55 protein-coding genes, 3 tRNA genes, 3 pseudogenes and 2 riboswitches (2 of these 63 cut by a window edge) are annotated in these 54,856 nt (G+C 73.1%); of the genes and pseudogenes, 25 read left to right on the top strand and 36 right to left on the bottom strand.

The annotated features are described in order from the left end of the window. On the top strand, positions 1-84 hold the 3' portion of the coding sequence (gene purL / locus GA0074696_RS01830) for a phosphoribosylformylglycinamidine synthase subunit PurL (RefSeq protein WP_088959472.1). Its footprint begins 2,700 nt before the window's first position; the window shows 84 of its 2,784 coding nt (coding positions 2,701-2,784); its start codon lies off the left edge, out of view; the stop codon is at positions 82-84. A 4-nt stretch (positions 85-88) separates the two neighbouring features. Then, complete coding sequence (locus GA0074696_RS01825) at positions 89-844, top strand: 2-phosphosulfolactate phosphatase (RefSeq protein ID WP_172894126.1); 756 nt, start codon at positions 89-91, stop codon at positions 842-844. A 60-nt stretch (positions 845-904) separates the two neighbouring features. Here GA0074696_RS01825 and GA0074696_RS01820 read toward each other — a convergent pair whose 3' ends face one another. Further along, on the bottom strand, positions 905-2,968 hold the full coding sequence (locus GA0074696_RS01820; RefSeq protein ID WP_088964304.1) for a carboxypeptidase-like regulatory domain-containing protein: 2,064 nt from the start codon (positions 2,966-2,968) through the stop codon (positions 905-907). 152 nt (positions 2,969-3,120) lie between these two features. On the opposite strand from GA0074696_RS01820, the gene GA0074696_RS01815 reads away from it, so the two are divergent. From GA0074696_RS01815 to amcA, 5 genes are all read left to right on the top strand, one after another. Next, the gene (locus GA0074696_RS01815) at positions 3,121-3,474 is read left to right on the top strand and encodes a sterol carrier family protein (RefSeq protein WP_088959470.1); all 354 of its coding nucleotides are present in this window, start codon (positions 3,121-3,123) and stop codon (positions 3,472-3,474) included. A gap of 170 nt (positions 3,475-3,644) precedes the next feature. Further along, positions 3,645-5,183: an amidophosphoribosyltransferase gene (gene purF, locus GA0074696_RS01810; RefSeq protein ID WP_088959469.1), complete on the top strand. Its 1,539-nt coding sequence runs from the start codon at positions 3,645-3,647 to the stop codon at positions 5,181-5,183. Between the two features lie 55 nt (positions 5,184-5,238). Further along, on the top strand, positions 5,239-6,393 hold the full coding sequence (purM, locus tag GA0074696_RS01805; protein WP_088959468.1) for a phosphoribosylformylglycinamidine cyclo-ligase: 1,155 nt from the start codon (positions 5,239-5,241) through the stop codon (positions 6,391-6,393). 128 nt (positions 6,394-6,521) lie between these two features. Then, the gene (amcB, locus tag GA0074696_RS01800; protein ID WP_331716541.1) at positions 6,522-7,613 is read left to right on the top strand and encodes a cyclophane-forming radical SAM peptide maturase AmcB; all 1,092 of its coding nucleotides are present in this window, start codon (positions 6,522-6,524) and stop codon (positions 7,611-7,613) included. Beyond that, positions 7,594-7,830, top strand: a complete 237-nt coding sequence (gene amcA / locus GA0074696_RS01795) for a multiple cyclophane-containing RiPP AmcA (protein WP_088959466.1) — start codon at positions 7,594-7,596, stop codon at positions 7,828-7,830. The genes amcB and amcA overlap by 20 nt, the downstream gene beginning before the upstream one ends. A 143-nt stretch (positions 7,831-7,973) precedes the next feature. Here the strand turns inward: amcA and GA0074696_RS01790 are convergent, their stop codons facing one another. Together GA0074696_RS01790 and GA0074696_RS01785 are read right to left on the bottom strand one after the other, a co-directional pair. Further along, on the bottom strand, positions 7,974-8,189 hold the full coding sequence (locus GA0074696_RS01790; protein WP_088959465.1) for a DUF3073 domain-containing protein: 216 nt from the start codon (positions 8,187-8,189) through the stop codon (positions 7,974-7,976). A gap of 289 nt (positions 8,190-8,478) precedes the next feature. Continuing rightward, a complete protein-coding gene (locus GA0074696_RS01785) occupies positions 8,479-9,561 on the bottom strand; it encodes a Glu/Leu/Phe/Val family dehydrogenase (protein WP_088959464.1) in 1,083 nt (360 codons plus the stop codon). Between the two features lie 170 nt (positions 9,562-9,731). Here GA0074696_RS01785 and GA0074696_RS01780 point away from each other — a divergent pair, with 170 nt between their 5' ends. Further along, positions 9,732-10,571 (top strand): hypothetical protein, encoded by an 840-nt coding sequence (locus GA0074696_RS01780; protein ID WP_088959463.1) that lies wholly within the window; start codon positions 9,732-9,734, stop codon positions 10,569-10,571. Positions 10,572-10,823: 252 nt separating this feature from the next. Next, on the top strand, positions 10,824-11,033 hold the full coding sequence (locus GA0074696_RS01775) for a BldC family transcriptional regulator (protein WP_007073996.1): 210 nt from the start codon (positions 10,824-10,826) through the stop codon (positions 11,031-11,033). Between the two features lie 97 nt (positions 11,034-11,130). Here GA0074696_RS01775 and GA0074696_RS01770 read toward each other — a convergent pair whose 3' ends face one another. After that, positions 11,131-11,511: a PPOX class F420-dependent oxidoreductase gene (locus tag GA0074696_RS01770; protein ID WP_088964302.1), complete on the bottom strand. Its 381-nt coding sequence runs from the start codon at positions 11,509-11,511 to the stop codon at positions 11,131-11,133. Between the two features lie 54 nt (positions 11,512-11,565). Here GA0074696_RS01770 and GA0074696_RS01765 point away from each other — a divergent pair, with 54 nt between their 5' ends. Next, the gene (locus GA0074696_RS01765; protein ID WP_088964303.1) at positions 11,566-12,345 is read left to right on the top strand and encodes a class I SAM-dependent methyltransferase; all 780 of its coding nucleotides are present in this window, start codon (positions 11,566-11,568) and stop codon (positions 12,343-12,345) included. Between the two features lie 40 nt (positions 12,346-12,385). On the opposite strand, the pseudogene GA0074696_RS32395 reads toward GA0074696_RS01765, so the two are convergent. After that, a pseudogene (locus GA0074696_RS32395) lies at positions 12,386-12,690 on the bottom strand (hypothetical protein). Between the two features lie 160 nt (positions 12,691-12,850). Between GA0074696_RS32395 and GA0074696_RS01755 the strand changes: the two are divergent. Together GA0074696_RS01755 and GA0074696_RS01750 are read left to right on the top strand one after the other, a co-directional pair. Further along, a complete protein-coding gene (locus GA0074696_RS01755; RefSeq protein WP_088959462.1) occupies positions 12,851-13,729 on the top strand; it encodes a 3-hydroxyacyl-CoA dehydrogenase family protein in 879 nt (292 codons plus the stop codon). Next, complete coding sequence (locus GA0074696_RS01750; RefSeq protein ID WP_088959461.1) at positions 13,726-14,469, top strand: enoyl-CoA hydratase/isomerase family protein; 744 nt, start codon at positions 13,726-13,728, stop codon at positions 14,467-14,469. The genes GA0074696_RS01755 and GA0074696_RS01750 overlap by 4 nt, the downstream gene beginning before the upstream one ends. A 60-nt stretch (positions 14,470-14,529) precedes the next feature. Here GA0074696_RS01750 and GA0074696_RS01745 read toward each other — a convergent pair whose 3' ends face one another. Continuing rightward, a complete protein-coding gene (locus GA0074696_RS01745) occupies positions 14,530-15,885 on the bottom strand; it encodes an ABC transporter substrate-binding protein (RefSeq protein WP_088959460.1) in 1,356 nt (451 codons plus the stop codon). 166 nt (positions 15,886-16,051) lie between these two features. Here GA0074696_RS01745 and GA0074696_RS01740 point away from each other — a divergent pair, with 166 nt between their 5' ends. After that, complete coding sequence (locus GA0074696_RS01740) at positions 16,052-16,441, top strand: hypothetical protein (RefSeq protein WP_088964301.1); 390 nt, start codon at positions 16,052-16,054, stop codon at positions 16,439-16,441. Positions 16,442-16,479: 38 nt separating this feature from the next. On the opposite strand, the gene GA0074696_RS01735 is transcribed toward GA0074696_RS01740, so the two are convergent. Beyond that, entirely contained in the window at positions 16,480-16,893 is a 414-nt protein-coding gene (locus tag GA0074696_RS01735; protein WP_088959459.1) for a hypothetical protein, read from the bottom strand. Between the two features lie 118 nt (positions 16,894-17,011). Here GA0074696_RS01735 and GA0074696_RS01730 point away from each other — a divergent pair, with 118 nt between their 5' ends. After that, positions 17,012-17,716: a DUF2786 domain-containing protein gene (locus tag GA0074696_RS01730; protein ID WP_088959458.1), complete on the top strand. Its 705-nt coding sequence runs from the start codon at positions 17,012-17,014 to the stop codon at positions 17,714-17,716. A gap of 116 nt (positions 17,717-17,832) precedes the next feature. Here the strand turns inward: GA0074696_RS01730 and GA0074696_RS01725 are convergent, their stop codons facing one another. Beyond that, positions 17,833-18,348, bottom strand: a complete 516-nt coding sequence (locus GA0074696_RS01725) for an SRPBCC family protein (protein ID WP_088959457.1) — start codon at positions 18,346-18,348, stop codon at positions 17,833-17,835. 173 nt (positions 18,349-18,521) lie between these two features. Here GA0074696_RS01725 and GA0074696_RS32190 point away from each other — a divergent pair, with 173 nt between their 5' ends. Continuing rightward, positions 18,522-19,589 (top strand): hypothetical protein, encoded by a 1,068-nt coding sequence (locus GA0074696_RS32190; protein WP_269458704.1) that lies wholly within the window; start codon positions 18,522-18,524, stop codon positions 19,587-19,589. A gap of 51 nt (positions 19,590-19,640) precedes the next feature. On the opposite strand, the gene GA0074696_RS01715 is transcribed toward GA0074696_RS32190, so the two are convergent. From GA0074696_RS01715 to GA0074696_RS01705, 3 genes are all read right to left on the bottom strand, one after another. Continuing rightward, positions 19,641-20,669, bottom strand: a complete 1,029-nt coding sequence (locus GA0074696_RS01715) for a CPBP family intramembrane glutamic endopeptidase (protein WP_088959456.1) — start codon at positions 20,667-20,669, stop codon at positions 19,641-19,643. Positions 20,670-20,890: 221 nt separating this feature from the next. After that, positions 20,891-21,586 (bottom strand): cation transporter, encoded by a 696-nt coding sequence (locus tag GA0074696_RS01710; RefSeq protein WP_088959455.1) that lies wholly within the window; start codon positions 21,584-21,586, stop codon positions 20,891-20,893. Further along, positions 21,583-21,942 (bottom strand): ArsR/SmtB family transcription factor, encoded by a 360-nt coding sequence (locus GA0074696_RS01705; RefSeq protein WP_088959454.1) that lies wholly within the window; start codon positions 21,940-21,942, stop codon positions 21,583-21,585. Before GA0074696_RS01705 ends, GA0074696_RS01710 begins: the two co-directional genes overlap by 4 nt. A gap of 113 nt (positions 21,943-22,055) precedes the next feature. Here GA0074696_RS01705 and GA0074696_RS01700 point away from each other — a divergent pair, with 113 nt between their 5' ends. Continuing rightward, positions 22,056-22,382, top strand: coding sequence for a hypothetical protein (locus tag GA0074696_RS01700; protein ID WP_088959453.1), 327 nt, complete (start codon positions 22,056-22,058; stop codon positions 22,380-22,382). Positions 22,383-22,992: 610 nt separating this feature from the next. Further along, positions 22,993-23,550: a nucleotidyltransferase family protein gene (locus GA0074696_RS01685; RefSeq protein WP_231925225.1), complete on the top strand. Its 558-nt coding sequence runs from the start codon at positions 22,993-22,995 to the stop codon at positions 23,548-23,550. 786 nt (positions 23,551-24,336) lie between these two features. On the opposite strand, the gene GA0074696_RS01680 is transcribed toward GA0074696_RS01685, so the two are convergent. Further along, positions 24,337-24,651, bottom strand: a complete 315-nt coding sequence (locus GA0074696_RS01680) for a tyrosine-type recombinase/integrase (protein ID WP_088959452.1) — start codon at positions 24,649-24,651, stop codon at positions 24,337-24,339. A gap of 744 nt (positions 24,652-25,395) precedes the next feature. Between GA0074696_RS01680 and GA0074696_RS01675 the strand changes: the two genes are divergently transcribed. After that, positions 25,396-26,289, top strand: coding sequence for an endonuclease/exonuclease/phosphatase family protein (locus GA0074696_RS01675; RefSeq protein WP_088959451.1), 894 nt, complete (start codon positions 25,396-25,398; stop codon positions 26,287-26,289). 467 nt (positions 26,290-26,756) lie between these two features. Here the strand turns inward: GA0074696_RS01675 and GA0074696_RS01670 are convergent. The 8 genes from GA0074696_RS01670 to GA0074696_RS01635 form a co-directional block, all read right to left on the bottom strand. Then, positions 26,757-26,830 (bottom strand) — tRNA-Phe (locus GA0074696_RS01670). A 102-nt stretch (positions 26,831-26,932) separates the two neighbouring features. Beyond that, positions 26,933-27,009, bottom strand: a tRNA-Asp gene (locus GA0074696_RS01665). 33 nt (positions 27,010-27,042) lie between these two features. Then, a tRNA-Glu gene (locus GA0074696_RS01660) sits at positions 27,043-27,115 on the bottom strand. A gap of 155 nt (positions 27,116-27,270) precedes the next feature. Further along, positions 27,271-28,071 (bottom strand): polysaccharide deacetylase family protein, encoded by an 801-nt coding sequence (locus GA0074696_RS01655; protein ID WP_088964299.1) that lies wholly within the window; start codon positions 28,069-28,071, stop codon positions 27,271-27,273. 74 nt (positions 28,072-28,145) lie between these two features. Next, a complete protein-coding gene (locus GA0074696_RS01650; protein WP_088959450.1) occupies positions 28,146-29,087 on the bottom strand; it encodes a MerR family transcriptional regulator in 942 nt (313 codons plus the stop codon). Continuing rightward, positions 29,077-29,682 (bottom strand): isopentenyl-diphosphate Delta-isomerase, encoded by a 606-nt coding sequence (gene idi, locus GA0074696_RS01645; protein ID WP_088964298.1) that lies wholly within the window; start codon positions 29,680-29,682, stop codon positions 29,077-29,079. Before idi ends, GA0074696_RS01650 begins: the two co-directional genes overlap by 11 nt. Before the next feature lie 76 nt (positions 29,683-29,758). Continuing rightward, positions 29,759-31,240 (bottom strand): phytoene desaturase family protein, encoded by a 1,482-nt coding sequence (crtI, locus tag GA0074696_RS01640; protein WP_088959449.1) that lies wholly within the window; start codon positions 31,238-31,240, stop codon positions 29,759-29,761. A 28-nt stretch (positions 31,241-31,268) separates the two neighbouring features. After that, positions 31,269-32,423 carry a polyprenyl synthetase family protein gene (locus tag GA0074696_RS01635; RefSeq protein WP_088964297.1) on the bottom strand — a complete coding sequence of 385 codons (1,155 nt, stop codon included), beginning with the start codon at positions 32,421-32,423 and terminating at the stop codon, positions 31,269-31,271. Positions 32,424-32,488: 65 nt separating this feature from the next. On the opposite strand from GA0074696_RS01635, the gene GA0074696_RS01630 reads away from it, so the two are divergent. Beyond that, positions 32,489-33,406 (top strand): phytoene/squalene synthase family protein, encoded by a 918-nt coding sequence (locus GA0074696_RS01630; protein ID WP_088959448.1) that lies wholly within the window; start codon positions 32,489-32,491, stop codon positions 33,404-33,406. A gap of 458 nt (positions 33,407-33,864) precedes the next feature. Here the strand turns inward: GA0074696_RS01630 and GA0074696_RS01625 are convergent, their stop codons facing one another. Further along, positions 33,865-34,920: a serine hydrolase domain-containing protein gene (locus tag GA0074696_RS01625; RefSeq protein ID WP_088959447.1), complete on the bottom strand. Its 1,056-nt coding sequence runs from the start codon at positions 34,918-34,920 to the stop codon at positions 33,865-33,867. 92 nt (positions 34,921-35,012) lie between these two features. Between GA0074696_RS01625 and GA0074696_RS01620 the strand changes: the two genes are divergently transcribed. Then, complete coding sequence (locus GA0074696_RS01620; protein WP_088959446.1) at positions 35,013-36,497, top strand: dihydrolipoyl dehydrogenase family protein; 1,485 nt, start codon at positions 35,013-35,015, stop codon at positions 36,495-36,497. On the opposite strand, the gene GA0074696_RS01615 is transcribed toward GA0074696_RS01620, so the two are convergent. Further along, on the bottom strand, positions 36,490-37,251 hold the full coding sequence (locus GA0074696_RS01615; protein WP_088964296.1) for a crotonase/enoyl-CoA hydratase family protein: 762 nt from the start codon (positions 37,249-37,251) through the stop codon (positions 36,490-36,492). The genes GA0074696_RS01620 and GA0074696_RS01615 overlap by 8 nt on opposite strands. Before the next feature lie 135 nt (positions 37,252-37,386). Continuing rightward, positions 37,387-37,584: riboswitch (cobalamin riboswitch) on the top strand. A 36-nt stretch (positions 37,585-37,620) separates the two neighbouring features. On the opposite strand from GA0074696_RS01615, the gene bluB reads away from it, so the two are divergent. Together bluB and GA0074696_RS01605 are read left to right on the top strand one after the other, a co-directional pair. Then, positions 37,621-38,247, top strand: a complete 627-nt coding sequence (gene bluB, locus GA0074696_RS01610) for a 5,6-dimethylbenzimidazole synthase (protein ID WP_088959445.1) — start codon at positions 37,621-37,623, stop codon at positions 38,245-38,247. A gap of 239 nt (positions 38,248-38,486) precedes the next feature. Next, positions 38,487-38,906: an ester cyclase gene (locus tag GA0074696_RS01605; RefSeq protein WP_088959444.1), complete on the top strand. Its 420-nt coding sequence runs from the start codon at positions 38,487-38,489 to the stop codon at positions 38,904-38,906. A 43-nt stretch (positions 38,907-38,949) separates the two neighbouring features. On the opposite strand, the gene GA0074696_RS01600 is transcribed toward GA0074696_RS01605, so the two are convergent. The 3 genes and pseudogenes from GA0074696_RS01600 to GA0074696_RS01590 form a co-directional block, all read right to left on the bottom strand. Then, complete coding sequence (locus GA0074696_RS01600; protein WP_088959443.1) at positions 38,950-40,017, bottom strand: DNA glycosylase AlkZ-like family protein; 1,068 nt, start codon at positions 40,015-40,017, stop codon at positions 38,950-38,952. A gap of 19 nt (positions 40,018-40,036) precedes the next feature. Beyond that, positions 40,037-41,022: pseudogene (locus tag GA0074696_RS01595) on the bottom strand (ribonucleotide-diphosphate reductase subunit beta). 2 nt (positions 41,023-41,024) lie between these two features. Next, positions 41,025-43,366 (bottom strand): annotated as a pseudogene (locus tag GA0074696_RS01590) (ribonucleoside-diphosphate reductase subunit alpha). Positions 43,367-43,538: 172 nt separating this feature from the next. Beyond that, a riboswitch (cobalamin riboswitch) is annotated at positions 43,539-43,682 on the bottom strand. Positions 43,683-43,894: 212 nt separating this feature from the next. On the opposite strand from GA0074696_RS01590, the gene GA0074696_RS01585 reads away from it, so the two are divergent. The 3 genes from GA0074696_RS01585 to GA0074696_RS01575 all read left to right on the top strand — a co-directional run bounded on the left by GA0074696_RS01585 (position 43,895) and on the right by GA0074696_RS01575 (position 46,432). Further along, entirely contained in the window at positions 43,895-44,410 is a 516-nt protein-coding gene (locus tag GA0074696_RS01585; protein WP_088959442.1) for a SigE family RNA polymerase sigma factor, read from the top strand. Next, a complete protein-coding gene (locus GA0074696_RS01580; RefSeq protein ID WP_088959441.1) occupies positions 44,410-45,510 on the top strand; it encodes a hypothetical protein in 1,101 nt (366 codons plus the stop codon). The genes GA0074696_RS01585 and GA0074696_RS01580 overlap by 1 nt, the downstream gene beginning before the upstream one ends. 82 nt (positions 45,511-45,592) lie before the next feature. Further along, the gene (locus GA0074696_RS01575; protein ID WP_231925224.1) at positions 45,593-46,432 is read left to right on the top strand and encodes a Rieske 2Fe-2S domain-containing protein; all 840 of its coding nucleotides are present in this window, start codon (positions 45,593-45,595) and stop codon (positions 46,430-46,432) included. A 51-nt stretch (positions 46,433-46,483) separates the two neighbouring features. Here the strand turns inward: GA0074696_RS01575 and GA0074696_RS01570 are convergent, their stop codons facing one another. The 11 genes from GA0074696_RS01570 to GA0074696_RS01520 form a co-directional block, all read right to left on the bottom strand. Then, a complete protein-coding gene (locus GA0074696_RS01570) occupies positions 46,484-47,632 on the bottom strand; it encodes a LysM peptidoglycan-binding domain-containing protein (protein ID WP_088959439.1) in 1,149 nt (382 codons plus the stop codon). Positions 47,633-47,647: 15 nt separating this feature from the next. Further along, positions 47,648-48,067 carry a hypothetical protein gene (locus tag GA0074696_RS01565; RefSeq protein ID WP_088959438.1) on the bottom strand — a complete coding sequence of 140 codons (420 nt, stop codon included), beginning with the start codon at positions 48,065-48,067 and terminating at the stop codon, positions 47,648-47,650. After that, positions 48,064-48,540, bottom strand: a complete 477-nt coding sequence (locus GA0074696_RS01560) for a TadE/TadG family type IV pilus assembly protein (RefSeq protein WP_088959437.1) — start codon at positions 48,538-48,540, stop codon at positions 48,064-48,066. Before GA0074696_RS01560 ends, GA0074696_RS01565 begins: the two co-directional genes overlap by 4 nt. Further along, positions 48,537-49,070 (bottom strand): TadE/TadG family type IV pilus assembly protein, encoded by a 534-nt coding sequence (locus GA0074696_RS01555; protein ID WP_088959436.1) that lies wholly within the window; start codon positions 49,068-49,070, stop codon positions 48,537-48,539. The genes GA0074696_RS01560 and GA0074696_RS01555 overlap by 4 nt, the downstream gene beginning before the upstream one ends. Continuing rightward, on the bottom strand, positions 49,067-49,261 hold the full coding sequence (locus tag GA0074696_RS01550; protein ID WP_088959435.1) for a hypothetical protein: 195 nt from the start codon (positions 49,259-49,261) through the stop codon (positions 49,067-49,069). Before GA0074696_RS01550 ends, GA0074696_RS01555 begins: the two co-directional genes overlap by 4 nt. A gap of 27 nt (positions 49,262-49,288) precedes the next feature. Beyond that, positions 49,289-50,146, bottom strand: coding sequence for a type II secretion system F family protein (locus GA0074696_RS01545; protein ID WP_088964295.1), 858 nt, complete (start codon positions 50,144-50,146; stop codon positions 49,289-49,291). After that, entirely contained in the window at positions 50,146-51,045 is a 900-nt protein-coding gene (locus GA0074696_RS01540; RefSeq protein ID WP_088959434.1) for a type II secretion system F family protein, read from the bottom strand. The genes GA0074696_RS01545 and GA0074696_RS01540 overlap by 1 nt, the downstream gene beginning before the upstream one ends. A 157-nt stretch (positions 51,046-51,202) precedes the next feature. Continuing rightward, positions 51,203-52,735 carry a CpaF family protein gene (locus tag GA0074696_RS01535; RefSeq protein WP_088959433.1) on the bottom strand — a complete coding sequence of 511 codons (1,533 nt, stop codon included), beginning with the start codon at positions 52,733-52,735 and terminating at the stop codon, positions 51,203-51,205. Positions 52,736-52,755: 20 nt separating this feature from the next. Then, positions 52,756-53,556 carry a P-loop NTPase family protein gene (locus GA0074696_RS01530; RefSeq protein ID WP_088959432.1) on the bottom strand — a complete coding sequence of 267 codons (801 nt, stop codon included), beginning with the start codon at positions 53,554-53,556 and terminating at the stop codon, positions 52,756-52,758. A gap of 2 nt (positions 53,557-53,558) precedes the next feature. After that, a complete protein-coding gene (locus GA0074696_RS01525) occupies positions 53,559-54,209 on the bottom strand; it encodes an SAF domain-containing protein (RefSeq protein WP_088959431.1) in 651 nt (216 codons plus the stop codon). Further along, positions 54,206-54,856, bottom strand: the 3' portion of a protein-coding gene (locus tag GA0074696_RS01520) for a hypothetical protein (RefSeq protein ID WP_088959430.1). 291 nt of this gene lie beyond the right edge of the window; 651 of the gene's 942 nt are visible here — the last part of the coding sequence; its start codon lies beyond the right edge, outside the window; it ends in the stop codon at positions 54,206-54,208. Before GA0074696_RS01520 ends, GA0074696_RS01525 begins: the two co-directional genes overlap by 4 nt.

The raw sequence follows: 54,856 nt of genomic DNA, 5'->3' as shown, positions 1-54,856 counted from the left end.
GCAGATGCGACGGCTCCCGACGCTCCGGCGGCCCCGTCCGACCCAGGTGACGACGAGCAGTCCTCCGCGCCCGATAAGCGCTGAGGCGTTGGCCGGGGCCGTCTACGCCCAACCCGGTGCCGGCGCCCGGTTCGACTGGGGGCTGACCGGGGCGGCCGAACTCGGCCGGGTCTGCGCCGTGCTGGTGGTGGTGGACGTGCTCTCGTTCACCACCGCCGTCGAGGTGGCGGTCGGCCGGGGCATGCGGGTGCACCCGTTCCCCTGGGGTGAGCAGGCGGCGGACTTCGCGCGGCGGGTCGGCGCGGTCGCCGCGGTCGGCCGCCGGCAGACCACCCCGGAACACCCGTGGTCGCTCTCGCCGGCGGCGTTGAGCACCGCGCCGGTCGTCACCGACCTGGTGCTGCCGTCACCGAACGGCTCCGCCATCAGCGCCGCCGCCAGCGCCACTGGCCTGCCGGTGGTCGCGGCGTGCCTGCGCAACGCCCGCGCCGTCGGGCGTTGGCTGCGCCGCCAGGGATACGGCTCGACCGACGCCCCGGTGGGCGTGGTGGCCGCCGGTGAACGCTGGCCGGACGGCTCGCTGCGCCCCTGCGTGGAGGACCAGTTGGGCGCGGCGAGTGTGCTGGACGCCCTCTCCGGCGTACCGGGTGGGCTCTCGGTGGAGGCGGCGATGGCCCTCGCCGCGCTGGCCAGCACCCCTGACGTTCCGGCGGCGGTGCGCGGCTGCGTCTCCGGCCGGGAGTTGATCGAGGGCGGCTTCGCCGGCGACGTGGAGGTCGCCGTGCGGATCGGCGTCTCCGAGGTGGTGCCGCTGCTGCGCCAGGGCGTCTTCTCCGCCGCCTGACCAGACAATGCGAAAGGGCCGCCCGGAGCACCGGGCGGCCCTTTCACGTCGGTCCCTGGGTCAGTCGTCCAGCCAGTCGAGGCGGCGGCCGCCCCGGTCCTGCTGCGGCGCCGCGTCCGGCCGCCCCCGACCCGCCTGGGCCTGGTCGCCGTAGTAGCCGCCGCCCTGCTGCTGGTCGTAGCCCCGGTCGTCGTAGCCGCCGGTGCGCTGCTGCGGCGGCTCCTGGTCGTAGCCGCCCTGCTGGCCGTAGCCACCCTGGCCGGCGCCGTAGCCGCCGGCCGGCTGCTCATAGCCGCCCTGCTGGCCGTACCCGCCCTGGCCGGCGCCGTAGCCGCCGCCCTGCTGGTCGTAGCCGCCCTGGGCAGCGCCGTAGCCGTTGTCGTAGCCCGGCTGTTGGCCGCCGGTGTCGTAGCCGCCGCCCTGCGCGCCGTAGCCGTTGCCACCGCCGTAGCCGCCGGCCGGTTCCTGGCCCCGGCCGTACGGCGCCGGGTCCGGCTGGCCGTAGCCCTGGCCCTGGTCCGGCTGGTAGGTGCTGGTCGGGTACGGGTCGGCCGCCGGGGCGTACGCGCCGGTGCTCTCCCCGGTGTACCGGCCGGTGGGCTCGTCGTAGCGCTCGCCGTAGCCGCCACCCTGGTCCTGGCCGCCGGTCGGCGCGCCGTATTCCCGGCTGCCGTAGCCGCCGCCGGAGGCGGGAGCGTTGCCGTAGCCGCCGGCCGCCGCGCCGGCCGCGCCGTAACCGGCGTCGGCGGACGGGGCGCCGCCGTAGCCGCCACCCGAGGCGGGCGCGCCGCCGTATCCCCCACCGGAGGCGGGCGCGCCGCCGTATCCCCCACCGGAGGCGGGGGCGTTGCCGTAGCCGCCCTGCTGGCCGTAGCCGCCCTGGGCGGGCTCGTCGCCGTAGCCGCTGCCGGCCCAGCCGCCCGCCGCGGCGCCCGCGGCGCCGTACGGCTGCGGCGGAGCCCCGTACGGGTCCGGCGGTACGTCGTCCACGACCGGGCGGTGCATCATCGTCGGCGCGTCGCTGAGCGCGGTGCCGCCGACCATGGTCGGGTCCGGCCCGGCCGCCCCGACCGGGTTGACCACGCGGGTGTGGTCGTCGGCCCCCCGGAACGCGCCCCGCGCGCCGGGGATGGCGCCCGCGGCGGCGCCGGCCTGGGCGTCGTCGTCCTCGTCGGCGTTCCTGCGTCGCATCCAGAGCAGCACGATCGTGCCGACGCCGGCCGCGACCAGCAGGCCGCCGAGCAGGATGATCATGAAGGAGCCGAAGCCCCCGCCGTCGTCCGACGCGGCCTGGGACTGCCCGGGAGCAGCCGCCTCGGTCTCCTCGGCGGTCTCCTCGGTCACCTCGTCGGTGGGCAGCGCCTCGGCGGTCACCGACGGCGTCGCGCTCGGGGAGACCTCGACCTTGATCGCCAGGGCGATCCGCTGGCCGGTCAGGCTCTGCCCGGCGCTCGCGTTGATCGTCTTGGTCGCGACGATGTTGTCCTTGCTCGCGCCGAGGTCGATCCGGCCGGGGGTGATCGGCTGCGAGCTGGAGCCGGTGAAGCGGTAGTTGCCGCTGCCGTCGCTGGTGGTCTGTCGCTGGTGGCCCTGCGAGTCGCGCAGCATCACCACGGCGTTGGGCACCGGATCGCCGTTGGCGGCGACCGTCACCTTGCCGGAGATCGAGTTGACGGTCTGGGTCTGCGGAGCGGTCGTCGTCGGAGCGGCCTGGGCCTTGACGGTCACGCTGAGTGGCTTGGCGTCGGAGCCCGCGGTGCCCTGGACGCGCACGGTCGCCTGCGTCCCGTTGGCCGCCGGCGCGTTCGCGGAAGCCGACAGGGTCAGCGTCACGCGTTCGGGCTTCGACCCCGGAGGATTGAACTTCACTTCTCCGCAGCCGCCGGAGCAGCTGACGCCGCTCGGCAGGCCGGTGACGCTGACAACCGCGCCGATCTCGGTCCCGTCCGGGGTGATCTCGACACTGATGCTGCTGCTGCGGCCGGCGTCGATGGTGACGGAGCCGTCCGAGGATGTGATCGTGGCCGCGAGGGCCGGTGTGGCGGGGACGGTGAGCAGGGCGCCGGCAACCAGCGCTACGACCACACCGGCCCGCTGCTTCCAGGCACGTCGGTGTGTTGACACGTCCACCGCCTTCCGGGCTGACTCCCCGGGCCGGGTGGGTCCGGGATCATCACGGTACGAATACGCCGTCGGCAACTATGCCTTGTCTGACCGGATCAGCGCGACCCAGGGCCAGCGTCGCGGCCTCCGCCATCGAGTCGTATCGTCCCGTCGTGTCCTCTCCGCACATTAAGTCCGCCGCGGTCGCGGCGGCGTTGACGGCGCTCGACGAGGGGCGTACGCCCGAACGGCCGGTGTACCGGGAGGCGGTCCGTGCCTTGTTGACCGCCCTCGCGGAGCGCGCCCCCGGCCGATCGGTGGAGGTGCGTGTCCCACCTTACGGTGCAGTTCAGTGCCTTCCGGGCCCCCGACACACCCGGGGCACCCCACCGAACGTGGTGGAGATGGATCCGGCGACCTGGCTGGCGCTGGCGACCGGACGGCTCTCGTGGGCCGAGGCCGTCACCGAGGGTCGCGTACGGGTGAGCGGGAACCGGGCGGATCTCTCCGCGCATCTACCCCTCTAGCAGCGACTCCACGATCGTCGCGATGACGCGCTGGAGCCAAATCGTGACTATCTGTATCGACTGTCATTCGCGTACACTGTCAGGCGACGACAGTGGTCCCGGCCGAGGAACGCGGATCAGCACCTCTGATTCCGCCAGGCCAGTCCAGACCAGCATGAGGGAGCGGCAGGGTGCCCCGAGGCGACGGCCGGCTGAGCCACGACCTTGATCCCCAACGACCCGGCCCGCAGGACGCCTGCGGCGTCTTCGGCGTCTGGGCCCCCGGCGAAGAGGTCGCCAACCTGACCTACTTCGGCCTCTACGCCCTCCAGCACCGGGGCCAGGAGGCCGCCGGCATCGCGGTGAGCGACGGTTCCGGCGTGGTGGTCTACAAGGATCTCGGTCTGGTGGCCCAGGTCTTCGACGAGCCGACGCTGGCGAGCCTGCGCGGCCACGTCGCGATCGGCCACGCCCGTTACTCCACCACCGGCGGCTCGACCTGGGAGAACGCCCAGCCGACCATCCGGTCCACCACCTCCGGCACGACCATCGCGCTGGCCCACAACGGCAACCTGGTCAACACCGCCGAGCTGCAGAAGGAGGTCGCCGAGCGGGGTCTGGTCGCCGACGGCGCCACCAACGACACCTCGCTGGTGACCATGCTGCTGGCCAGCCGCCCCGACCTGTCCGTGGAGGCCGCCGCGCTGGAGGTGCTGCCGCAGCTGCGGGGCGCGTTCAGCTTCGTCTTCATGGACGAGTCGACGCTCTACGCGGCCCGCGACCCGCACGGCGTACGCCCGCTGGTGCTCGGCCGGCTGGAGCGCGGCTGGGTGGTGGCCAGCGAGACGGCCGCGCTGGACATCGTCGGCGCCAGCGTGGTCCGCGAGGTCGAGCCGGGTGAGCTGCTCGCCATCGACGCCGACGGGCTGCGCTCGGCCCGGTTCGCCGCGCCGGAGCCCAAGGGCTGCCTCTTCGAGTACGTCTACATCGCCCGTCCGGACGCCACCATCGCCGGGCGCAACGTGCACTCCGCCCGGGTGCAGATCGGCCGCCAGCTCGCCAAGGAGCACCCGGTCGAGGCCGACCTGGTGATCCCGGTGCCGGAGTCCGGCACGCCGGCCGCGATCGGCTACGCCGAGGAGTCCGGCATCACCTACGGCGCCGGCCTGATGAAGAACCCGTACGTCGGGCGCACCTTCATCCAGCCGTCGCAGACCCTGCGCCAGCTCGGCATCCGGCTCAAGCTCAACCCGCTGCGGGAGAACGTGCGGGGCAAGCGCCTGGTGGTGGTCGACGACTCGATCGTGCGCGGCAACACCCAGCGGGCCATCGTGCGGATGCTGCGCGAGGCGGGCGCGCTGGAGGTGCACGTGCGGATCTCCTCCCCGCCGGTCAACTGGCCGTGTTTCTACGGCATCGACTTCGCCACCCGGGCCGAACTGCTGGCCAACGGGCTGGACAACGAGGGCATCCGCCGGTCGATCGGCGCCGACACCCTCGGGTACGTCTCGCTCCCGGGTCTCATCGCCGCGACCGAGCAGCCCAAGACCCGCCTGTGCCGCGCCTGCTTCGACGGGGAGTACCCGATCGAGCTGCCGGCCGGGAACCTGATCGGCAAGCACGTGCTCGAAGGAGTGGGGCGGCGGGTCACGAACCAGCCTTCCGACGACCTCGGGCACACCGCCCCACCGCTCGTCGCCACTCCCGGCGGCGCGACCGTCCACCCGTAGCACCACCGGCGCCGCCCGGCACCCCGAGCGGCACCGAGAACCAAAGGGGAGAACCGTGACGCACGTGTCCGAGCGCAGCGGCGCAGGAAGCAGCCCGACGGGCGCCGGCGGCGACCGCCAGCTCTGGACGGCCGGCTCCGGCCGCACGGCGCGCAAACGCTCGGTCTCGTACGCGGACGCCGGTGTGTCGATCGAGGCGGGCGACCGCGCGGTCGAGCTGCTGAAGTCCAAGGTCAAGCAGACCCGGCGGCCGGAGGTCATGGGCGACCTCGGCGGCTTCGCCGGCCTGTTCCGCCTGGACACCAAGAAGTACAAGAACCCGATCCTGGCCTCGTCCACCGACGGCGTGGGCACCAAGCTGGTGATCGCGCAGCAGATGGACATCCACGACACGGTCGGCATCGACCTGGTCGCGATGGTCGTCGACGACCTGGTGGCCTGCGGCGCCGAGCCGCTGTTCCTGCTCGACTACATCGCCACCGGCGAGGTCGTGCCGGACAAGGTCGCCGAGATCGGCGCCGGCATCGCCGACGGCTGCCGGTACGCCGGCTGCGCGCTGCTCGGTGGCGAGACCGCCGAGCACCCGGGTGTGCTCCGCCCCGACGAGTACGACATCTCCGCGACCGGCGTCGGCGTGGTGGAGGAGAGCGACATCCTCAGCCCGGAGCGGGTCGAGGTCGGCGACGTGGTGATCGCCATGCGCTCCTCGGGCCTGCACTCCAACGGCTACTCCCTGGTCCGGCACGTGCTGCTCGGCGCGGGCCGGATGCGGCTGGACGTGGTGATCGAGGACTTCGGCCGGCAGCGCACCCTCGGCGAGGAGCTGCTCACCCCGACCAAGATCTACGCGCAGGACTGCCTCAAGCTGATCGCCGAGGCCGAGGTGCGGGCGCTGGCCCACGTGACCGGTGGCGGCATCCCGGGCAACCTGGTGCGGGTCCTGCCGGAGCACGTCGACGCGGTGGTCAACCGCTCCACCTGGAAGCCGCAGCCGGTCTTCGACCTGATCCAGTCCAAGGGCCGGATCGAGGACCCGGAGATGGAGGCGACCTTCAACATGGGCGTCGGCATGTTCGCGATCGTCTCGGCCGAGGACGCCGACCGGGCGCTGGCCACCCTGACCGGCCGCGGCGTCGACGCCTGGCAGGCCGGCGAGATCATCGAGGGTTCCGGCAACGTGCAGATGATCGGGCAGCACACCCGCGGCTGATCACGCTGCGTTGATCATCCGAGTACCTGATCAGGGCTTCACCCGAGTGGCCATCGCCGCCTAGCCTGAAGGGCCTCAGGCACGGGGTAGGAGGGCCGATGGCTGCTCGGGCACAGCCCGTGACGGGGATGCGGGGCATCGCCGGGGTTCCCTCGTACGTGGTGATGCAGCCGACCACCCTGTGCAACCTGGACTGCGTCTACTGCTACCTGCCGTTCCGCGCCGTCGACCGGCGGATGCCGGTGGCGGTCGCGGAGGCGGTCGCCGCCGCCGTGGACCCGTGGGCGGCCACCGGGCGGTTCTCGGTGGTGTGGCACGGCGGGGAGCCCCTCGCGGCCGGTCGGGAGCACCTGGCCGCCCTGATGGCCCCGTTCGGGCCGCAGGTGGAGCACCACGTCCAGACCAACGCCACGCTGATCGACGACGCCTGGTGCGCGTTCTTCGTCGAACACGGCGTGCGGGTGAGCGTGAGCGTGGACGGCGCCCGGGAGCGCAACGGCGACCGGGTGACCCGGGCCGGCCAGCCGGCGTACGACCGGATCGTGCGCGGGGTGGCGGCGCTGCGCCGGCACGGCCTGCCGTTCTCGGCGCTCGCCGTGGTGAGCCGGCCCGCCCCCGGCTACGCCACCGAGCTGTACGACTACTTCCTCGACCTCGGCTGCGACGTGCTCGGCGTCAACATCGAGGAGACCGAGGGGGTCAACACCCGGGGCAACGCGCACGACGCGGCGACGGTGACCGCGTTCTGGGCGGAGCTGGTCGCGGCCTGGCGCCGGGCGCCCCGCATCCACCTGCGGGAGGTGGAGTGGTCGTTGCGCTACGCCGCGGCGGTGCTGGACGGCGCGGCGGACGATCTGCTGCCCCGGCAGCTCGACCCGATCCCCACGATCGGCCACGACGGGTCGGTGACCGTGCTCTCCCCCGAGCTGGCCGGCTTCACCCACCCCCGCTACGGCGACTTCAGCAGCGGCAACGTGCTGGCGACCCCGCTGGCCGAGATCCTGGCCGGCGCGGCGGGTACGCCGTGGGTCGGCGAGTTCCTGGCCGGGGTCGAGGCGTGCCGGTCGTCCTGCCCGTACTTCGGCTTCTGCGGTGGCGGCCACGCGGCCAACCGTTACTTCGAGCTGGGGCGTTTTGACGGTACGGAGACCGAGCACTGCCGCAACAGCAAGATCCGCCTACTGGAGGGAGTGTTGGAGCATGCCCGAGACCACCAGTGACCGGCAGCCTGAGCACGTCGGGAGAGGTGCCGTCGATCCGGTCGTGGACCGGGTCCGGCAGGCCGCCCCGGGGCTGACCGCCCTGCTCCACGAGGCCGAGGCCGCGCGTCGGTCGCGAGCGGAGGTGTCGGGTTCCGACGGCGCCAGCGCGGTCTGCGCGTGGAACCACTTCGAGAACATCCCGACGTTCTACAACTGGAACAACCGCCCGCGCTGAACACGCCGCGATCAGGGACCTGCCGGCCGACCGGAGAGCGTTCCGGCGGGGCGAGGTCCCTGATCGTCGGTCGTAGCGCCACTTCTGTCGGGCACATGCGTGAGCACGCGGGGAGTTACCGCGTGCTCAGATGCGACCGGAGGTCAGCGGGTCGGAGGAACCCAGGGATCCGGGCCGTCGTCCGCATGATCCTCATCATCGTCGTCGACATACTCTTTGTAGTCGTCGTCGAAGTTGTGCTCAGACTTACCAGCACCCGCCAGCTCGCGCTGCAAGGCGGTGAGGTCGGTGTTCGGGGAGTGGTACTTCAACTCCCGGGCCACCTTCGTCTGCTTGGCCTTAGCACGGCCGCGCCCCATGGCTCGACCCCCTCGCACAGAATGCGGGGCAGCCCGAAGGCGGGCCCCGATGACGTCAGGCATCTCTCGTGGCTCTTACGGTACATGGGGATGCCACCGTTCGGCACCTCGGGTTACCGTCAGCCGGCTCTGCGCGTCGCAGCGATCCGGCCGTCACCGAGTGTACCCGGTAAGGAGCGGATGGCGGGCCGGCCGTGACACCGGACAGATCGTGACGAACTCCCCGAATGGAGCTTACTCGGGGGTGCCCCGGGGTGCGGGGCGGGTGCCCGCACCCCGGGGGCCGCGGTCAGCGCAGGAGGATGGTGCGCAGCCGGCCCACGTCGGCCATCCGGCGCTCGGCCAGCCGGTCGGCGGCCACCGCCGGCGGCACGCCCTCGTCGTCGGCGAGCTGCAGGATCTCCCGGGTGGTGTCGTAGATCTTCGTGGCGCGCAGCTTGGCCCGCTCGAAGTTGAAGCCCTCGATCTCGTCGGCCACCTGGATCACGCCGCCGGCGTTCACCACGTAGTCGGGGGTGTAGAGGATGCCCCGGTCGGCGAGCAGCTTCTCGATGCCCGGGTGGGCGAGCTGGTTGTTGGCCGCCCCGGTGACGACCTTGGCGCGCAGCGCCGGCACGGTGTCGTCGTTGAGGGCGCCGCCCAGCGCGCAGGGGGCGTACACGTCGATGTCGGCGGCGACGAGCGCGGTGGCGTCGTCGACCAGCTCGACCTGCGGGTGGGTGGTGCGCACCCACTCCAGGGCCTTCGGGTTGACGTCGGTCGCCACGACCTCGGCGCCGTCGTCGAGCAGGTGCTTGGTGAGGTACTTGCCGACCTTGCCCAGGCCGGCCACGCCCACCCGCTTGCCGGCCAGCGTCGGCGCGCCCCAGACGTGCTCGGCGGCGGCGCGCATGCCCTGGAACACGCCCCAGGCGGTGAGGATCGAGGAGTCGCCGGCGCCGCCGTGCTCCACGCTGCGGCCGGTGACGTAGCGCGTCTCCCGGGCGATCACGTCCATGTCGGCGACGTAGGTGCCGACGTCGCAGGCGGTGTAGTAGCGGCCGGCCAGCGACTCGACGAACCGGCCGTACGCGCGCAGCAGCGCCTCGCTCTTGATCTGCTCCGGGTCGCCCCAGATGACCGCCTTGCCGCCGCCCAGGTCCAGCCCGGCGAGGGCGTTCTTGTACGCCATGCCGCGGGACAGGTCGAGCACGTCCGCGAGCGCCGCCTCCTCGCTGGCGTACGGGTAGAACCGGGTGCCGCCGAGCGCGGGGCCCAGCGCGGTCGAGTAGATGCCGATGATCGCCTTGAGGCCGGTCTGCTTGTCCTGGCAGAAGACGACCTGTTCGTGACCGGCCGATCCCGGATCGTCGGTGCTCGCGAATACGCCCATGGCTTGCTCCTGTTTCGGTGTGCGCCCTTGTGGGACGCGGACCTGGTGGACGCCGGCGGGATGCTGCCGGTGCTGCTGAGCCTAATATCGGTCCACGCCGCACCGCCGTCCACGTCATGCCTGCCGGGCGCCGACGGCGCTGGGGCCCCGTCTCGTGGGAGGATCGCGCCGTGCCGTCGCTCTTCGCTGCTTATCTGCGCGTCTACGAGCCGCTGACCGCCTTCGACCGGGACCGTCAGTCGTACTGGCGGCGCTACGTGCGGGAGGGACGGGCGGTCGCCCCGCTGGAGGGCCCGGGACGGCAGCGCACCTCGGTGATCGAGGCGCTCGGCGCGGGCTGGACCCGGCTGCCCGACCTGCCCGACGAGGCGTACGTCCTGGAGGCCGACGACACGCTGCTGGTCTGCCCCTGGAACCTGCGGATCCGGGTGGCTGAGGCGGCGCTCAGCGCGCGGGACGGGGTGCCGTCCGTACTCGCCGACGCGTTCGTCCCGCCCGTGCTGGCCGGTCAGGCCAAGGCGGTGGTCGACGACTGGCGCAGCGGGGCGCGGGTGCTCGAACACGGGGTCCCGCGGCTGCACGAGCAGATCGCCACCTGGGGCGTGCCGCTGCGGTGGTTCGTGCTCTTCGAGCCGGCGGAGCGGGACCTGGTCACCCACCCGGGGCGGCGGGCGCTGCGCTACCGCACCGAGATCTCCAAGGCCCGCCGCCGGTCGTCCCGGGCCTTGTCCGTGCTGCGCAAGTCGGTCGGGGAGGCCCCGATCACCGAGGCGGTCGAGGAGGCCGCCCGCTGGCTCGAGGAGTTCCATCCGCGCTCGGTGGTGGAGCTGGACTACGGCGGCCTGGTGCAGCTGCTCTCCGACGAGACGCTGACCGCGGACGACTCGACGGAGCTGGTCGCCGCCGGCCTGGCCGGGCTCGCCCGGGGCGAGGCGGACGAGGCCTCCGCGGCGTACGACCGGCTGGTGGCCCGCTGGCGTGCGGTGCAGCTGCTCGAGCGGTGCAACTGACCACGAATCCACCCAGCGATGCGGTCAGATGCGAGGCGATCTCGTAGTTGACGCATCACGAACCGTGATCATGAGTCCGAATAAGGTACTTTCTGCCGTGTAAAAGTCAGATAAATCGGGCATGGTTCATCCGTCCGTCTAGGGACCTTCGGCCGTTCGGCCCATGTCGGACATCGGGGACTAGCCGGACCATGGGAGACGCGTCGGCCGGCGGGACCCCGGCCGATGTCTATACACGTGGAGGAGTGACCGATGGCATCGCGAACGCACGAACCAGAGCCGCTACTCACGCCGGCCGAGGTGGCGTCGATGTTCCGTGTCGACCCGAAGACGGTGACCCGGTGGGCCAAGGCGGGAAAGCTCAGCGCGATCCGGACTCTGGGCGGCCACCGTCGGTACCGTGAGTCGGAGGTTCGGGCCCTGCTTCAGGGGCAGATCCCGCAGCAGCGTCAGGGAGACTGACCTACCGACACCGAGAAGCGTTCCGGTCTCAGGGGCGGGCGGACGTCGCGACAGCGACGATCCACCGCCCCTGAACCATGTCCGGGCCTGGCGACGCTCACTCCTGGACGGTGATCCGGATCCCGATCGTGCCCCGCTCGCCCCGGCGCAGCCGGCTGCCCAGCAGGCTGAGCCGGCCCAGCAGCCGGTACTTCCGCTTGATCAGGTCGCGGACCCGCTTGGTCTCCTCCGGGGAGCAGAGCACGGCGTGCCCGGGGACCGCCGTACCGCGCGGGCGACCCCGCACGTCGCAGGGGGCCACCGTCACCGTGCCGTCGCGCCGGATCCGTTTCACCTTGCCCGAGTCCGCCGCCGTCCAGACCGCCAGGGTGTCGCCGTCGCGCACCGCCCAGACCGGGGTCGGCACCGCGCGACCGTCCTTGCGGAACGTCGTCAGCAGGACGTACTTCTCCGCCGCCAGGCGGTCCAGGTCGGTCACGCCGCCCAGGATACGACCGCGACAGGTCCCAGCCGCACGGATAGCGTGAACCCCGTGATCGGGGAACCGAGGATCGGCGACGTGTTCGGCGAGATGCTGCGCGACGCGTACGCCGTGCACACCGGCATCGGTCCCCGGCCGCTGGTGGGCGGGCGACTGCCCCGACCGGTCATCGAGATCATCGAACGGGAAGACGGGCTGATCAACGGCGCGCCGGCCGCGCACTACCTCGACGGGCCGCAGGACTGGCAGCCGTACGACCACCGGGCCGTGGACCGGGTGCGGGGCGCGACGCTCGACATCGGCGTCGGGGGTGGGCGGATCGCGCTGCTGCTGCAGGAGCGCGGCGTACCGGTGACCGGGCTGGACACCTCGGTGGGCGCGTTGCGGGTGAGTCGGCACCGGGGGGTGCGTGACCTCGTCCTCGGCACGGTCGACGAGCACGTCGCAGACGGCCGGCGGTACGACACGTTCCTGCTGCTCGGCAACAACCTGGGGCTGATCGAGGGGCGGCACCGGGCGGCGGCGTTCCTGGCCGCGCTCGCCGCGATGGCCGCCCCCGGCGCGCAGGTCATCGCGCACGGCACCGACCCGTACGGCACGAAGGACCCGGTGCACACCGGCTACCACGAACTCAACCGGCGGCGCGGCCGGCTCGGCGGCCAGTTGCGACTGCGGCTGCGCTACCGCGAGCTGGGCACGGAATGGTTCGACTACCTCGTCTGCTCGGCCGAGGAGCTGGCCGAGCTGGTCCGGGACACCGCCTGGCGGCTGACCGACGTGGACGACCGGGACGCCCCGTACTATCTGGCCACCCTGCGGCTGGCGGGCTGAGCGCGCCGCCGGGACCCCGGACCGGGGCCCCGGCGCGGGCCTACACCTGCACGGTCGGGGGAGCTCCTCCGGCGGGAGGCCGCCGTCGCCGTCGACCACCTCGTCCGGGGTGCCGTCCTCGTCGATGTCGACCATCGTGATGTCGACCTTGCCGTCACCGTCGGTGTCGAACTGGAACAGGTCGGCCTTGCCGTCACCGTCGGTGTCCACCACCCACACGTCGGTCTTCCCGTCGTTGTTGGTGTCGGCGCGGAGCAGGTCGACGCGCTCGTCGCCGCGCATCTCCACGGTCTCCCCACCCTCGCTGGTGCCGGTGCCGTCCACGGTCTCCGGTGCCTGGCTCATGCGCTACGTCCTTCCCTTGACGTTGAGGGCCGTCTGTACCCGGTCCGGCGGTCCCCCACGCATGCCGCCCGGGGCACTGCTGCATAGGGTCGCACCCAGGAGCGGGCGGCAGGGCGCGACGGAGACCCCGGCGCGTCGCCGCGCGCAGCGAGGGAGCGTCATGAGTGGTCGTTTTGTCGTCGTCGGTGCCGGCACGATGGGGCTCGGGATCGCCTACGTCGCCGCCGGTGTGGGACACGCCGTCGAACTGGTCGAGGTGGACCGGGGCCGGTCGGAGGCGGCGGCTGCGCGCCTCGGTGAGCTGTGGGACCGGGCCGTGCAACGCGGGAAGCTGGGCGCCGACGAGGCCGCCGGGCACCGGGCCCGGGTGACCCTGCGCGCGGCGCTGGGCGAGGTCGCGCCGGAGCCGGACGTCGTCGTGGAGGCGGTGCCCGAGCGGCTCGACCTGAAGCGCGCCGTGCTGCGCGAGGCCGAGGGGCTGCGCCCGGTGCTGCTGGGCAGCAACACCTCCAGCATCCCGATCGCCGAGCTGGCCGACCCGCTGGCCCGGCCGGAACGCTTCCTCGGACTGCACTTCTTCAACCCGGTCTGGGCGATGGCCCTGCTGGAGGTCGTGGTGGGCCCGGCGACCGCCCGGGAGACCACCGAGGCGGCCGTCGCGCTCGCCGGCCGGCTCGGCAAGGACCCCGTCGTCGTACGCGACATGCCCGGCTTCGCCACCTCCCGGCTCGGGGTCACCCTCGGCCTGGAGGCGATCCGGATGGTCGCCGACCAGGTGGCCAGTCCCGGCGACATCGACAAGGCGATGGTGCTCGGCTACCGGCACCCGGTCGGCCCGCTGGAGCTCACCGACCTGGTCGGACTGGACGTCCGGCTCGACATCGCGCGCACCCTCCAGGCCGCCTACGGCGAGCGCTTCGCGCCGCCGCCGCTGCTGGTGGAGATGGTCGCCGCGGGGAAGCTCGGCAAGAAGTCCGGCCAGGGCTTCTACCGCTGGGTGGACGGCCGGAAGGCCGACGGGGAAGGGACGGGCCGATGAGCGGGCTGCGGATCGAGGAACTGCCGGACCGGCTGGTGGTGACGCTGGACCGGCCCGAGAAGCGCAACGCGATCGACGCCGACCTGATCGGCGAACTGCACGAGGTCTGCGCCGAGCTGGAGGCCCGGCCCCGGCTGCTGCTGCTCACCGGCGGCACGGAGGGCATCTTCGCCGGCGGGGCGGACATCGGCCAGCTGCGCGAGCGCGGCCGCACCGACGCCCTCGCCGCGATCAACCAGGCGGCCTTCGCCCGGATCCGGGCCCTGCCGATGCCGAGCGTGGCTGCGGTGGACGGGCCGGCGCTGGGCGGTGGCGCCGAGCTGGCGTACGCGTGCGACCTGCGGGTCTGCACGACCCGGGCGGTCTTCGGCCAGCCCGAGGTGCGGCTGGGCATCCTGGCCGGCGCCGGCGCGACCTACCGGCTGCCCGCGCTGGTCGGCGAGGCCCGGGCCAAGGAGCTGCTCTTCACCGGCCGGCGGGTGGACGCCGAGGAGGCGCTGCGGATCGGCCTGGTCAACCGGGTGGTGGCCGAACCGGCCGAGCTGCTGCCGAGCGCGCACGAGCTGATCGACGAGATGGCGAAGGGCTCGGCGCTGGCGCTGCGGCTGACCAAGCTGGCGGTGGACGCGCCGCCGGCCGCGCACCCCCACCTCGACCTGGTCAGCCAGGCGGTGCTCTTCGAGGACGAGGAGAAGCGGCGGCGGATGACCGAGTTCCTGGAGCGGCGCCGCTCCCGCTGACCGACCCCGCACGCGCGACGGCCGCACCGGATGTCCCGGTGCGGCCGTCGTCGTCGGTGCTCAGTGCCGGATCGACACGTCCGCGTCGTCCAACGCCCGGATCAGCCCGGCGGACTCGGCGAAGCCGATCACCAGCACCGCCTCCGGGGCGTAGCTCTTGATCTCCTTCGCGGTGCCGACGAAGTCGACGCCGTCGGCGCCCTCGCCGTCGGCCGGCGGCTCGTAGGTCAGCAGCTTCACCCGGTCGCTGCCGAACCCGGCCCGCTCCAGCTCGGCGCGGACGGTCTCCTGGAGACCCTCACCGTAGGAGTCCTTGCGGGCCACCACGACGATCTTGTGCGGACCGTCGCGCAGTATCACGTCGGCCAGCGCCCGGCCCTGGAGGCTGTCCGGCGGGGCGGTACGGAAGTAGAGGCCCTTGTCGTCGGCCTTGCTCAGCCCCGAGTCGGTGTTCGACGGGGAGAACAGGATCCGCCCGGCGGCGACCACGTCCGGCAGCACCGAGCTGGAGATACCGGACCCGCCCGCGCCGATGATGACCTGCACCTTGTTGCGGATGTGCGAGGCGACCGTGGCCTTGGCGACCGTCGGGCTGGTGCCGTCGTCGCCGTCGATCCAGACCATCGGCTCGCCCAGCACGCCGCCGGCCGCGTTGATCTCCTGGACCGCCAGCGCCGCGCCCGCCGCGATCGGCGGGTTGGCCAGGGCCAGGTCACCGGTCTTCGGCAGCAGGCCGCCGAGGATCAGCGGGGAGCCGTCGCTGCGGTCGTTCCTGCCGCCGCGCTGCTTCTTGGGCTTCGGCGGAGCCTTGGTGCTCGCCGCCGTCTCGAAGCCCGCGCCGACGAACTCGGTCTTCGCGTCGTTGATCTTCTGGGCGTCGAAGTGCAGCGTCGCGTAGCTGGCGGTGGCCGGCTCGCCCTCGTCCGTGAAGCCGGCCCGGGTCAGCGACGGGCCGCGGTATTCCACGTCCTGCCCGTCGCGGGCCAGGGTCAGGCAGGTCTCGGCGTCCGAGCAGCGCTGACCGTTGTTGGTCACGCCGACTATCTGCTTGGCGATGTCCGCCGGGTCGGTGCTGCCGGCGAGCTGCGCCGCCAGCGCACTGATCATGACCGCGTCGTACGCCTCGGCGGCGTAGAGGAAGTCGGTCAGCTTGGGGTCGACCGCCAGTAGCCGGTCCTTGAAGTCGTCCGTCAGCGGCGTCAGCGGGGTCGTGCCCTTCATGCCGTCGACCAGGTCGGCGCGCTCCTTCAGCTCGCCGGCGAAGGAGTTCAGCATGTTGCCGTCGGTGCCGTACAGACGCACCTGTTGGGTGGCTGTGTCTTCGGGCTTGTCGGTCGTCCCGCAGGCGCTGGTGACGAGCAGGAACGCCGCACCCGCCGCCAGGATGGCAGCGCGCGGGCCGCGTGTTACGAGCATGGTCGTCCTTACCTTTGGGGAGTTCCGCTGGGCACCATAGCGCGCCGGGGCGGCGGGTGGGAGCGTGGATGCCACCGGTAGGCGTCGGCCATCCGTCACGGATACGCTCCGTGATCAACGGGCTGTTCCGGGTCACCGCTTGACCCGCCGTCCTACTGTGCGGCAGGTGACCGAAGTGCCTGACCAGACGCTCGACGACGCGACCGCCGTGCTCCGTTCGGCGCTGGCCGGGGACGGTGACGCGGTGGTGGGAACGTTCGACGCCGTGGTCGACCGGTCCGGGCTCGCCGGGGCGTACGGGGTGGCCTGGTGCCTGGCCGCCACCATGGTCGGCGACCCGCCGCCGCCCGGCACCTGCGCGCTGGACTTTCCCGGCATCGACGAGGCCGGTTACGACACCCGCTGGGTGGCCCGCTTCGTCAGCGCGTACGCCAACCACGACGCGGACACCGGCGAGGCGCTGTTCGGGGCGGCGGCCGCCGACGGCCTGCTGCCGGACTGTCTGCTCACCCTCGCCGGCTCGACCGTGGCCACCCTGCGCAGTCGGGCCGGTTGACGGCGCGGCGCCCGGTTCGGGCGCCGCGCCGGCCGCACTCAGTACGCGTGGTACGCCACCAGCGGCTCGTACTCGTAGCGCAGCGTCTCGAAGCGGACCTGGAACCGGACCCCGTCCCGCACGTTCGTCGCCACGGTGATGAAGCCCGACTTGGACGGCAGGTACGTCCGGTAGTTGCACCTGTCCGTCTTGTCCACGAAGATCACGCACGCCTCGACGCCGAACTCGCTGGCGTTGCGGACGTTGATGTCCTTGCACCGGGTGCTGGTGCGGTACGGGCCGGCGTCACCGCCCCAGCCGCCGGTCTGGAAGTACGAGCGGACCGCGCCGCCGTAGCAGGTGGCGTACGACTCGAACAGGTTGGTCTCGGGGGCGGCCTGTGCGGGGGAGCCGAGGGCGAGCAGCGACAGCGCCGCCGTGGTTGCCGCCAGGCGGGCGACCGGGGATGCCATGCGGTTGCCTCCAGGGATGGGGGTGCACCCTGCGTTGCGGACAGGGTGCCGAGCGTGGTGATGGTACCGGTGGTTCGTCCGCAGTGGACCATCCCGTCGATGTGATAGCTCTGGTGACATGTCCGAGGCGATGCTGAGCAAGGTGCGCAAGTTGCTGGCCAAGGCCGAGGACCCGGCCTGCACGCCCGCCGAGTCGGCGGCCTTCACCGCCAAGGCCGCCGAGTTGATCGCCCGCTACGGCGTCGACCGGGCACTGCTGGCCGCCCGTGACCCGGCCACCGACCCGGTCGGCGACCGGGTGGTCGACGTCGTCGCCCCGTACGCGCGGGACAAGGCCGGCCTGCTCGCCGCCGTCGCCGACCCGCTGCGCTGCCGCTGCGTACGCCGGGCCCGGGGCGACGGCTTCGCCCTGCACCTGTTCGGCTTCGCCAGCGACCTGGAACGGGTCGACCTGCTCTTCACCTCGCTGCTGGTGCAGGCCGCACACGGGCTGTCCGGCACGGCCGTGCCGGCCGGCGAGCATCCGGCCGCCTTCCGCCGCTCCTGGCTGGCCGGTTTCGCCCGGGTGGTCGGGGAGCGGCTGCGGGCCGCCGAGGCGGGCGCGGTGGCCGAACGGGACGGCCCGTCGGTCGCGCTGGTTCTGGCCGACCGCTCGGACCGGGTGGCGCGCCGGGTGACGGAGGTCTACCCGAGGCTGCGTACCGCCCCGGTCCGCCGGCTGGCCGGCACCGGCTTCGGCGCCGGGGCCGAGGCGGGCCGCCGGGCGGACCTCGGCGGTCGCGGAGTGGTCGACGGCGCGGGCGGCCGGGGGATCGCGGGCTGAGCCGTCCCCGCCCCGGGCCTCGGCCCGGTCCGGGCCTGCCCCTCGTGTCACCGTTGCCCGGCAGCCGCGCGGATCGGCCTTCGTCGGCCCGGCCGCGTACGGTCGGGTCGGGTGGGTCAGTCCGGCTCGGCGTCGTATCGGGTGAGGGTGTCCAGGTAGCGGCTGAGCAGCTCGTGCCAGCCGGCGGTGAGCGCCTCCCGGTAGCCCTCGGCCGCCGCGCCGTGCCGGTCGAAGTGCCGGTGCTCCACCTCGATCCGGGTCTGTCCCGACCCGTCGGGCAGGAACAGTACCTCCACCTCGCTGGCCCGCGCCGGATCCGGCACCGGCACCCGGTCGGGGCCGATCTGCCAGGTGAAGACGAGCCGCTTCGGCGGATCCCAGGTGAGCACCCGGCCCCAGTCGCTGCGGAAGCCGTACGGGCCGATCTCGTAGAGCATGCCGCCGGCCTTCGGCTCGATCCCCAGCTCGGCCAACGCCTCCGGCCCCGACCAGGTGTATTCGCGGACCCACCAGTCGGCCAGCGCCCCGGTGAACACCGCGAACGCCTGCTCTGCCGTGGCTGGGGCGAGGAGGGTGCTGCGGAGTGCGTACCGCTCGACGTCCTGCCGGACGTCCGCCATCTCCTGTCCCATAGGCCCGGACCATACCGGCTGATGCCTCGGTGTGCAGCTTCGCGTACTGCCCCGTTTCGGACAGTCGTTCGGAACCCACCGTGTCTTCTCCGCCACGGATTGCCACCGGGAAACCGGGTAACCGCGCCTGACGTGGCCCGACGGCCGGGCCTCGGGTGAGGGAGCGGGAAAGCATGAGCGAGAGCGGGACCGCGGCGCGCGGACCGGACCGAACCGGCGGGGGTCCGAGGGTCGAGCCGGACGTCCTGCTGGACGTCCCTGGGCTGTTCGTCGACTCGCTCCGGCTGGCGGTGGACGGGCTCGACGCGGATCTGTCGCTGCGCGCCCGGCTGGCCAACCTGCTCCAGCTCGACGCCGGCGTGCGGGTGCACCTGGAACAGGTGGAGCTGGACATCGAGGGTGTCCGCGCGGAGGCGGTGCTGAAGGTCCGGCTGGAGAAGGTGCTGGAGATCCTGGAACGGGCGTTGAGCACCATCGACCGCAACCCCCAGATCATCGCCGCGCTGGCCAACAGCGCGAACCTCACGCTGAACGACGTCAACCGGGTGGCCGATCGGGTCGGCACCGTGACCACGCCCGTCGTCAACGAGGCCGGCCAGCAGGTGGGCCAGGTCCGCCAGGTGGTCGAGCCCCAGGGCGGCCAGGTCGGGCAGGTGGCGCAGCAGGGGATGCAGGCCGGCGGGCAGGTCGGTCAGGCCGTCGAGGGCGAGCAGCAGGGCGGGCGGCAGGGCGCTGAGGCCGGACGCCAGACGGGTCAGGCTGGCCAGCCGGGCGGCGCGGCGGCCGGCGGAGCCCCCGGCGGGAAGCCGGCGGGCCCCGAGAGCCAGGGTGCCGGCCAACCGGCGCCGACCGCACCCGAGCGGCCCGCGGGGCCTCGTCCGGAGTCCCCGGCCGGTCCGTTGCCGGCGGGGTCGCCGCAGGAGCCGCCGCTTGGCCCGCCGCCGTCCGGCCGAGCAGGCGCCGAGGGGGGCCGACCCGCCGACCGGGGTACGACCGCGGGCGACCGCGAGGCGCGCGGCGAGGCCGAGCGCGGCGGGCGAGGCGAGGAGAAGCCCGGCGAGCACGGTCCGGGCGGGGCTGAAGGCGCCCAGGGCGGGCGGCAGCAGGGCGGAGCCGCGCAGGCGCCCCAGCTCGCCGGGCAGGCGGGGGAGACGCCGCGGCAGGCGGGTCGCAGTGTCTGGGAGGCGATCCAGGGTGGAATGGCGCAGCGTCGCCAGGGGCAGCAACGCCCGGACCGCTGACGCGAGACCGCGCCCCAGTTCCGTCGGCGCTTCCGCTGATCCGGATTCACGTCAGTCGGCCGGCGGCGAGCCGGCCACTCGGAGCACGTCCGGGTCGACGGGGAGCGCCGCGTGGGAACCGTCGCGGGTCCTAGGTGACGCCGGCGGCGTCCCGAGCGACGGGTGACCGGCGTCGGGCTGCTGGCCGACGGTGCGGTCCGCCGGGGCCCACCGGGGGCGGCGATGGCTGGCGAGACGGAGTACGAGGAGGACGCCGGCCGCGTAGGTGATGTCGCCGCCCAGCATGATGAGCGTCGCGCCGATCGGGGCGTCGGCGGCGGTGGTGTCGTCCGCGACGTCGAGGCCGCCGGAGGCGGCGCTGGCGATGAAGGCCAGCAGGTTCATCGCGGCGTGCGCGGCGACGGACACCTCGAGGCCGCCGGTCCGGATGACCAGGAGCGCCCAGATCGTGGCTCCGACGAACAGAGCGAGGAAGCCGGACCAGGTGCCGATGCCGTGCATCAGGGTGAAGGCGAGAGCCGAGCCGAGGATGCCGACCCAGCGGTGATATGCCCCGAAGGTTTGCAGGAGGAACCCTCGGGTCGCGTATTCCTCACCGGCCGCCTGTAGCGGAACCAGAACGACGAGCACCACCACGATGCCGATGAACCGCCACGGGTCGATCGTCACCCGCACGTCGGCTGCGCCGTCATAGAGCAGAACCAATGCCGCCATGACCAGGAACGCCGTCACGAACGCGAGGCCGAGGCAGGCGGCGAACCAGGGCCAGCGGAAACGGACGGCCACGGAGTGCAACGTCCCGGCCGGCCGCCGTTGCACGACCCGAGCGACGCCGAGCGTGACCGGGATGAGCAGGGCCAGAGCGGCCAGTCCCAGCATGTTGTCCAGCAGGGGAGTACCGATCGACTCGTCGTCGGCACTGTCCAGGCCGACTGCGTGGGCCGCGAGGAGCGCGATCCCGGCGAGTCCGCACGCCGTCACGGCGGCTACCGACACCGCCGCCGCCAGACCAACCGGAGGCATCCACCATCGATGGACGCCCAGCCGCGCCAGTCGTTCGTAGGTCAGCCCGCCGTCCATGCGCACAGGCTAGACCGACGATCCGTCTGATCGATCGTCGCCTTCCTGTGACGGCGATTTGCGCGACCCACCGACAATCGTCATCTGCCGCCACCAGCAGAAGGGTGCGCCGCATTGGCAACGAATTTTTGTCAAGATCGTGACACGTTGGCAATTGTTGCTGCGGCTTTTCACCGGAATTGCAGGAGGAATCGTCGGTCTGGCATTCGACGACGTTCCGGTCACGCCTTCCGGTCGGTGCAGCAGCCATCGGCGCAGCTCGAAGCTTGGCTGGTGGCGTCGATGGCAGGCAGGGGTGCGCAGTCGTCGCAGTGTTCACCCCGCCAGGCTTCGATGCCTTCCTTGACCGCGACTACGGCGATGACGAGCGCGGCGATCGGGTCGGCCCATGACCAACCCCAGGCGGCGTTGAGGACCAGGCCGACGAGCAGCACCGCGGAGAGGTAGGTGCAGAGCATGGTCTGGGTCGAGTCGGCCATGACCGTTGCCGAGCCGAGTTCCCGTCCGGTGCGCCGCTTGGCCGCCACCAGGAGCGGCATCACCAGCAGGGACGCCACGGCGAGGCCGATCCCCACCGGGCTGGCGTCGGCGTCGCCGCCGGCCAGCAGCGAGCGGACGGCGTCGATGGTCACCCAGGCTGCGAGGGCGAAGAACGATGCGCCGATGAGCCGCAGCGCCAGGCGTTCCCGATCCTCGGGCACCCGAGAGCGGAACTGCCAGATCAGCACGGCCGCGCTGGACACCTCGACGAACGAGTCCAGGCCGAAGCCGATCAGCGCCGTCGACGAGGCGGCAGCGCCGGCGGCGATGGCGACCAGGCCCTCCAGCAGGTTGTAGCCGGCGGTGGCGTAGGCCAGCCAGAGGCTGCGCCGGGACAGCACCGCCCGACGCTCGGAGGTCAGGAGCGAGGCGCTCACGCGCTCACCTCCGCCGGGGATCCGGCGGGTGTCCCGTAGGTCGGGCACAGGGCGACCGCCTCGCCCGTCGCGGCGAGGAGCTGTTCGGCCGAGCGCAGCAGGTCCAGGAGCTCCGGCCGCGTCAGGGCGTAGAACGACTGGCGGCCCTCGGCCCGATAGTCGATCAGCCCACAGTCACGAAGACACGCCAGGTGCTTCGACACCGTCGATTGCGCCAACCCCAGCTCGCCGGTCAGGTCCACCACCCGAGCCTCCCCGGTCGCGATCCGGCGCAGGATGGCCAGCCGGGTCGGGTCGCCGAGAGACCGGAACAACGCCACTGCTGGGGCCAGCCCGGGAGCGCAATCAATCGCCATAGCGTGATGATAGCCAGATTCGGCGATCGAATTGCAAATCACGCCAACACGGGCGGGATGCCGGGACGGCCGGCTCTCAAGGGCGACCTTGACACCGCGTCAATGATGGCCGCATGAGCCCGAGTGACACGGACCCATTGCTGCTGGCCGGCCGTCTCGTCATCGTGGTCGTCAGCCTCTTCGTGCTCGTACTCGGCGTGCGCGTCGCCGTGTCGCGACGGTTTCCCGTGGCCTGGGTGCGGGTTGCGCGCCTGCCGGCGAGCCAGCGGTCCCAGCCCGTCCGCATTGGCGGCAGCCAGGCGCTGCTCGGCGCGAGCCTGCTGATCCAGCAAGCACCGTTTCTCATCCCCATGCCCTACCTGGTCGGAAGGGCCCTGTTCGCGGTAGCACTGCTCCTCCTCGTCGTTGCGGTGGGATGGTTCGTCCTGCGGCGGGACTAGCCATCGACTAGCTGCGCATCGTGATGTGCCGGGGCAGTCTTGCCATCAGGCCACCGCCCTACCGGCCGACCACGCGACGGTGACCGGCTCTACCGTGCCGGCGGCGATGAACTCCGCGAGGGCCGTCTCGGGGATGCGGACGTGGTGACCGCCGAGCTTGACGTACCGGATGGGCGCTCGGCGAGGAGCCGGCGGGGGAAGCGCTCGGTCGTACCGAGGCGGGCCGCAGCTTCCTTGACCGTCAGCAGCTGCTCCACCCGGTGGCCTCCTTCCTGGTCGCATCATCGGAGCCTGTTGCCGAAACGTCGGGCGCGACGGCGGCGCGTCTTGCGGCGTCGAGTTGGGCGCGCCACTGGATGCCTTCGGATATCGCGCGGAGGACCCGGTGGCCGAGGGGCGCTACGTCGGGGTCGGTGGGTTTGGCGAGTTCAGAGCTGACAGCATCGAGCGCACACCACCCGCCCCAGGACAGTGGACCCAGTGGGAAGCGATCTGGCGCCGGCCGATCGAGGACTCGCGCCGATGACCTCAAGGCCGTACCGGGGTGCGGGCGTACCTGGGGGGACCATTGCCGCTAGCAGTCGAGCCGCGAGGTCCGCAGGCAGCCGAGTTGGCCGACCTGATCGCATCGTGTCCGTGGCTACTCAACGTGCTGACGACCGTGCGGGAAGCTGGTCTACCGGACGCTTGGGTAGGGGCGGGCGTTCTGCGGGATCTCGTGTGGAGCCAACGGTATGGAGGCGGCTTCAACCCCCAGGACGTCCGGGACGTCGACGTTGCATTCTTCGACGCGAACGATCTCACCCCGGGCAACGACGTCGCGGCAACCGAGCTTCTCCGACGCCACCAGCCGGCGGTCCCGTGGGAGGCGACCAACCAAGCCGCGGTGCACATCTGGTACGAGCGCGTGTTCGGCACTGGACCTGTCGACGCACTCCGCTCCATAGCCGATGCCGTGGCCACCTGGCCCGAAACCGCTACCTGTGTCGCCGTCCGCCTCGACTCTGCCGAGACACTGCACGTCTGCGCCCCGCTGGGGCTGGACGACCTGCTCAGCGGCACATGGCGGCGCAACCTGCACAGAGTGACCCTCGAGCTGTCACGATCCCGCCTTGCTCGCCACGAGCCCAGCAGACGATGGCCCAAGGTAAAGGTCATACCGCCATAGCCAATGAGCCATCGCAAGCCAGCACGGGGCCGTCCACGGGCCAGTAGCCGCGAGGGCCAGCGGTCCGAGCGGGCACGAAAGGTAACCGGGCCAGCCGCAGCGAGCAGCGTTTCGGGCATCTCGGCCGGTTGAGCGCGCTCTTCCAAGCTGACGCTCCGGGTCCAGCGCAACAGACGGCCAGTTAGTTGTACAGCCACAAGGCGGCACAGCCGAAAGACAGCGCCAGCAGAACGGCCGATGCGAGCAGCAGCACGAGTAGTGCGGGCAGTTCTTTCCGCGCCGTCGGCGCAGACGGCTCCGTAGGCGGACTGCCGTCGGCGGGCTCGGGCACGTCGTGATCATGTCAGACGCAACGGTGTGGTTGTACAGCCATCCGTGCCGCCAAGCCAGCAGACCAAGCCGGTCATACATCGACGGGAGCCGACGGGGCGAGCAGGTCAACCGCAGTAGCCGACGCCAGGCGACACCAGGCTTGATCTTTGCAAGGCAGGGGTCGGCGACGCTCTCCCGGCCGACCGGGGTGACGAGGGGCCGTGCAGTCCCCGTGCAACAAGGGACGGGCAGCAGAGGGATTCCGGGGTCAACGAGGGGCAGACCGGACAGGTGGACCTCCGGGGCGCAAAGCAAGAGCGCCGACCGGCGTTTCCGCTGGTCGGCGCTCTAGTAGCCCGGCGAAAGGCTATGTGGCCAGGGGCGGGGTCGAACCGCCGACCTTCCGATTTTCAGGCACCCGCATTTCCGCAGGTCAGGAAGCCGCCGGAGGCTGCCGTGCGATCGGTCATGCGATTAGCTCCGCATCGTGATGTGCCGGGGCAGCCGTGCGACATCACCGTGCGCGGCGAGTTCCGACAGGGCCTTGGCGATCTCACGGTCACGCCCATCGACGGCGTGCAGGTACCGGCGAGCCGCCGCCATGGATGAGTGCCCGAGCCGCTTCATCAGGTCGGCCAGGGTCGCGCCAGTCTGCGCGGCAAGGGTCTGCCCGGTGTGCCGCAGATCGTGAAAGGTCAGATCATCAAGGCGGCCCGCAAGCGGGCCGCGCCGGCCCGGCCCCGGCCTGCTGGCGACCTCCGGCCGGCATCGGCCGGGCCGGCCGGCCACGCTCGGAAGTCACAGGATCAGAAGACCTCGGGGCTCTGCCCCGAACCCCGGCCCTCCTCAGAGATCAGCCGTGGATCCCCTCGTCGGGCACCACAAGGGCTACCAGCCTCCCCGGACGGGGCCAAGGTCGTACGTCCGGTAGGGGGCTCCACCTTGTCCCCGTCCGGGGAGGCTGGATGGTCTACGACTGCCCGACGAGGAGATCCGCTTCAGTCAACTGGATGCTCCGGTTCACGCCAGTGCCGCACCGACACGACACATCCGGTTACAGAATCCACAGTGACGGCCATGCGCATCCTCGTGGCGTCCCCTCCCGAAGAGGTAACAAGATCCGACTCGCCCGCGAGGGCCTCCTGCCATGATTCGCACCGCACCTCAGGAGCAAGCTTTGGTGGGTTCATCGGCTCCCCGCTGAGGCACCCGAGCCCCAGGACTGCCAGCGCTGCCACGAACCGTGGTTTTGTCGTCCTGCGAGGCGACGAGGGGCGGGCTGGCGGCACTCAGATCGATGACGGGCATAGGGCAAGTTATCCCGATGGACAGAATCCCGTGTACCGGCGCGGGCCATCCACGGACCAGTAACCGTGGCGCCCGGCGGTCATGAGCGGGCACGAGCCGCACCGAGCTTTGCCGCCGGCCCCAGGCGTTTCGGGCATCACGACTCGTTGAGCGCGATCTTCCAAACTGAAGCTCCAGGCGCTATCCCGGTTGTCGCCGGCGCAGCATTGGGCACAGGATGACGGGATGTCCGAGGAGTCTGCCAGCCTGCGGGTGCTCACCCTGAATGCCCTTGCGCCGTTCTTCGCCGACTGGCCACGCCGTCGGGCGGTGCTCGTTGACGGGCTGCGCGAGCTGCGGCCGGACGTGGTGGCCCTGCAGGAGGTGGCTGGCGGCGGGGACTTGGACGAGGCCGGTGGCCTGCTCGGGCCGGACTATCACCTCGTACCGCACCCGGGGCGGTCGGCCGACGGGGTCGGAGCCGTGCTGGGCAGCCGGTGGCCGGTGCGTACCGTCGGGGTTGTCGACTTGCATGTCGCCCCGCGCACCGCGGCGCTGCCGTGGAGTGCCGCCGTTGTGGTGGAGGTTGCGGTGCCGCCGCCGCTGGGACCGGTACTCGTCGTGCATCACAAGCCGGCCTGGCAGTACGACGCCGAGTACGAGCGGGAACTGCAGGCGGTGCGGACGGCCCGGTACATCGAGGAACTGGTTGCCGAGCGACGGTCCGAACCGCTCGAGCCGGACGGTCCGGACACCGAGCCGCACGTGGTGCTGCTGGGCGACTTCGATGCGGCACCCGACGCTGCGAGCGTCCGGTTCTGGACCGGCCGGCAGTCGCTGGCTGGCATCAGCGTCTGTTACGAGGACTGCTGGACGGCGGTTCGCCGTGAGGAGCCGGGGCACACGTTCTCGCCGGGCAATCCGCTGATCCGGGCCGGGCTGATGCCGCTGGACCGGGGGCGGCGGATCGACTACATCCTCATCCGGTGCGGCCCGCACGGGCCGACCCTCGACGTGGTGGACTGCCGGCGGGTGTTCGCCGAACCGGTTGCCGGGGTGTGGGCGAGCGATCACTTCGGGGTGCTCGCGGACCTGTGCCTTCCGCCGCATCCGCCGGGTACCTGGATGGGGATCCGCTAGCGGTCCGCATTCAGTCCGCAAGCCGGTGGCGGACAGTGGGGGAGCGGTGCGAGATGTCGAGAGGCATTTCCCCTGCTAGACGCTCATGTGCCCAGGTCGTCGGCGCGGGCAATTTGATCTCGTAATGCGCAGGTCATGGTCAACGGCGGTACAGCCATCCGTACAGCCAAGCCGGCCGACAGGTATGGGTGAGGACCGGCGGCAACCGACAGGCCGGGCAGGTCAGCTGCAGTAGCCGACGCTGGCCGACAGAAGCCTTGATCTTTGCAGAGCAGGGGTCGGCGACGATTCCCGGCCGGCCGGGATGACGAGTGGCCGTGCGATCTACGTGCGACAAGGAGCGGCCAGCAGCGGAATTCCGGGGTCAACGAGGGTCAGACCGGACAGCGGGGATCCCGGGGCGAAAAGCAGAGCGCCGACCGGCGTTTCCGCTGGTCGGCGCTCCTGTAGCCCGGCGAAAGGCTATGTGGCCAGGGGCGGGGTCGAACCGCCGACCTTCCGATTTTCAGTCGGACGCTCGTACCAACTGAGCTACCTGGCCGTGGTGCTCGGTCCATGCTACCCGGAAGGCGGGGTCTTCGCCGAAAGGGTCACATGCTCCGATACGCAGAACGCCGCGCAATGGTTCACGCGGCGTCGGCGCTGGCGGTCCTGACGGGACTTGAACCCGCGACCTCCGCCTTGACAGGGCGGCGAGCACTCCAACTGCTCCACAGGACCTGGCTGGTGTTGCATCCGACGTGAGCCGGACCGTGCCCCCAACGGGATTCGAACCCGTGCTACCGCCTTGAAAGGGCGGCGTCCTGGGCCGCTAGACGATGAGGGCGGCCCCGCCATCATTGCACACTCGCAACTTCAAGCGGACTTGCTCCCATCCGGCCCCGCCGGAGGCATGAGAAGCATATGCCATGCCCGGTCAGTGGGCCAAACCGGTATGGCCGGTGGCGCAGCCGCCGGCAAAAGCGCAGGTCAGATCGGGTGTCACCGGGGTGGGGCGACGCCGAAGCGCCGCTTCAAGTCGATGATCAGGTGCGGGCAGGCGGCCAGGGTGTGGCTGCGATCGCCCCCGCCGTCGTGCATCAGCACGATCGCACCGGGGCGGGCGGCGCCGTGGACCCGCTCGGCGAGGGTGGCGACGGTCGGCTTCGCCCAGTCCTGCGGGTCCACGCTCCAGTGCAGCGACCGCATGCCGAGCTGCCGGGCCACCGCCACCACCTCCGGGGTCCACCGGCCACCCGGCTGGCGGTAGAACGGCACCTTGGCGCCCGGCGCGGCGGCCTGGATGGCCCCGTTGGTCCGGACCAGGTCGGCCCGGATCTCGGCCACCGGCCGTCGGCCCAGGTCGAGGTCGTGCCGCCAGCTGTGGTTACAGAGCTGGTGACCCTCACGGACCATCCGGGCGACCAGCTCCGGGTGCTTGCGTATCTGGGTGCCGACCAGGCAGAACGTCGCCTTGACCCGGGCGGCCCGCAACTGGTCGAGGACCTTCGGCGTCCAGGCCGGGTCCGGCCCGTCGTCGAAGGTCAGCGCGACGGCGCGTACCCCGGTGGCGCGCCGCAGGCCCGCGGGCAGCGTGGTGGGCTTCGGCCGCAGCTTGGGCTTGGGTTTGGTGGCCGGCCGCGGAGTCGCTCTCGGTGACGGGGTGGTCACCGGTGATGGACTCGCCGCCGCAGTCGGGGCGGGTGCCGCGGCCTGCTGGGGGTCCCGTTGCGGTTCGCCGCAGCCGACAGCGAGGAGTAGGACCAGGCCGAGGGCGGCCGCCAGGACGGGGCGTGCACGCATCGTCACTCCGAGGGGGGTCGGGTACGCGGTAGGCCCCGACGGTAGTGGACGACGCGCCGATTGGGCAGGGTCGGTCAGGCCCCGCCCGACTGATCCAGTGAGTCCCGGACGGCCAACGCCAGCGACACCGCCTCGGTCAGGTCGACCGGCCGGACCACTCCGGCGGGCAGCGTGTCGGCCTGCCAGCCGGGGCCGGCGGCCAGCACCAGCAGGGGGCGTCGAACCATCCCGAGCAGGGCGGACAGCTGCCCCGGGTCGGCGGTGGCGCGGGTGTGCGACCAGAGCACCACCGCGGCCGGTCCGGTCCGGTTCACCGCCTCGATCAGCGCCGCGAGCGGCACCCGGGCACCCAGCATGCGATACGCCACATTCGCTTCGGCGAGGGAGGCGGCCAACGCTTCCAACGGCAGGGTGTGTTGTTCCTCGTCGGCGCAGGCGAGCAGGATCCGGGCCGGGCCGGCGGCCGGGCCGGGCCGGGCCACCGTGGCGAACGCCTCGGAGACGCACCGGGACATCAGGTGTTCGACCTCGATCAGACCGGCGGTCGCGGCGTGCCGCTCCCCGATGCCGGCCAGCACCGGACGCAGCAGGCCGTCCCAGGTGGCGACAACGCCGTCCCGGGCGACGGCGTTGGCGATGGTCTCGCTGATCGCCGCGGAGTCCAGTCGCATGGCGGCCCGGGCCAGACCACGGGCGACCGGGCCGGCCCGGCCGACCGGGATCGCCTGCCCGCCGCCGTCCCGACCGGCTCCGGCGCGCAGCCGCACCCCGGCGGCGGGACCGACCCCGGGGCTCTGCTTCGCCCAACGGGCCGCCTCGGCCGGGGTGATCCCCTCCGCGGTGAGCCGACGCATGATCTCCAGGCGCGCGAGGTCGGCCGGCGTGTAGCGCCGGTGGTGACCCGGTATGTGCTGGCTGGGACCGAGGCCGTAGCGCTGGTGCCAGGTACGCAGCGTGGTGACCGCCACGCCCAGTCGGCGTGCGACGGCCCCCGCGCTCAGCGCCTCATCGGCCACCCGACCGCTCCGACGCGTCGTCCGCCGGAACGCCGGACGGGATGGTGGTGCCGGCGGGGCCGCCGGCGCGCAGCAGCCGGCTCACCACCCCGCCCAGCCAGGGTGCGTACGCGCAGGGGTCGGCGTCGATCTCGGCCATCAGCCGTACCGGGTCGACCCAACGCAGCTCGGACACCTCGTCGGGGTCCGGCAGCACGGTGACGTCGGCCGGCACGTCGGCCCGCAGCACGTGGTCGTACTCGAACTCGACCCGGCCGGTGGCCGGATCCTCGGCGTAGTAGAGGTAGACGCCGACCTCGGTCAGCGTGACCGGGGCCGCGCCCAACTCCTCGGCCAGCCGGCGGTTGGCAGCCTCCACCAGCGACTCGGCCGGTCGGGGGTGGCCGCAGCAGGAGTTGGCCCAGCGCTGCGGGAACCGGGTCTTCACCGGGGCCCGCCGTTGCAGCAGCACCCGGCCGGCCGGGTCGACCAGCAGCACCGAGAAGGCCCGGTGCAGCCGCCCCGGCGCCTGGTGGGCCGCGGCCACGGTGGCCTCGCCGAGCACGTTGCCGCGGTCGTCGACCAGCTCGACCAGGTGCCCTTCCCGGGACGTCACCGGACCCGCCCCCCGTTCCGCGTGTGCATCGCGCCCGTCCTGCGTGTGCCGTGCGGCCGGGCCGCGCTCCGCGCGCTCACCGCCCGGCACCGGTGATCCGGTTGGCCGCCAGCTTCCCGGAGATCAGCACCATCGGTACGCCCACGCCCGGCTGGGTGCCGGAGCCGGTGAACACGACGTTGGGCAGTTGCCGGTGCAGGTTCGACGGGCGGAAGGGACCGGTCTGGAAGAGGCTGTGCGCGGCGGCGAACGGCGTACCGGCGGCCATGCCCTGCTCCTCCCACTCGGCGGGGGTGATCGTACGCAGCACCTCGATGCCCGCGCCGAAGCCCACGTACCCGCGCTCCTCCAGCGTCGCCACGAGCTGGTCGGCGTAGCGCCGGCTCAGGTCGCCGCGCCAGTCGAACGGGCCCCGTTCCAGGTTGGGCACCGGCGCCAGCACGTAGTAGGTGTGCCGCCCGGCCGGGGCCACCGCCGGATCGGTCCGGCTGGGGTTGGTGACCAGCAGCGACGGGTCGGTCATCAGCTCGCCGCGCCGGATGACCTCGTCGAAGGTGCCCTTCCACTTCCGTCCGAAGTGGATGTTGTGGTGGGCGATCTTTTCATACCCCTGGGTCGAGCCGACGTGCAGCACGACGCACGAGGGCGAGTAGGTCAGCTTTCGCCGGCGGGCCGGGGGCAGCAGGTCACGGTAGGCGACCGGCAGGTCCGGGTTGAGCACCACCACGTCGGCCGGGATCAGCTCGCCGTCGGCGGTCAGCACGCCGATGGCCCGGCCGTTGGCGGTCTCCACCCGGGTCACCGTGGTGCCGTACCGGAACTGCACGCCGTGCTTCTCGGCGGCGCCGGCCATGCCCCGGGAGACCGCGTGGATGCCGCCGCGCGGGAAGTAGACCCCGGCCACCGAGTCGAGGTACGCGATGACGCTGTAGATGGCCAGCGCGTCGTGCGGCGCGAGGCCGGCGTACATCGCCTGGAAGGAGAAGATGCGCTGGGTACGTGGGTCCCGGAAGAACTGGTTGATCTTCGTCTGAAGCCGCCGGAACGCGCCGTTGGCCAGCAGTTTCACCAGATTGGCAGTGAGCAGGTCGGTCGGGGCGTCCAGGTTGCGGTCGATGAAGTCCGTCCGCTCCCAGTGCCACAGGTTGCGCGCGTAGTCCACGAAGCGCAGGTAGCCGTCGGCCTCGCGGGGGCCGCAGACCCGGGCGATCTCGGCGGCCATCCGGGTGGTGTCGGTGATGACGTCGAGCGTCGAGCCGTCGGGGTAGTAGGCCCGGTAGGCGGGGTCGACCGGGGTGAGGTCCAGCCAGTCGTCGAGTTCCTCGCCGACCGCGCCCAGTGCCTCGGCGATCAGGTCCGGCATGGTGAGCACGGTGGGGCCGGTGTCGAACTCGTACCCGTCGACGGCCAGCCGGCCGGCCCGGCCGCCCGGCACCGGCTCGCGTTCCACCACGGTCACCTGCCGGCCGCTGCCGGCCAGGTGCAGCGCGCACGCCAGCCCGCCCAGGCCCGCGCCGACGACCACCACCCGGTCCGTACGTCCGTTCACGGTCCGCACGTGACCACCTCCTTCGCAAGGTCGCTCATCATGCCCGCCGCATGGTTGCGGCGGTGGCGAGGCCGGTCAGCGCGGTGCGCGCGGTCTCGTCGATCGACGCGGTGTCCAGCGCGGTCAGCGCCTCGGACACCCGGTCGGAGATCATCCGCTCGACCCGGGACACCGCCCCGGTGTCGGCGACCAGTTCGGCCAGCCGGGCCACGTCCCGGGCGCCGGTGACCGGGCCGGCCCGCTCCAGCGCCCGCCGCTGGCCGGGGGTGGCGAGTTGGCGGGCCAGCATCAGCAGCGCGGTCGGCTTGCCGGTACGCAGGTCGTCGCCGGCCGGCTTGCCGGTGGTCGCCGGGTCGCCGTAGACGCCGAGCAGGTCGTCGCAGAGTTGGAACGCCTCGCCGACGGCCAGGCCGTAGCGGGTGTACGCGGCGATCAGTGGCGTGTCGGCGGCGACGCCGGCCAGGCAGGCGCCGAAGAGCAGCGGGCGCTGGACGGTGTAGCTGGCGGTCTTGTAGCGGGCCACCCGCAGCGCCCGGTCCACCGACCAGTTCGCCGGATCGTTCTCGCCCAGCACGTCGAGGTACTGCCCGGCGACCGTCTCGATCCGCATCTGGTCGTAGCAGCGCCGCACCTCGAACAGCTGGGCCGGTGCCACGGTGGCGTGGCTGAGCAGCCGGTCGGCCCAGACCAGGCAGAGGTCGCCGACGAGCACGGCCACCGCCTCGCCGAACCGGGCCGGGTCGCCGGCGTACCCGGCGGCGACGTGCCGGGCGGTGGCGGCGCGGTGCGCGGTGGGCCGGCCGCGGCGGGTGTCGGAGGCGTCCATCACGTCGTCGTGCACCAGTGCGAAGGTGTGCAGCAGTTCCAGGGCGGCGAACGCCGGCAGCACCGTCGGCAGTGGCTCCGCGCCGCCGACCACCCCGCGCCAGCCCCAGTACGCGAAGGTCGGCCGGACCCGCTTGCCGCCGGCCAGCACGCTGTCGCGGGCGGTGGCCGCGAAACCACCCATCGCTGCGTCGATCTCGGTGAGCGAGTCGACCTCGGTGGCCAGGAAGGCCGCCAGGGTGTCGTCCACCCCCTTGACCAGCTCTTTCGTGAACGCGGCCAGTACGCGGCGGACCGGATCGTCCGTCGCTCCCGGCTGTGCCGGCGCGACGCGGAGCGCATTACCTGCGACTGCGTCGTTGGCCATGTCGGCGAGCATACCCTAGGGTTACGAGTTGCGTCGATTGCTGCGTCGAATTTCGAGGAGGGCCGGTGGACACCGATCTCACCGCTGCCTATGCCCGCTGCCAGGAGCTGCACCGACGGCACGGTCGCACCTACTATCTCGCCACCCGGCTGCTCCCCGCGTGGAAACGACGTCATGTGCACGCCCTGTATGGATTCACGCGCTACGCCGACGAGATCGTCGACCGCACCGAGGAGCTGCCGCCCGCCGAGCGCGCCGCCCGGCTGGACCAGTGGTCGGCGGAGTTCGTCGCCGGCCTGCACGGTGAACCGGTCGACGACCCGCTGCTCCCGGCCGTGCTGCACACCATCGCCGTATTCGATCTCGACCGCGCCGACTTCGCGTCGTTCCTGCGCAGCATGGCGATGGACCTGACCGTGCTGTCGTACCCGACCTACGACGACCTGCTCGACTACATGGAAGGCTCGGCGGCGGTCATCGGCACCATGATGCTGCCGATCCTCGGCAGCTCCGACCCGGCGGCGGCCCGCGAGCCGGCCCGCCAGCTCGGCTTCGCCTTCCAGCTCACCAACTTCATCCGGGACGTCGCCGAGGACCTCGACCGGGGCCGCACCTACCTGCCCGACGAGGACCTGGCCAAGTTCGGCGTCACCCGCGACGACCTGCTCGCCGCGAAGGATCAGGCCCGCACCACGCCGAGGATCCGAGACCTGATCGGGTACGAGGTGACCCGCGCCCAGGCGCACTACGAGGCTGCCGCACCGGGCATCACCCTGCTCAGCCCCGCCTCGCAGGCGTGCATGCGGACCGCGTACGCGCTCTACGGCGGGATCCTCGACGAGGTCGCCGCGCAGGGCTACGACGTGTTCGCCCGCCGGGCGCTGGTGCCGCAGCGTCGCCGGCTGGCGGTGGCCGCCCGGGCCCTGCTCACCCCGACCGGCAGCCCGGTCGCCGTACCCGGGCCGAGCCTGGTTCGACGGTGAGTGCGCGTACCGCGGTGGGTGCTGGGTTCCCGAACTGACGTCGGTGGCGGGGAAGGCGGTGCACCAACCGTGGCGGCTCCCCGGCGAGGTACGCCGGAAGCTGGGCTATCCGCCGCCGCTGGAGGCGCCCGGCGTCGACCCGGTCTGGATGCGCTGACCCGTCCGCTCGTTGCCGGACCTGCGAGGCCCGCCGGGAGCGTGCACTGAGCGTGAGGGCGCTGCTTCCCGCCGAGCATCTGCTCAGACGCTTTGCTCTGCTGCCTCCCCGGCAACAGCAACCCTCGGTAACGACCGACGCCCGCGCCGTCAGGATGGCCTTGAGTGGATGCGCTGCTCAGTTCTCGTGTTGCCGTGGCGGCAGCAGAGCAAAGCGTCCGAGTGGCAATGCGGGGGAGTCCTCGGCCGTCACCGTGCGTGATGCTGGGGGCTCGTGACGCGGGGTGACCCTGCCGCCGACGTCAGAGGCAGGAGTGCAGCACCTCGACCAGCTCGTCCACCCGATCGTGGTCGGCCAGGTGGGCCGTGGCGTAGCCGAAGACGTAGCCCCGCTCCGGGTCGGCCCAGGCGCTGCTGCCACCGATCCCGCCCATGCCCCAGCTCCCGTCCGGCTCGCGCTGCATCCCCAGCGTCCAGCAGGCCCGGCGATCGAGCACCAGGTCCGGGCCGTCGTACTGGACCCGGGTGGCCTCGGCGACCAGCTCGGGGCTGAACAGGCGTACCCCGTCGAGGGTGCCGCCGGCGGCCAGGCCCGCGTAGAGCCGGGCCAGCGCGGACGCCGTGGCGTGCAGGTTGACCGCCGGGACCTGCGCGCCCCGCCAGAGCGGGCTGTTGACCACCGCCAGGTCGAGGCCGCCGGGTGGGTTGCTCAGTGCCCGGGCCCGCAGCGATCCCGGCTCACCCAGCATCCGCACCGGCCAGGCCGGATCGCCGTACGACAGGTCCGCGCACCGCCGCTGGTCCGCTGCCCCGAGGCCGAAGCCCAGGTCGAGGCGCCACGGGTCGGCGATCTCCTCGGCCAGGAACCGCCCCACCGACCGCCCGTCGACCCGGCGGACCAGCTCGCCCACCAGGTGCCCGTACGTCCAGGCGTGCTCGCCCGCGACGCTGCCCGGCTCCCACTCCGGGTCGGCGGCGGCCAGGTCGGCGCAGAGCAGCTCCCAGTCGGCGACCGCCTCGGCGGGCCGGGCCACCGGGAAGGTCGGCAGGCCGGCGGTGTGGCTCAGCACCTGGCGGACCGTGGCGGGGGTGCGGAACCCGGGCCAGTGGGTCGCCACTGGATCGTCCAGGTCGAGCCGACCCCGGTCGACGAGCAGCAGCAGGCAGAGCGCCGCGACCGGCTTGCCGACCGAGTAGACGTTCACCAGCGTGTCCGGCCGCCACGCCCCGCGGCTGTCGGCACCCAGGTCGACCACCGGGTGGCCGTCGTACCAGATGGTCAGGCCGGCGCCGGTCTCCCGGCCGGTGGCCAGCAGATCCTGGAAGCAGTCGCGGACGGGGGCGAAGCGATCGGGCATGCGGCCACCGTAGGCGGTAGCAATGATTACGGGCGCGGGAATTCCGGTGCGGTCCGCTGGCCGGCGTCCGGTGGCTGGGGAATGCTGACGGCATGGCGGAGCCGGAAGTGGTGGACGTGGTCGTGGTCGGGTTGGGCGTCGGCGGCGAGGAGGTGGCCGGGCGGCTCGCCGAGGCCGGTCTGAGCGTCGTCGGCATCGAACGTGACCTGGTCGGCGGGGAGTGCCCGTACTGGGGGTGCATCCCCAGCAAGATGATGATCAGGGCGGCGAACGCGCTCGCCGAGGCGCGGCGGGTCAACGAGCTGGCCGGTTCGGCCCAGGTCCAGCCGGACTGGGCGCCGGTGGCCAAGCGGATCCGCGAGGAGGCCACCGACACCTGGGACGACACGGTGGCGGTCGACCGGTTCACCGGCCGGGGTGGGCGGTTCCTGCGCGGCAGCGCCCGGCTCGACGGCCCCGGCCGGGTACGCGTCGGCGACCAGGTCATCCAGGCCCGGCACGGGATCGTGTTCGGCACCGGCACCCGGCCCTCCGTGCCGCCGATCGACGGCCTGGCCGACACGCCGTACTGGACGAACCACCAGGCGATCGAGGTCGAGGAGCTGCCCGAATCGCTGCTGGTGCTCGGCGGCGGCGCGATCGGGCTGGAGCTGGCGCAGGTGTTCGCCCGGTTCGGCGTACGGGTGACCGTGGTCGAGGCGGCGGACCGGGTCCTCGCGGTCGAGGAGCCCGAGTCCTCCGAGGTGGCCGAGAAGGCGCTGCGGGCCGACGGGGTGGAGATCCGCACCGGCGTCAAGGCGGAACGGGTCAGCCACGACGGTGCCACCTTCACCGTGCACGCCGGCGACGACGCGTTCCACGCGGAGCGGCTGCTGGTGGTCACCGGGCGCCGGGCGCACCTGGAGGAGCTGGGCCTGGACTCGATCGGCGTCGACCCCGGGCAGCGCTACCTGCCGGTCGACGGGCAGATGCGGGTGACCGACGGTGTCTGGGCCGTCGGCGACGTCACCGGTGAGGGGGCCTTTACCCACATCGCGATGTACCAGGCGGCGATCGTCATCGCCGGCGTGCTCGACCGCACCCGGCACGCCGACAGTGGCCCCGACCCGAGCGGGACGGCCAGCGTGGTGGGCGGTGCGATGGGCGCGGCGAGCGCGGTCGGCGGCGCGATGACCGCGACCGGCCCGAGCGGCGCCGCCGGTACCCTGCCCCGCGCCGACTACCGGGCGCTGCCCCGGGTCACCTTCACCGATCCGGAGGTCGGTGCGGTCGGGCTCACCGAGCACCAGGCCCGCCAGCGCGGCATCAACGTGCAGGTCGGCTTCGCCCAGCTGTCGTCGTCCGCCCGGGGTTGGATCCACAAGGCCGGCAACGACGGCTTCATCAAGCTCGTCGCGGACGCCGACCAGGGCGTGCTGGTCGGCGCGACCTCCGTCGGCCCGGCCGGCGGCGAGGTGCTGTCGGCGCTGGTGGTGGCGGTGCACGCGGCGGTGCCGCTGAGCCACCTCCGGCACATGATCTACGCGTACCCGACGTTCCACCGGGCGATCGAGGACGCCCTGCGCGACCTCAGCTGACGGTGCCGTGGCGGCCGGCCCCGGCGGCGAACCGGGCCGCGCCGGCCGCCGCGTCCGTGTTCAGCGACCGCATGCCGTACGCCAGCTCGGTGGCGAGCGCCTCCGGCTCGGTCAGGCCGGCGGTGGCGAGCACCGACGCGCGGTCGTTGCGCAGGCAGGTCTGCGGGTGGCGGGCGATCTCGGCGGCCAACCGTTCGGCCTCCGCCCGCGCCTCACCCGGCGGGACCAACCGGTTGACCAGCCCCATCGCGTACGCCTCCTCGGCGGGCACCGGGCGGCCGGTGAGGACCAGGTCCATCGCCCGGCTCTCCCCGATCAACCTCGGCAGCCGGACCGTCCCACCGTCGATCAGCGGTACGCCCCAGCGCCGGCAGAACACCCCGAACACGGCGTCGGACTCGGCGACCCGCAGGTCGCACCAGAGCGCCAGCTCCAGGCCGCCGGCCACGGCGTACCCGGAGATCGCGGCGACGACCGGCTTGGACAGCGAAATCCGGGTCGGACCCATCGGGCCGTCGCCGTCCGGCTCGACCCGGTTGCCGCTAGGCGTACCGATCGCCTTGAGGTCGGCGCCGGAGCAGAACGTGCCGCCGGCGCCCCAGAGCACCGCGACCCGGGCCTCCGGGTCGGCCTCGAAGGCGCGGAACGCGTCGGCGAGCGCCCGCGCGGTGGGGCCGTCGACGGCGTTGCGCGACGCCGCCCGGTCGAGGATCACCGTGGTCACCGGTCCGTCGTGCGTGACGTGTACGGCCATCGGCACAGCATGCCGCCCGGCGGCGCCGGCACGCCAGGGGCGGTCGGGCGGATCGGCCCGGGAGTCCGTCACTCCAGGGCGCGGCAACCCCGGTGCGCATGCCCGTTCCGCCCGGCCGGGCCGCTACCATCGCCGACGGCAACGATCATGCGAGGTGCCCCGCGTGCGCGGGGAGAATCGGGAAGCCGGTGCAAATCCGGCACGGGCCCGCCGCGGTGACCGGGGAGCCACCGTCCACGCGCGAGAGCGCAGCCACTGGCCATACGGCTGGGAAGGCGGGCGGCCAGGCGTCGATCCGGGAGTCCGAAGACCGGCCTCGCGTCGACCGCCCACCCGTCCCGGGTGGGCCTTGCGCAGCGGGAGCCTGCCGTGGACCTCTACACCGCCATCCACCGTCGCCGGGACGTCCGGGCCGAGTTCACCGGGGCGCCGGTGCCGGACGACACCCTGCACCGCGTCCTCGACGCCGCGCACGCCGCGCCCAGCGTCGGCTACTCGCAGCCGTGGGACTTCGTCCTGGTCCGGGACGCCGGGCTGCGCCGCCGCTTCCACGAGCACGTGCGGACGGAACGGGACACCTTCGCGGCCACCCTGTCCGGTGAGGCGGCGGCACGGTTCGCCCGCATCAAGATCGACGGTGTGCTGGAGTCGACCCTGTCGGTCGTGGTGACCTACGACCCGTCGCGGGGCGGCCCGGCCGTGCTGGGCCGGCACGCCATCGCCGACGCCGGCCTCTACTCGGTCTGCCTGGCCATCCAGAACCTCTGGCTGGCCGCCACCGCCGAGGGCCTCGGCGTCGGCTGGGTCTCCTTCTACCGGGAGCCGTTCCTGGCCGACCTGCTGGGCATTCCCACCGGCATCCGGCCGGTGGCCTGGCTCTGCGTCGGGCCGGTGACGCACCTGGAGGAGGTGCCCGACCTGGCCCGGCACGGTTGGCGGCAGAAGCGCCCGCTGGCCGACGCGCTGCACACCGACCGGTGGGCGGGTGGTCGCTGACCTTGGCCACCGCGGGCTGCGCCGCGCCCGGAGACCCCCGGGGTGCCGTGCGCTACAGACCTGATGACGTGAACGACTCGGGGGGGGGGGGCACCTCGCAGCGTGGGCGGCGGCCGCGCCCGGAAGTGGGACGCGGCCGCCGTGACCGAGCGGTTCCTCACCTGGGCACCGCGCCCGGTAGCCGGGCGTCCAGGATTGGATCTTCAGCGGTGGGCGGCCGGTGCGGGAGGCTCGACGACATGGAGACGACGGAGACGCGGGTCGTGCGGGAGTTCATGACACGGGTCCGCTCGGGTGTCGACCCGGACGCCGCTCACCGGCTCATGGCCGACCGGGTGCTCGCTCACCAGGTGCAGGCCGAGGACGAGCTGACCGTGGAGCGCACCCCGGCGCAGTACGCGGCGCACGTCCGCGACATGCTCGCCGCGTACGGGGACTTCAGCCTGCGGGTGGACGAGCTGTTCGGGGCCGGTGACCGGGTCTACGCGCGGTGGACCCAACACGGGCGGCACCTGGGGGAGGTGGACGGGTTCCCACCCACCGGCCTGCCCGTGACGCAGGTGACCAGCGCGGTCTACCGGGTGCGGGACGGGCGAATCGTCGAGTACTGGATCCAGATCGACCGGCACGGCCTGGGGGCGCAGCTCCGGCGCTCCTGATGGCACCGGCCGCCGGCCCGGGACGACCGTCACCCGACGTCGCCTACGAGATGCGGGTGACCTCGGTCAGGCCGAGCCACGACGCCAACGCGTCCAGCTCGGCGCCGACCGCCGCGGTGACGGCGCGGGTGAAGGGGGCGTCCTGGTGGATCGCGTGCACCCGCAGGACGCCGGCCCGGTGGTCGGCCGTGGCGTCCACCTTGCCGACGAGTCGGTCGTGGTGCAGCACGGGCAGCGCGAAGTAGCCCCAGCGGCGCTTCGCCTTCGGCAGGTACATCTCCAGCACGTACTCGAAGTCGAAGAGCTCCCGGGCCCGCTTCCGGTCGTGGACCAGCCGGTCGAACGGCGACAGCAGCGCGGTACGGCCGGCGAACGGCTGGCCGAGGGCCGCCGGGTCCACCCGCCACGTGCCGGCGGTGCCCTCGACCTGCGCCGGTTCACCCGCCTCCCCGACGACCGACGCCCGGGCGATGCCCAACGAACGCAACCGCCGCTCGTCACGCATCCGCCGGGCCTCGTCCGCCGGGACGGCCGTCGTGCCGGCCGGATAGACCCGCTCGGCCAGATCCCACCGGCGCTGCCGCCCGACCCGGTCGGCGATGGCGATCTCGCCGCGGGCGGCGAGGATCTCCAGCAGTTGGGTGACGTTGCGGTTGTTCGTCCAGCCGGTCGACGGCCACGGCACCACGCTGCGGTCCGGCACGTCGCGGGACAGCAGCGGGCCGGAGTCGCGCAGCAGGTCGAGCACGAACCGGTGGAACGTGGCGTTCGCCGCCAGCCAGGCGTGCTTGCGCGAGCCCTCCGGCGGCCACGCCGCCATCTCGGCGAGGTGCAGCCCCAGGTCCGCCGTCGGCCACACCATGGCCTGGTGCTCGAACATGCTGCGGTCCTGCTCCACCGCCTGCCGCAGGTGGTCCGGCCGGTACCCGGCGCCCAGCCGCGTCCAGGCGACGAGGTCGGCGCTGGGCGCCACGGCGGCCGTCGGATCCAGTTGCAGGAACGTCAACCTGTTGACCACGGTCAGCAGGTCCGGCGGGCGGTGCGCGTCCAGCAGTTGGGCGCGCACCGCGATCCGCCGGGCGTCGACCCGATCGAGCCGGTGGACAGGCATGGGCCGAGGCTATGCGCCCTCAGAAGTCGTCGTCCAGGCTGACCTCACCGCCGACGGCCACCTGGTACGCGGACACCCGCCGCTCGAAGAAGTTGGTCAGCTCCTGCACGTCCTGCAACTCCATGAACGGGAACGGGTTCGTCGACCCGTACGCGGGCGGCAGGCCGAGCCGGGCGAGCCGCGCGTCCGCGACGTACTCCAGGTAGCGGCGCATGTCGGCGGTGTTCATGCCCGGCAGGCCGTCCCCGCAGAGGTCCCGGGCGAAGGCCAGCTCGGCCGTCACCGCCTCGTCCAGCATGGTCCGCACCTCATCCGCCATCGCCTCGTCGAACAGCGACGGCTCCTCGGCGCGGACGGTGTCGACCACCGAGAAGGCGAACTCCATGTGCATCGACTCGTCGCGGAACACCCAGTTGGTGCCGGTGGCCAGCCCGGAAAGCAGCCCGCGCGAGCGCAGCCAGTAGACGTAGGCGAAGGCGCCGTAGAAGAACAGCCCGCCGCGAAGCAGATCAGGTTGAGCAGGAACGCCCGCCGCTCCGCCCGGGTCTCCAGCCGGTGGAGGCCGCCGATCGAGTCGATCCAGCGGAAGCAGAACTCCGCCTTGTCGCGGATCGACGGGATGTGCTCGACCGCCGCGAACGCCTTCGCCCGCTCCTCGTGGTCGGGCAGGTAGGTGTCGAGCAGGGTCAGGTAGAACTGGACGTGCACCGCCTCCTCGTAGAGCTGGCGGGAGAGGTAGAGGCGGGCCTCGGGCGCGTTGACGTGCTGGTAGAGGTTGAGCACCAGGTTGTTCGCCACGATCGAGTCGCCGGTGGCGAAGAACGCCACCAGGCGGTGGACCAGGTGCCGCTCGCCGACGGAGAGCGTGGCCAGATCGGGTACGTCGGAGGCCAGGTCCACCTCCTCCACCGTCCAGGTGTTGCGGATGGCGGCCCGGAACCGCTCGTAGAAGTCCGGGTAGCGCATCGGTCGCAGGGTCAGGTCCATGCCGGGGTCGAGCAGCATCGTCACTGGCAGGCCTCGCAGATCTCGGGGTTCTCCAGCGAGCAGGCGACCGCGTCGCTCTCGCCGACGGACAGGGTGAGCAGGGCGGGTGCCGCCGTTCGCGGCGAGGGCACGGGTGCGGCGGCCGGCGCGGCGGCGACCGTGGTCTGCGCGATCCGGGTCGCCGGGCGGGAACGCAGGTAGTAGGTGGTCTTCAGGCCGGCCCGCCAGGCGTAGGCGTACATGGAGGAGAGCCGGCCGATGGTCGGGCTGGCCTGGAACAGGTTCAGCGACTGCGACTGGTCCACGTACGGGGCGCGGGCGGCGGCCAGGTCGATCAGCGCCTTCTGCGGCAGCTCCCAGGCAGTGCGGTGCAACGCCTTCAGCTCCGCCGGCAGGTCCAGCTCCTGGACCGAGCCGTCCGCCCGCTTGATCGCTTCCCGGGTCTGCGGGGTCCACCGGCCCAGCCGCTTCAGGTCGGCGACCAGATGCCGGTTGACCTGGAGGAACTCCCCGGAGAGGGTCTCCCGCTTGAAGACGTTCGAGACCAGCGGCTCGACGCACTCGGCGCAGCCGGCGATCGAGGCGATGGTGGCCGTCGGCGCGATCGCCACCAGCAGCGAGTTGCGCAGCCCGTGCCGGGCCACCTTCTCCCGCAGTGCCGCCCACGCCTCCGGCCGGGTCGGCCGGGCGTCCGGCCAGTGGTCCGGGTGCAGCACCCCGCCGGCCGCCCGGGTCAGCGGGTACGCCGGGTGCGCGCCGCGCTCCGCCGCCAGGTCGGCGGAGGCGTCGTACGCGGCCAGGGCGACCTCCTCGGCGATCCGGGTGGACAGGGCCAGCGCCGCCGGCGAGTCGAACGGCAGCCGCAGCGCGGCGAAGACGTCGGCCAGCCCCATCACACCCAGCCCCAGCGGCCGCCACCGCCGGTGCGCGGTGGCCGCCTGCTCGGTGGGGAACCAGTTCCGGTCGATCGCCCGGTCCAGCGCCCCGACCGCCAGCCGCACCGTCGCGGCGAGCGTGGCGAAGTCCACGCCACCGTCGACCAGATGGGCGGCCAGGTTGACCGAGCCGAGCGTGCAGACGGCCGTCTCGTCGTCGCTGGTCACCTCCAGGATCTCGGTGCACAGGTTGGAGTGGTGCACCACGCCGCCGCCCGCGCAGACCTGGTTGCAGGTGCGGTTCGCCGCGTCCTTGAACGTCATCCAGCCGTTGCCGGTCTGCGCCAGGGTGCGCATCATCCGGCCGTACAGGGTGCGGGCCGGCAGCGTCCGCGCCGCCCTGCCGGCGGCCTCCGCCGCCCGGTACGCGGCGTCGAACTCCGCGCCCCACAGGTCGACCAGCTCCGGCACCTCCTTCGGGTCGAACAGCGACCAGTCGGCCTCCGCCTCGACCCGGCGCATGAACTCGTCCGGCACCCAGTTGGCCAGGTTCAGGTTGTGCGTACGCCGGGCCTCGTCGCCGGTGTTGTCCTTCAGCTCCAGGAACTCCTCGATGTCGGCGTGCCAGGTGTCCAGGTAGACGCAGGCCGCGCCCTTGCGCCGGCCGCCCTGGTTGACCGCCGCGACGCTGGCGTCGAGGGTGCGCAGCCAGGGCACGATGCCGTTGGAGCGGCCGTTGGTGCCCCGGATCAGCGACCCCGCGAGCGCACCCGGGACCACGAGATGCCGATCCCACCGGCGAACTTGGACAGCTTCGCCACCTGCGTGTAGCGCTCGTAGATCGAGTCCAGCTCGTCGCGGGGCGAGTCGACCAGGAAGCAGGAGGAGAGCTGCTGGTGCCGGGCGCCGGCGTTGAACAGCGTCGGGGAGCTGGGCAGGTAGGCCAGCCGGGACATCAGCCGGTACAGCTCGCCGGCCTGCTCCACGGTGTCGGACAGGCCGGTGGCCACCCGCAGCCAGAAGTGCTGCGGCCGTTCCAGCACCGCCCGGCTGCGCGGGTGGCGCAGCAGGTAGCGGTCGTGCAGGGTGCGCAGTCCGAAGTACTCGAAGGCGTCGTCGCCGGCGTGGTCGACCAGGGCGTCGAGGGCGGCGGCGTGCGTCGCGACGAAGCCGGCGAAGCCCGGGTCCAGCAGACCCTCGGCGTACGCGGCGGCGACGCTGTCGCTGAAGCTGTCGATGCCCTGGCCGGTGGTCTCGTCGGCGATCCGCCCGGCGAGCAGGCGGGCGGCCAGCCGGGCGTACCCGGGCTCCTCGGCGGTGAGCCCGGCCGCCGCCGCGATGGCCAGCCGGGTCAGCTCGTCGGTGTCCGCGCCGGCGGTGCGCCCCGAGGAGACCAGGGCGAGGATCCGCTCCGGGTCGGTGTCGGGCAGGTCGTGGTGGTGCTGGTGCAGCAGGTCCCGCAGTGCCCCGACCGGGGGTGGGGCGATGGTGGATGACGCCGTCACGTGCTCTCCTGGGTGGTCGGTGTGGACCGCGGGAGGGCACGACGGCACGCCGGATCGCCGCCGGTCGGTGTGCCGGCGGTGCTCCGTACGGCTCGACGGCCCTCCCACGAGGCCCCGAGGTGGTCCGCGCGCCCGGTGGGCTCGCCCTGCTGGCAGGTCTTCGGACTCGCGGGCAGACGCGTCCGGCGCGTTCGCCTACTGGCCGTCGCTTCCCGGGCCCCGTCGGGCCCAGTGCTCGTGACGGCGGTCGTTCCCGCTCACCGCTGCGGGGCAGTCCCGGATCCGCACCGGGTTCCCTGTTCGGCGCGACGCCTGGCGGGCGTCGACGCCTGGCGGACCCTTGGGGGGTCGCACCAGCAGTGAAAGTGATCCTAGATGTAGTGGGTCGCAAAAAGCCAACACACCATATGCTGTGGGCGTGTCGCGTCGGCGAGAAATTCTGCGCCACGTACAACCTGGACGGTGGCCGACCCCGTCAGCGGGGTGGATGTTCACGGACGGGGTGGGTGGATGCGGGCGGACCTGGAACAGGAGTACGTCGAGTACGTCACGTCGCGGCTGCCGGCGCTGCGCCGGATCGCCTGCCACCTGACCGGGGACGCGCACCGCGGCGACGATCTGGTCCAGACCGCCGTCACCCGGCTCTACGTCGGCTGGCGGCGGGCCCGCGAGGCGGACAACGTCGACGCGTACGTGCGTACCGTGCTCGTCCGGGTCTTCCTCGACGAGAAGCGCCGGCTCTGGTCCCGGGTCCGCCTGGTCGACACGCCACCCGAGCCGGCCCCCGCCCCGACCGGCGACGCGGTGGAGGACCGGGAGCTGCTGCACGCCGCGCTCGCCCAGGTGCCGCCCCGGCAGCGGGCCGTGCTGGTGCTGCGCTTCCTGCACGACCGGCCGGTGGACGAGGTGGCCGCCACCCTCGGCTGCACCGCCGGCACGGTCAAGAGCCAGACTTCGCACGGCCTGGCCAGCCTGCGCCGGCTGCTCGGCACGGACGCCTACGCGATCACCGGAGAGGGGAAGTGATGGAGGAGAAGCTGCTGGCGCCGCTGCGGGACGTACCGCTCCCGCCGTCCGCCGTGGACCTGCACCGGGCCGTACGCGACGGGCGCCGGCAGGTGCGGCGGCGGCGGATCGCCGCAACGGCCACCGCCGGGCTCGCGGTGGTCGCGGTCCTGGCCGCCGCCCCGGCGCTGGTCGGCCGGCCGGACCGGCCGACGCCGGTCGCCCCCGCGCTCACGCCGTCCCCGACCGCCGCGCCGATGCCGGCGACCGCCCCGGCCGCCTTCGACCCCGCCCGGCAGTACGCCGAGTTCGGTTGGGTGCCTCCGGTGATGAACGACCGGACCGTCCGGACGGGAACCGACCAGTTCGCGCTGACCGCCTCGGCGCCGCAGATGCCGCCCCGGCCTGCCGAGGAAACGCCGACGGCCGAACTGCGGATGGTCCCCGCCGGCAGGGACATCGCGCTCGGCATCGACCGGGACTTCGCCGTGGCCGCCGGACGGGCGGGCTCCGCCGGCCTGGAGCCGGCCGAGCTGGTCAACGGCCGGACCGCCCGCTGGAACACCAACGCCACCGTCGAGCCCCGGTCCGCCGCGCTGCGCTGGGAGTACGCCCCGGGCGCCTGGGCCGAGGTGATCGTTCGGTACGCGCCCGTGAGCGCCGGCGACCCGCGCGCCGTCGCCCGGCGGATCGCGCTCGACATCCGCTACGCCGTGGATTGGCCGATCCGGCTGCCGGTGCGCTTCGCCACGCCCCCGGCCGGCCTGAAGCCGATGGCGTACCTGGTGACCAGGAGGGCCTACGACGGCTGGGACGTCGAGGTCTCCTACGGCACCGGCAAGCGGACGAAGTACGGGGACTGGTCGCTCGTGGTGCGGGTGCTGCCCTTCACGTACCCCCAGGGTGAGGTGATCGCCCTGCCCGACTCCCGGATCGACGGCCACCCCGCCCGCCGGCGCTCGTCGGTCGACGGTGGCGCCAGCCTCCAGGTCTACTGGGTCCAGGGGCTCTACGTGGAGATGACCGCGCACGACAAGGCCACCCTGCGCACGCTCGGCGGCAACCTGGACGGGCTCTTCCGCAGCGCCACCCTCTACCCGGAAATCGACGAGTGGCGCTGATGTCGACCGGGCGGCGGAATTCGTACCCGCCGCCCGGTTTGCGACCGCATCTGCCGGGAAGTCGGGGAACGTGCGAGCGCTGATGAACAAGATCGAGCAGAACGCCGCGCTGGACCCGGTCGGCGACCGGCTCCAGCGGGCCGTCCAGTCGACCCTGCGCGGGCAGCGGGTCCGTGACCTGCTGCACGGGGTCTGGCTGGGCCATCCGCTGCACCCGGCGATGGTGCAGGTGCCGGTGGGTGCGTGGATCAGCGCCGCCGTGCTGGACCTGCTGCCCGGCCAGCGCCGGGCCGCGACGACCCTGGTCGGGCTGGGTACGGTGAGCGCCCTCCCGGCCGCCGTCGCCGGGCTGAACGACTGGGCCGCCCTGGCCCGGGACCAGCGCCGCGTCGGGCTGGTGCACGCCGCCTCCAACTCCGTCGCGCTGGTGTTCTACGCCGGCTCGCTCGCTGCCCGGATGCGCGGCCGGCACGGCATGGGGCGGGCGCTGGCGTACCTGGGGCTGAGCGCGGCCAGCACCGGGGCGTACATCGGCGGGCACCTGGCGTACAAGCAGGGTGCGCAGGTCAACCAGAGCATCTCCGAGCTGCACCGGATGACCGACGAGTGGAAGGCCATCGCCGACCTGGCGACGCTGCCGCAGCGCGAGCTGATCACCCGCGAGGTGGACGACGTCTCGGTGATCCTCTACCGGCACGGCGACGACGTCACCGTGATGCTGGAACGCTGCCCGCACCAGAGCGGCCCGCTCGGCGAGGGCGAGGTGCAGGAGATCGAGGGCCACGCCTGCGTGGTCTGCCCCTGGCACGGCTCGACGTTCCGGCTCAACGGCGGCGAGGTCGTGCACGGCCCGGCCGCGAACGACCAGCAGCTCCTGCCGACCCGGGTGGTCGACGGAATCCTCCAGACCAAGCTGCCCTGACCTCGCACCGGGCACCTGGCCGGACCACGCGGCCGGATGCGCGTACCCGGCTCAGTCGCGGCGGTGGCGAGCGCGGGCGGCCGCGACGGCCCGGGCCGGGCGGCGGCGCAGCCCGAGCACCGCGCCGATCTGCGCGCCGACGATGCTGGCCACGGCGAGCACCGCGGAGACCGCGAGCGGCCGGTTCATCCCCTCGTCGTCGGTGGCCCGCGACGCCCCGGCCGCCATCGCCGGAGGCGCCCCCGCCGGCCGCTCCACCTGCGGTGGCATCGTCCGCGGGGCCGGCTGTCCCGGCGTTGCGTCGGTCCCGCCCGGTCCCGCCTGACCGCCCGGCGTGTCCGGACCGGCCTGCTCGTCGGGGAGCGGCGTGCTGTGCGGCGGCTGCTGCGGAGACGCGGCCGGCGGATGCGGCGACGGCTTGCGCGGCGTCGACGGGCCCGCCACCAGCCGGCCGGTCGCGTGCCTGCGAACGCCGTCGTCCTCGGCCCGCGCCGGCAGCTTGATCAGCTGCCCGGGCCGGATCCGGTCGGCGTCCTGCAGCCGGTTGAGCCGGGCCACCTCCCGGTAGCCGTCGAAGTCGTCCAGGTAGCGTTCCGCCACCCCGCCCAGGTAGTCGCCCTTGGCGACCCGGTAGACCGGCGGGGCCGGCTGCGGCCGGGCAGCCTCGGCGCCGGCGCCCTCCGGGACCGACCCCGTCGACCCGACGGGCGGCGCCGCGAGGACCACCGTCGCGCCCGTCGCCGGCACTGCCGCGCCCGTCGTCGGGTGCCCGGTGCCGGCCGTCGCCGGGTACGTCATGGCCGCCGCCGCGCTGGCCGCCGGGCTCGCCGCGATGATCAGCGCGACCGATCCGACCAGGGCCGCCGCGGCCCGCTGCTGCCGGCTCATCCCGGGCAGCCGGGGCGCGGGTCGCCGCGTCGCCTGCGCCGCCAGCTCCACCAGCACGGAGAAGGCGAACGTCGCCCAGCCGAACCAGCCGACGACGGCCAGCGCCCGCAGGAACAACCGACCGTCGTCCCGGCTGGTCAGCGCCGTGCCGACCTCCGACAGAGTGGGCAGTTGGTCGGGCAGCGGATTGCCGGCGAAGGCGAGCAGCGCCACCGGGGCGCCCACCAGCAGCGCGACCAGGACGACCAGCGACCCGAACCCGGTGAGCAACTGGCCGGTCCGCCGAACGGCGGAGCCACGCGATGCGGTCATGGCGGCCTTCCCTTCCTACGGTGCCTCGGTGAGCGCCCGGGCGGTGGCCTCACCCGAGACGGTGACGGTGTCGTCCATGCCGAAGAGGCCGAGCATGTGCCGGCGGTAGGTGACGGTGACGCGTACCCGGATCTGCTTCTCGCCGTCGACCACGGGGAAACTCACCGAGTGCCCGGTCGCGCCCGCCGCCGAGAGGTAGTCGCGGACGGCGGCTCGCGCGTCGCCCTCGTCGATCTCCTTCGGGCCGCCCTCGATGGCGCGGGCCCGGTCGACGGCCTGGCCGCCGCTGCGGGCCGCCTCGGCGGCGAGGTCGTCGGCGCGTTGCAGCGACCGGAGCTGGCCGGCGCCGTCGTAGGCGACGCCGATGACCGCGAGCACGCCGGTCATCGCGACGGCCAGGAACAGGCTCACCCGTCCCTCGTCGCGGCCGGTCATCCCCGGCTCCGGTAGCGGTCCAGCGGGGAGGTGAAGGTCGCCGAGGCGGTGGTCCGCAGTGGCATCCCGGGCAGTGCCGGCAGCCGCAGGTCCCGGTGGGACACCACGCAGGTCACCGAGACGGTCACGCTCGCCGGCTGCCCGGCCGGGCTGCGGTACGCCGCGTCGAAGCTGGTCGACCGGCCACGTACCGAGCCGCTGAAGGTCATCCGGGGCGCGCCGGCGCAGTTCAGGCGTCGCCAGTCGAGCTGGCGGCGGACGGCGTCGCGGGCCGCGTCGCGGGCGGTGCCGGCGTCCCGGGAGATCGAGGCCGCCCGGGCGGCGTCGTGCGCGGCCGCCTCCACCGCCTCGTCGGCGATCGCGGTGCGCCCGGTCACCCCAGCCAGCACGATCAGCGCGATGAACGCGGGGGCGAGCACGGCGACCTCGATGGAGACCGAGCCCCGGGTGCGGCCGTCCGCGACGGCGGTCACGGGTTCGTCCAGCGTTCGACGGTGCCGTGCGCGGTCTGCCGGACCCGGAAGCTGACGCCCGGGATGACCGACAGGGACCGGCCGGTGACCGTGCAGGTGACCTCGGTGGGCCCGGTGACGCAGGTCGGCCCGGGGCTGTCCCAGCCGACGAGCCAGTCACCGGCCGCGCCGAGGAACCGGGTGGCCCGGGCCTCGCCCGCCCCGGCCGGCGCCTGGAGCACCCGCTGCGCGTTCACCCCGCTCTGCGCGGCGTTCAGCGCGGTGGACCGGGCGACGAACCACGCGGCCACCTGGACCGAGGCGAAGAGCAGCACCAGCACCGCCGGCATGACGACGGCCAGCTCGACCGGGTTCGCGCCCCGGTCCGTACCCCCGGCGGCGAGCCGTCGCCGGGCGGCCCGCAGCAGGCGCCGCACCACGACCGGCGCGACCCGGCCGGGGTGGGGACGGCCGGACGCGCCCCGGGGCCGGGTGGCAGGGACCGCCCGGCCGGCCCGAGGTGCGTCCGGCCAGCTCGTCGAAGGGGTCATGGCGCGGTGGGGACGCTGTCCATCCAGTCGGTGGCCCGCGTCATCACCAGACCGGTGACCGCGATCGCCGCCGCGACCAGGCCGAAGATGATCACCGCGGTCGGCACCGGGCTGTCGCCCCGGTCCCCGTCGCGGCGCAGCTCCGCCAACCGTGCGGCCAGCGTGACGTGCAGGTAGGCGATCAGTTGCATGACGTGCTCCTTGTCGGGGTGGGGGGCCTACAGCCGGGCGACGAACGGGTAGAGCATGAAACCGAGCAGGACGAAGACCAGCAGCGAACCGGGGATGTCCAGCCGGCTGGTCACCCCCTCGGCACGGGTCAGGTTGTCGGTGCGGATCTGGTCCCGCAGCGAGTCGGCACGACTGCGCAGGGTCTCGTGGACCTGCGCGCCCTCGCTGCCGGAGGAGCGCATGATCGCCCCGACGTCGCCCAGCTCCGGGATGCCGATCCGCTCGGCCAACTCCTGGAGCTCGTCCCAGGGCGAGTGCATCTGCATCTGCGCGATCCGCAGCGCCTCGCGGATCCGGTCGAAGACCCAGCCGTCGCAGACCGCCGCCGCCCGTTCCAGCGACTGCACCGGGCCGTGCGCCGCCGACAGCTGCAGCGCCACCAGGTCGAGGTAGGTGCAGACGGCCGCGCGGAACTCGTCGCGCGCCGAATCCGCCCGCGCCAGCACCGCGCGGTGCGCGAGCAGCCCGCAGACCAGCGCCATCCCGATGCTGCCCAGCACCGGTACGACCACCGGCAGGCGTACCCCGCCGAGGAAGAGCACCGCCCCCAGCACGGTCGGGGTGGCCAACCCGATCAGGGCGGAGAGCAGCACCGACAGGGCGTACTGCTCGGGGGTCTTGTCGATCAGCGCGAGCTGTCGGTGCGGGGGGCTGAGCCAGCGGGAGAACCCGCCCAACCAGTCCAGGCCCCGGTTTGGCGCGACGGTGCCCGGGGGCTGGTGCAGCCGGCGCAGCGCGGGGCCGAGGGCCGGCGCGGCCGGCAACGCCTCCCGGACCGCCAGGAACAGGCCCAGCCCCACCGTCGCCCCGCCGAGCACGGCGATCGCGAGCTGCCAGTTGACGATCACGCGATCGCCTCCTCCGGGTCGGGGGCGGGGAGGAAGCGGGCCGGCGGCGGGGGCTGGCTCATCGACCGCACCCAGATCAGCAGCCCGACGAAGGCCGCGCTGAGCACCGCCATCACCAGTTGCCCGAACACGGTGCCGTACGGGCGGACGTACTCGGTGTTCAGCAGCCCGTACGCCAGCACGGCCAGGGTCATCCCGGTGAGGAAGCGGACCGCGAACCGGGGCTGGGTGCGCTTGGCCTCCACCTCGCGCCGGGTGCCCACCTCGGCGGCGGCGGCCGAGGCGATCGAGCCGAGCACGTCGCCGAGGCGCTCGCCCCGGTCGGTCAGGTGCAGGATCAGCGCCGCCACCACCTGGTCGCAGACCGGGTCGCCGATCTCGTCGGAGAAGGCGAGCAGCGCGGTACGGGCCGTCCAGCCGGCCTGCAGGCGGGCGGCGAGCAGCCGTACCTCCTCCTGGATCTCCTGCGGGACGGTGGCGATGGTGCCGATGATCGCCTGCTGGAGGCCCTGCCCGGTGGCGGAGACGTCCTTCAGTCGGCGGGTCCACTCGCCGACCGCCTCGATCCGGGCGATCGCCCGTTCCTCGGCCCGGCCGACCGAGAACAGCCAGGGCACCCCCGGCACGGCCACCGCCACGATCAGCCCCACCACCGGCAGCCCGGTGAGCAGGAACGCCAGCGCGCCCGCCGCCACCGCCACCGCCAGCCGGACCTGGTGCGCCCGCTGCGCGCGGCGGCCCGCGCCCGAGCCCAGCCAGAGCCGGCGCAGCCCGCGCCCGGCCCCCGGCACCGAACGGGCCGGTGCCCGGGTGCCGACCAGCGCGACCACGGCCAGCACCAGGCCGGCGACGCAGGCCGCCCCGGAGACGACGGCGATCAGCTCGATGTTGGTCACCGGACCGGCTCCGTTCGCGGCTGCGGGGCTCGCAACCCCGGCGCACTCGTCGCGCTCACCGGACTTGTCTCCGTTCGCGACTGCGGGGCTCGCAACCCCGGCGCACTCCTCGCGCTCACCAAAGCGCGCCGGTCCATCCCCGAGCCGACGCCCGCGCTCACCGGCGTACCGCCGGGCCCAGTCGGCTGTGCCGGGGGCGGCGCCAGGCGCCGGTGCCGGCCTCGATGAAGCGGGTCAGCAGCCGGGCGTCGTAGCCGACCCGCAGCAACTGGTCGCGGATGCGTTCCGGCAGGTGGCGGGGGACGGCCCGGCCGTCCGGGCCGGGGCCGAAGACGCTGGTGGTGACGATCCGGTTGCCCTCGCCGACCCCGATCACCTCCTCCACGTGGGAGACGAACCGGTGCTTGCGCCCGCCGATCGCGGTCTCGTCCTCGACGGTCACGTAGACGATCAGGTCGAGGGCGTTGCCGGCCATCCGGCGGGCCTGGTCGACCGTCATCTCCCGGCCGTGGGCCAGCGCCAGCTCGATGATCCGCTCGCTCACCCCGGCCGGGGTACGGGCGTGGATGGTGCACATCGAGCCGCGGCTGGTGGTCATCGCCTGGAGCATCGGCACGATCTCCCGGGACCGGACCTCGCCGACGATGATCCGCAGCACGCCCATCCGCAGCGACACCGGGATCAGGTCGGCGATGCTCACCTCGCCCGCCGGTCGCCCGTCCATGCCGCGCTCGCCGTGCCCCTCGCGGGACTCGAAGCTCATCACCGCCCGGTGCTTGCGACCCCGGCGGGCCGGCAGCAGCTCCCGGCTCTCCTCCAGCAGCACGTACGGCTCGTCGGGCGGGATCTCGTCCATCAGCGCCCGGATCACCGTGGTCTTTCCCGCCCCGGCCAGCCCGGCGACCATGATGTTGAGCCCGGCCCGCATGGACGCCCGCAGGAAGTCGCGCAGCAGCGGGTCGATCATCTCGTCCAGGTCGGGGCGGGAGCCGGCGATCTCCTCCAGGCTGACGTCCAGCGTGTTGTGCTTGCGGATCACCGCGTACGGGCGGTGGCTGACCAGGAACACCGCCGCGAGGCGGCTGCCGTCGGGCAGTTGCAGGTCGAGCGTCGGCTTGGACGTCGACAGGGACCGCTCGGTCGCCCCGGCCCGGCGGGCGGCCGCCTGGAGGATCTCCACCAGCTCGTCGTCGCTGTCGGCGATCGGCTCGACCCAGTCGACGCCCCCGCCGTGCCGGGTGATGCGCACCTGGTCGCAGCCGAGGATGTGCACCTCCTCGATGGTGTCGTCCACCAGCAGCGTCTGAAGCCGGCCCAGCCCGACCAGCTCGGCGGTGACCTGATCGAGCAGGATCCGCTCCTCGTCGGCGGCCATCGGGGTGCCGGCCCGGCGCACCGAGTCGGCGTACCCGGAGACCACGGCGACCGCGAGCCGGGCCCGCTCGACCTCCTCGGCGTTGGCGTCGAACTCCCGGCCGCGCTGCCACTGGGTGAGCCGTTCGCTCAACTCCCGGCGCAGCTCGCGGACCACCGCGAAGTCCACCCGCGGTCGCGGCGGCGGGGCGGGCGTGGGCGGGGCGACGGGCGGCGCCGGCTGGTGGTGCCGGCCGTTCACCGGGGGCAGCGGCGGCATCGTCGAGGTCGCCCCCGGCTGCTGGCGCGGGTCGTGGGAGACCGGCTCAAACCGCATGACGTGCCTCCCCGGGCCGCTCACACCACATCCGGCACCTCCTGGGTGGCGGGCCAGGCCAGCCGGGCCCGGCGGCGGTCCAGCAGCGCCCGGACCGGCACCTCCAGCGCGCCGGCCGCGCGCATCAACGGCCGCCCGGCGCGTACGGTGCCGCCCAGGCTGAGCACCTCGGCGGTACGCGGGTCCGCCGGCAGGGTGGCGATGACCGGCACCCGCAGCGCCTTGCTGATCTCGCCCTTGCCGTGCCCGTCGCCGACCACCAGCAGCCGCAGCGTGCCCGGGGGCACCCGGTGCTCGGTGAAGTCCCGTTCGATCGCCCCGATCATCGACCGGGTGGCGGAGAGATCGGGCAGCTGCGCCCGGGTGACCAGGAGCACCACCGCCGCGGCGCGCAGCACCGGCCACGGTGGACCGGCCACCTGGAGCCGCCCACAGTCGACGATCACGTCGTACGGCGGCTGGCCCTTCTCCAGGCTGCCGAAGAAGTCGGCGAAGCGCTGCCAGAGCGGGCTGACGCTGCCCGCCTGGGCCGGGTCGACCACGCCCGGCAGCAGCAGCCGTTCCCGCCGCGGCGCGTCCAGGTCGACCAGCTGCGACCAGAAGGCGGTCTCCAGGTTGCCGTCGCGCAGCTCGCCGACGGCCAGTTCACCGATGCCCCGGGGACCGTCCAGCGCGCCGCCGAGGTAGCCGGCGAGGATGGTGCCGCCGGCCGGGTCGCACTCGGCGAGCACCAGTCGCCGGTGCCAGCTCAGCGCGCAGGCCAGCGCGGTGGTGGTGACCCCGGGCGAGCCCTTCGCCGAGACCAGCGCGATGATCGCCATGGTCAGGCCGCCTCGACCAGCACCAGGGCGATCCGCTCCTGGGCGGCCAGCACCACCACGGCCGGCACGTCCCGGACGGGCAGCGCCACGTAGACCACCACGTCGTCGTTCTCCGGGGTGGCCGTGTCGATCACCGTGCCGGTGAACCGGGTGCCCGGCGCCTGGCTGTCGTCGTTGTCGGCCGGGGTGCTGACCAGCAGCACCTTGTCGCCGGGATGGAGCTTGCGGGCGGGGACCTGGCTCTGCTTCAAGCCGAGCGCGATCTGCTGCTGCCCCTCGCCGAGCAGCGGGGCGTCGGTGAGCTGCCCCATGGTCAGCAGCGTGCCGGGGGTGAGCGACACCGACGCCCGCTTCCCGACCACCTCGTCCAGCTTGCCGGCCGGCACCGGGGACAGCCCGGCCCCGCCGGAGACCTGCACGCTGACCAGGTCGTCGGCGCTGAGCTGCCGGCCGACCTCGACCGGGCGGGCCACCGCCAGGTAGCTGCCGGTGGCCCGGACCGAGGTGACCGCGAAGGCCGCGCCGAGGCCGCCCAACGCGATCAGCAGCACCGCCAGCCCCAGCAGGCCGGGGCGGGTCCGGCGCTGGCGGAGCACCTTCGGCGGGGCGACCGGCGCGTCGACCGGGGTGCCGTTACGGGTGACCAGGCTCATCGGGTAACCACCTGAAGCTCGTCGATCTCGATCAGAGTTGTCCCGCTGGTCCGGGTCTGGGCGATCACGCCGCTCTCGCCGCCACCGCGCCAGGTCACCGACCAGTACGTGGTGGCGCTGACCCGGTAGGTGCCGGCCTTCGGGTAGCCGGAGTCGTAGCCGCAGTCCGGCGAGGTCTTCCCGGCGCGGGGCCCCTTCGGGTCGTACGGGGTGCCCTCGTCGGCGCAGGTGACCTTGACGCCGTTGCCCATGGTCCAGACGATCCGGTCGACCTTGGCGGTGATGTCCACCCGCAGGCCGCGGTCTTCGTCCCAGGCGTTGATCGGGCCGAAGTAGTTCCGGCCCGGGCTGGCCCACATCCAGACCGGCAGGCCGACCAGGCCGGGGCCGGTGGTGCGGCGGGGCGCCACCGCGATCCGGGGCGGCAGCAGCGAGATCGATGCCAGGACCCGCCGGGCCAGTTCCTCCGGGTCGGGCGGCGTGCCGAACCCGGGTGGCGGGGTGTCCAGCAGCACCACGGTCTGGCTGCCGAGGTCGCCGCCGTTGCAGGTGCGGACGTACCACCTGGTGCCCTCGGGGGCCTCGGGCTGCGGCTCGGCCAGCTTGTAGTAGCAGCCGTCGGCGTTGTTGAACCAGCCGAGGAACTC

This window comes from Micromonospora purpureochromogenes (assembly GCF_900091515.1).
In the GTDB taxonomy this organism is placed as follows: Bacteria; Actinomycetota; Actinomycetes; order Mycobacteriales; family Micromonosporaceae; genus Micromonospora; species Micromonospora purpureochromogenes.
This window is presented reverse-complemented; position numbering and strand designations above follow the sequence as displayed.

Excerpts from the sequence above, each read along its gene's own strand:
- amcB (WP_331716541.1), top strand. The coding sequence starts at position 6,522 with ATGCGGGGCATCGCCGGGGTTCCCTCGTACGTGGTGATGCAGCCGACC.
- amcA (WP_088959466.1), top strand. The coding sequence starts at position 7,594 with ATGCCCGAGACCACCAGTGACCGGCAGCCTGAGCACGTCGGGAGAGGT.
- GA0074696_RS01790 (WP_088959465.1), bottom strand. The coding sequence starts at position 8,189 with ATGGGGCGCGGCCGTGCTAAGGCCAAGCAGACGAAGGTGGCCCGGGAG.
- GA0074696_RS01785 (WP_088959464.1), bottom strand. The coding sequence starts at position 9,561 with ATGGGCGTATTCGCGAGCACCGACGATCCGGGATCGGCCGGTCACGAA.
- GA0074696_RS01775 (WP_007073996.1), top strand. The coding sequence starts at position 10,824 with ATGGCATCGCGAACGCACGAACCAGAGCCGCTACTCACGCCGGCCGAG.
- GA0074696_RS01755 (WP_088959462.1), top strand. The coding sequence starts at position 12,851 with ATGAGTGGTCGTTTTGTCGTCGTCGGTGCCGGCACGATGGGGCTCGGG.
- GA0074696_RS01750 (WP_088959461.1), top strand. The coding sequence starts at position 13,726 with ATGAGCGGGCTGCGGATCGAGGAACTGCCGGACCGGCTGGTGGTGACG.
- GA0074696_RS01745 (WP_088959460.1), bottom strand. The coding sequence starts at position 15,885 with ATGCTCGTAACACGCGGCCCGCGCGCTGCCATCCTGGCGGCGGGTGCG.
- GA0074696_RS01735 (WP_088959459.1), bottom strand. The coding sequence starts at position 16,893 with ATGGCATCCCCGGTCGCCCGCCTGGCGGCAACCACGGCGGCGCTGTCG.
- GA0074696_RS01730 (WP_088959458.1), top strand. The coding sequence starts at position 17,012 with ATGTCCGAGGCGATGCTGAGCAAGGTGCGCAAGTTGCTGGCCAAGGCC.
- GA0074696_RS01725 (WP_088959457.1), bottom strand. The coding sequence starts at position 18,348 with ATGGGACAGGAGATGGCGGACGTCCGGCAGGACGTCGAGCGGTACGCA.
- GA0074696_RS32190 (WP_269458704.1), top strand. The coding sequence starts at position 18,522 with ATGAGCGAGAGCGGGACCGCGGCGCGCGGACCGGACCGAACCGGCGGG.
- GA0074696_RS01715 (WP_088959456.1), bottom strand. The coding sequence starts at position 20,669 with ATGGACGGCGGGCTGACCTACGAACGACTGGCGCGGCTGGGCGTCCAT.
- GA0074696_RS01705 (WP_088959454.1), bottom strand. The coding sequence starts at position 21,942 with ATGGCGATTGATTGCGCTCCCGGGCTGGCCCCAGCAGTGGCGTTGTTC.
- GA0074696_RS01700 (WP_088959453.1), top strand. The coding sequence starts at position 22,056 with ATGAGCCCGAGTGACACGGACCCATTGCTGCTGGCCGGCCGTCTCGTC.
- GA0074696_RS01675 (WP_088959451.1), top strand. The coding sequence starts at position 25,396 with ATGTCCGAGGAGTCTGCCAGCCTGCGGGTGCTCACCCTGAATGCCCTT.
- GA0074696_RS01655 (WP_088964299.1), bottom strand. The coding sequence starts at position 28,071 with ATGCGTGCACGCCCCGTCCTGGCGGCCGCCCTCGGCCTGGTCCTACTC.
- GA0074696_RS01635 (WP_088964297.1), bottom strand. The coding sequence starts at position 32,423 with ATGGCCAACGACGCAGTCGCAGGTAATGCGCTCCGCGTCGCGCCGGCA.
- GA0074696_RS01625 (WP_088959447.1), bottom strand. The coding sequence starts at position 34,920 with ATGCCCGATCGCTTCGCCCCCGTCCGCGACTGCTTCCAGGATCTGCTG.
- GA0074696_RS01620 (WP_088959446.1), top strand. The coding sequence starts at position 35,013 with ATGGCGGAGCCGGAAGTGGTGGACGTGGTCGTGGTCGGGTTGGGCGTC.
- GA0074696_RS01615 (WP_088964296.1), bottom strand. The coding sequence starts at position 37,251 with ATGGCCGTACACGTCACGCACGACGGACCGGTGACCACGGTGATCCTC.
- GA0074696_RS01605 (WP_088959444.1), top strand. The coding sequence starts at position 38,487 with ATGGAGACGACGGAGACGCGGGTCGTGCGGGAGTTCATGACACGGGTC.
- GA0074696_RS01600 (WP_088959443.1), bottom strand. The coding sequence starts at position 40,017 with ATGCCTGTCCACCGGCTCGATCGGGTCGACGCCCGGCGGATCGCGGTG.
- GA0074696_RS01585 (WP_088959442.1), top strand. The coding sequence starts at position 43,895 with ATGCGGGCGGACCTGGAACAGGAGTACGTCGAGTACGTCACGTCGCGG.
- GA0074696_RS01580 (WP_088959441.1), top strand. The coding sequence starts at position 44,410 with ATGGAGGAGAAGCTGCTGGCGCCGCTGCGGGACGTACCGCTCCCGCCG.
- GA0074696_RS01575 (WP_231925224.1), top strand. The coding sequence starts at position 45,593 with ATGAACAAGATCGAGCAGAACGCCGCGCTGGACCCGGTCGGCGACCGG.
- GA0074696_RS01570 (WP_088959439.1), bottom strand. The coding sequence starts at position 47,632 with ATGACCGCATCGCGTGGCTCCGCCGTTCGGCGGACCGGCCAGTTGCTC.
- GA0074696_RS01565 (WP_088959438.1), bottom strand. The coding sequence starts at position 48,067 with ATGACCGGCCGCGACGAGGGACGGGTGAGCCTGTTCCTGGCCGTCGCG.
- GA0074696_RS01555 (WP_088959436.1), bottom strand. The coding sequence starts at position 49,070 with ATGACCCCTTCGACGAGCTGGCCGGACGCACCTCGGGCCGGCCGGGCG.
- GA0074696_RS01550 (WP_088959435.1), bottom strand. The coding sequence starts at position 49,261 with ATGCAACTGATCGCCTACCTGCACGTCACGCTGGCCGCACGGTTGGCG.
- GA0074696_RS01535 (WP_088959433.1), bottom strand. The coding sequence starts at position 52,735 with ATGCGGTTTGAGCCGGTCTCCCACGACCCGCGCCAGCAGCCGGGGGCG.
- GA0074696_RS01530 (WP_088959432.1), bottom strand. The coding sequence starts at position 53,556 with ATGGCGATCATCGCGCTGGTCTCGGCGAAGGGCTCGCCCGGGGTCACC.
- GA0074696_RS01525 (WP_088959431.1), bottom strand. The coding sequence starts at position 54,209 with ATGAGCCTGGTCACCCGTAACGGCACCCCGGTCGACGCGCCGGTCGCC.